Consider the following 56,923-nt stretch of genomic DNA (forward strand, 5'->3'; position numbering starts at 1 on the left):
GCCGGGCCCGCCGTACCTGGGCCGGCAGCCGGACCAGCGGGAGCGTGCGGTGTCTCGCCGTTTCGCGCCGGGGCGGCGTCGCCGGGGGTGGACAGCTCACCGCTGCTGCGCAGCCAGCCGCGCCGCAGCGCCCCGGCGAACTCGCCGGCGCTGGCGTGCCGCTCCGCCGGCGTCTTGGCCATCGCCCGCAGCAGCTCGGCGTACAGCCAGGGCGGTACGTCGGGGCGCGGCATCGGCGGCAGCGGGTCGCGGAGCGCCCGGTCCCGGTACTCGAACGGGTCGGGGGAGTTGTCGCCCGGGTCGGCGAACGGCGGGTACCCGGTGAGCAGGTTCCACATCGTCGACGCGAGGCTGTAGACGTCCGAGGCGGGTCCCTGCGGCTCGCGCCGCAGCGCCTCCGGCGAGGCGTGCTGCGGGGTCAGCTTGTGCAGCGTGATGGTGCCGGACAGGTCGTTCGCGGCGCGGGCGATGCCGAAGTCGGTCAGCGCCGGACCGTACTTGGAGCGCAGCACGTTGTGCGGCTTGACGTCGCGGTGGATGATGCCGACCTCGTGCGCGGCCTGCAGCGCCTCGCCGACCTTCACGCCGACGTCGACCACCTCGCTGACCGGCAGCGGGCCACCGCGGGCCAGGATGTGCCCGTACGAGCCGCCCTCGCAGTACTCCATCACGATGTACGGGCGGCCGATGCTGGTGCTGCCGGTGTCGATGATGCTGACGATGTGCGGCTGCGCGGACAGCGCGACGGTGGTGGCGAGCTCGGTCTCGACCTGCTCGGCGGTGGTCAGGCCGTCGTCGACGCGCAGCAGTTTGATCGCGACCGGCCGGTTGAGCCGGTCCTGGATCGCCCGGTAGACCTGCGCGGTGGAGCCGCGGCTGACCAGCTCCAGCCGCGAGTAGCCGGGGATGACCGGGATGTCGGATTGGCCCGGTGGCACGCGCTGGCCGGTCTGCTCGGTCACCCGGCCATTGTGCACTGCCCGCCGCCTGTGCCAGTACCCGCGCGAACCGGAACTGGCGCTGTCGGTGGCGGGGGGAACAATGGGCGGTGTGAGCCGGGCCTTTCCGAGGAAGTTGTACCGCGACGACGCGGTGGTGCTGCGCTGCCAGAAGCTCGGCGAGGCCGACCGGATCGTGACCCTGTTCACCCGCCGGCACGGCCGGGTGCGCGCGGTCGGCAAGGGGGTGCGGCGCACCACCAGCCGCTTCGGGGCCCGGCTGGAGCCGTTCGGGCACGTGGACGTGCAGCTGGCGGAGGGCAGGTCGCTGCACGTGGTCAGCCAGGTCGAGGGCATCTCGCTGTACGGCAAGCGGATCGGCGCGGACTACCCGCGCTACACCGCGGCGAGCGCGATCGCCGAGGCGGCCGAGCGGTTCACCCCGGAGGAGCAGGAGCCGTCGCTGCGGCTGTACCTGCTGACCCTCGGCGCGCTGCGCGCCCTGGGCGAGCCGGACGAGCGGCCGGCGCCGCTGATCCTCGACTCGTACCTGCTGCGGGCGATGACGTTGACCGGCTGGGCGCCGGCGCTGACCGAGTGCGCGGTGTGCGGCCGGCCGGCCGACTCGTTCGGTGACTCGCGGCCGGCGGTCAGCGTGCCGTCCGGCGGCCTGGTGTGCCCGACCTGCCGGCCGCCGGGTGCCGCGGCGCCGCGGTCGGAGACGCTCCGGTTGCTGGTGGCGCTGGCCGACGGCGACTGGCCGACCGCGATCGCCAGCGAGCCGGCCGCCCGCAGCCAGGGCAGCGGCCTGGTTGCCGCGCTGCTGCAGTGGCACCTGGAACGCGGCCTGCGCTCGCTGCCGCTGGTCGACCGCGGCTGACCGCCGCTGGTCGCCGTGCCGGCCGCCCGGCCGTCGAGGCGGTGCGGTCGACGGCGGGGAGGCTGGCTAGCCTCGGACACGCGCCGTGATCCCTGCGGCGGCGCGACAGGACCTCTCAGCAAGGAGCCACAGATGAGCCCTCGGTTGCGTCGGGACTACCGTCCGCCGACGCCGCATCCGTCCGGTGCCCGGCCGCCGCGGATCCCGGCGGACAAGGTGCCGCGGCACGTGGCGATCATCATGGACGGCAACGGCCGCTGGGCCAAGCAGCGCGGACTGCCCCGTACCAAGGGGCACGAGGCGGGCGAGGCGGCCCTGTTCGACGTGATCGAGGGCGCGCTGGAGCTCGGCGTGAAGTACCTGTCGGCCTACGCCTTCTCCACCGAGAACTGGCGCCGCTCGCCGGACGAGGTGCGCTGGCTGATGGGCTTCAACCGGGACGTGATCCACCGCCGCCGGGACGAGCTGAACGCGATGGGGGTACGCATCCGCTGGGCCGGCCGCCGCCCGAAGCTGTGGCGCAGCGTGATCACCGAGCTGGAGCAGGCCGAGCAGATGTCGCGCGACAACGACAAGCTGACGCTGCAGTTCTGCGTCAACTACGGCGGTCGGGCCGAGGTGGCGGACGCGACGGCGGCGATCGCGCGCGACGTGGCGGCCGGCCGGCTGCGCGCCGACCGGATCACCGAGAAGCTGCTGGCCCGCTACCTCTACCAGCCGGACATCCCGGACGTGGACCTGTTCGTCCGCTCGTCCGGGGAGCAGCGCACGTCGAACTTCCTGCTCTGGCAGTCGGCGTACGCGGAGATGGTGTTCCTGGAGACGCTGTGGCCCGACTTCGACCGGCGGCACCTGTGGCACGCCTGCGAGCAGTACGCCGATCGGGACCGGCGCTACGGCGGGGCGATCCCGAACCCGGAGCCGGCGCCGTACGTTGCCGAGACCTCGTGAAGATCGCACCTTTCGGTGTTTCTTGACAGGGTTGTTCTCGTGAGAGCACATTAGTTCCGTTCGCGTGCCCGTGTCGGCGTTGCGGCGTCGATGCGGGCCCGTGGTGCCCGGCGGCATCGGCCCCGGGCGTTCCGCGGTGTGCGCCGGCCCGCGCCGGCGCGGAACGGAGGCTGCATGCGCACTGTCCGGACCGCCACCATCCTCGCCGCCACCGGAACACTGGTCGCGGCCCTGCTGACCTGGGCCACGCCCGCCGCGGCGGCCTACTCCGACCCGCTGACCAGCACCACCAAGCAGAACCTGGTCTGGCACGCCACCCCGGCCGCGGCGCTGTCCGCGCTGGACGCGGCGCTGCCCAACGTGTCGGCCAACACCGTCGTGCACGACGCCAACCACGCCATGACCGGCTGTACCGCGGCGGAGCAGGCGGCGCTGCCGATCGCGCCGACCGCGACCACGAAGCTGTGCTGGGACGCCGACCGGGCCGGCAGCAGTGCCTGGACGCCGCAGTCGATCACCACCTCCGGTGACGCCGACGACGACGGCATGTGGGGTGCCGACAAGATCCTCATCTCCGGCTGGCACGGCGAGTCGAGCCTGGGCACCGGCTCGGACGGCAAGAGCCGCTACGACGACGCCCGGCTGATGTTCGTCAACGACGACACCCCGTCGGCCGCGGCGTTCCGGCAGGTGTACCTGGCGGTACCCAACAGCACCGGGTCGACGTTCTCCGCCGCGAAGGCGCACGTCGGCGGGATGGCCTGGTACGGCGACAAGATCTACGTCACCGCGGTCGGCAACACCTCCACCGCGATCCGGGTCTTCTCCACCACGCACATCCTGCAGCTGTCCAGCAGTGCCGCGGCGATCGGCAAGGTGTCCGACGGGTACGCCGCCTACGGGTACAAGTACGCGGCGATGCAGGTCGGCTACTACTCCTACGCCGGCGGCACCTGCGACATGGACTCCGACACCGGGGTGCCGTGCTTCTCCTCGATGTCGCTGGACCGCAGCACCTCGCCCGACTCGATCGTCACCACCGAGTACTTCAGCGACCAGACCAAGCACGGCCGGCTCTACCGGTACCCGATGGGCAGCGACTTCCTGCTCGCCGCCGGGTCGGGCGGCACGGTGGCCGCGAGCGAGGCGTACCGCAGCGGGGTCGGCAACATGCAGGGCGTGCTCGGCCACGACGGCCACTGGTACGTCGCGCACTCCTCGGCGGTGACCAACGGCCAGCTGTACGACCAGACCACCAGCGCCAGCGTTCCGTCGCACTGCGGTGACCCGAGTACCCCGGCGTGCTGGGGGATGCATCCGGAGGCGCTGACCTACGACTGGGCGACCGGGCTGGTGTGGTCGGTGACCGAGTGGTCGTCGGCGGTGTGCTCCGACCACGGCCAGGCCTGCGGGCGCACCCTCTTCGCCCTGCCGGTGTCCAGCCTGCCCTGACCGTGCGCCCGGCCCGGCCGTCGATGCGGCCGTCGGCGGTGGCCGGCGGCCGCGCGGCACCGTGTCGGGTTGCACACCGATGCCCGGCATCCGGATCTTGACACGGATTCCGATGCTTTGACAACGTTGTCGGACATCACCTGCGGATCCCGTCGACGAGGGGTTAGGTAGATGTTTGCGGATTCGGCACGTTCCCTTCCCACCCGCCGCCAGCTGCTGATCGGAGCCGGTGCCACCGCCGGTGCGGCGGCACTCGGCGCCAGCACCGGGTCGGGGCCCGCCGCGGCGGCACCCGGCCGTACCGGCATCGACTGGCCCCGCGGGCAGGTGCTGCCGCACTTCGCCGCGCCGGACGTACTGGACCTGATCGACCTCACCGACGCCAGCGACGCCGACCAGCTGCTCGTCGCGAGCCTGCAGGGGCTGGTCAACCGGGCCCGGCCGCGGATCGCCATCCTGCGCCCGGCCGACGAGGGCGGCGTGACCTGGCTGCACACCGCCGGGCTGCGCTACCGCACCGTCGCCTCGCCCGCCGAGCTGCTGCGCCGCCACCGATCGGTCGTGCGCGGCGTGGTGGTCACCGACCCCGACCTGCCGGCCACCCGCAACCTCGCCACCACGCTCGCCGGGTTGCACGACGCGATCATCGCCGCGCCCGACCAGCTGGCCGGCCTCGGCGACCTGCCGGTGGTGGCCGACCTGCGTGGTCGGTTCGCCGACGAGATCGCCGCCTACACCTGGGCGGTGGACACCCTGTGGCCGCACACCGAGCACCGGATCCTGGTCGGTCTCGACCCGGAGAACACCCTGTGCGACCTGCGCGACTACGCGGTCGCGACCCGGGCGCTGACGCTGTGGATCCACCCCGACGTACCGGAGTCGCGGGCGATCGGCGAGCGGGTGATGAGCGACATGGCGCCGGGTACGGCGTTTCTCGGCTGGTGGCCGGCCGGCGTCGGCGGGGAGAGCGACGGTACCGAGCTGACCTCCCGGCACGGCGTGATCGTGCTGGCCGCCGACCACTCGCAGAACCTCACCGTGTACGGCGGGGCGCCGGCGCCGGTCGCCGGCGGGCAGCGTTCGCTGCCGGCACCGCCGCTGGCCAACCGCGTGTACGTCACGTTCTCGATGACCGAGGGCGACAACCTGCAGTACAACCAGCACAAGATGCGGCAGCTGTGGGACGACCCGGGCCGTGGCGCGGTACCGCTGAACTGGTCGACGAACCCGCTGCTGATCGACGCCGCACCGGTGTTCCTGAGCTACTACCAGCGCACCGCGACCCGCAACGACTACCTGATGGCCGGGCCGTCCGGCGCCGGCTACGCGTACCCGTCGCCGTGGCCGGACGACACGCTCGGCGCGTTCACCGGCATGACCGCGCGGTACATGCGGCGCACCGGGATGGACGCGGCGGTGATCCTGAACCGCATCGACGGCGCGGACGTACCGCTGTCCGACGCGGAGGCCGCGCGCTACCTCCGTGACGTGCGACCACTCGGGCTGTTCAAGGACTGGACGGATCACACCGAACTGTCGGTGCTGCACCGCGACACGCCGCAGGCGGTGAGCTACCTGACCAGCAGCGTCGCCGAGGCGCAGGCGGCGATCGCGGCCTCGGCCGCCGGCTGGTCCGGCGATGCGCCGCTGTTCCTGTCGATCGGGATCCTGTCCTGGAACCTGAACCCCAGCGACGTCGCCACGATCGCCGCGTCGCTGTCCGACCCGTACACGGTGGTGCGCGGCGACCAGTTCTTCCACCTCGCCCGCCGCGCCCTGCACCTGCCCGGCCGCTGACTCCGCTCCGGCGCCGGTACCTCTGTCACCATGGCCAGGTGATCGTGGGAGACGAACCGGCGCTGGTACCAGAGTTGTCGGTCACCGACCTCGCCGCCAGCCTGCGGTTCTGGCGCGACCTGTGCGGCTTCACCGTCGAGTACGAGCGGCCGGAGGAGGGGTTCGCCTACCTGTCGCTCGCGACCGCGCACGTCATGCTCGACCAGATCGGTACCGGGCGCGACTGGATCACCGGTCCGCTCGTACCGCCACTCGGGCGCGGCATCAACCTGCAGCTCGCCGTCGCCGACCTGGCCCCGATCCTGGCCAGGCTCGCGGCGGCGGGCTATCCGCTGTTCCGGCCGCCGGAGACCCGCTGGTACCGGATCGGTGCGGAGGCGGCCGGGGTCGAACAGTTCCTGGTCACCGACCCGGACGGCTACCTGCTCCGCTTTCAGCGCCCGTCCGGGCGTCGGGCCGCCGGTCCGTCGGGCAGCGGGTGGCCACTTCCCGATCCGCCTCGACTTCCGTGATCAGGCGAGGAAGCCGGAGCGGCGCCAGAGGCCGCGGCCGGGGCGGCCGATCATGCCGACCTCGGTGAGGAAGTCGGTGACCGGCTTGCCCATCCAGAGCAACGTCTCCCGGTGGTACGGGTTCGCCCGGGCCACCGCGCGAGCCTGCCGCGGGTCGAGGCCGACCGCCGCGTACACGCCGGGATGGATCAGGTTCGCCGACACCACGTAGGCGGCCGCCGCGGTCAGCTGCCGGTGCCGCAACAGGGTCGGGCGCGAGGTGGTCGCGACCTGGCGGGCCAGCTCGGTACGGGCGAACTTGACGTGCCGCGCCTCCTCGACCACGTGGATGCGCGATGTCATGCGTACCAGGGGTTGCAGGGTCTCGTCGGCCATCAGCTCGCGCTGCAGCCGGTCGAGGGTCTCCTCGGTGAGCAGGGTGGCGGCGAACATCGCCGGCCCGCGCGGGGCGAGCGCGCCGAACAGCGCACCGAGCCGCAGCAGCCCGGTACCGGGGGCGTGTTCGCTCGCGCCGAGCCGCTCGACCTCGCGGGCGAACATGATGCTGTGCCGGGTCTCGTCGCCGATCTCGGTCAGCGCGTACTGCACGTAGTCGCTGCCGGGGTCGCGGCGGTAGATGTCGCGCAGCAGCATGCGCATCAGCAGCGTCTCGAACCAGATGCCGAACCGGGTGATCGAGCACCACTCGTGGGTGCCGAGCGCGATGCGCTGCTCGGGCGTGAGCCGTTGCCACAGCGGCGTTCCGTACAGCGAGACGCGGCGCTCGGGCAGGCTCGGCACGCCGTCGGGTACCGGTGCCGACCAGTCGATGTCGAGGTCGGGATCGTAGCTGTGCCGGGCCGATGCGGTGAGCAACCGGTCGCGGGTCCGGGTCTGATCGGTGCCCGTCACCATCCCGGGTCACCTCCTTCGCCACCGAGGTGTCTGTGACACGATGTCACGCACAACCACTATGCGACGCCGCGACCGCCACGTCAAGGATTGTGTGACAGTTCGTCACAGGTAAGCTGTCGGGGTGACTGGTAGCCAGCAGACCGACGGCCGCGCCCGGCGCTGGGCCGCGCACCGGCAGCAACGCCGCGCCGAGTTGATCGATGCGGCCGTCGCGGCCATCGAGGCGGCCGGCATCGACGTGGGGTTCGACGCGATCGCCGAGCAGGCCGGCGTCTCGCGCACCGTGCTCTACCGCTACTTCGACTCCCGCGACGAGCTGCAGGTGGCGGTCGCCCAGCGCGCGGTGGAGCTGTTGCTGGCCAAGCTGACCCGGCCACTGCACTCCGGCGCCGCGCCGCGGGCGCTGATCACCTCGCTGGTGCGCGCGCACGTGCGCTGGCTCGACGAGCACCCCGAGCTGTACCGGCTGATCGCCACCCGCTCCGCCGCGGTGCCGGCGGGCCGGGAGGCGTTCACCGCCGGCGAGAAGCTGTTCGCCGCGCAGCTCGCCGACCTGCTCGGGCACTACATGACGCTGCTCGGCGTCGACGACGACGCGGTGGAACCGATCGCGTACGGGCTGATCGGCATGGTCGAGGCGGCCGGTGACTGGTGGGTGCGCCGGCACGAGCTCGGCGACCGCGGACTGATCGGCCAGCGTCGGCTGGTCGAGTCGCTCGGCGACTCGATCTGGTACGTCATCGACGGCCACCTGCGCGCCCGCGGCGTCGAACTCGACCCCGAGCTGCCCCTGCTTTCCGGAGGCGAGGATGACTGACGAGACAAGGGCAGACGAGTTCGACGGCGACGGGTACCGGGGCGAGGTGGAGCTCGGCGACGGCGCGCGCAGCGTGCGGGTCGGCGCCCAGCTGCGCGGTGCGCTGGAGCCGATCAGCGGCGCCTACCGGTGGTACGGGCGGCTCGCCGCGGACGCGGCGGTCACCGAGCTGGCCGCCGCGCGGGCCCGCAACCTGACGCTGACCACGCCGTACGGCTCGGTCACCACCACGCTCACCGACGTCGACCCGTGGGGCCGGTACCGGGTGGGTGGTGCCGGAACGCCCCCGTTCCCGGCCTCGACCACGCCGTCCGCCTGACGTCGTCCGGCCGGCTCGGGCGGGCTTTCCGATCCGGTACGCGTGGTTCGTGCCGGTTGTGGTGGCACCCGGATCCGGGCGGTGGAAAACCCCGTCACCTGGGCATCTTGACAACGCTGTCATATTCCGATTGTGTGCTTACGGGTTGATGCCGGCCTGTCCTCGTGCGTCAACCGTTGGGGTGGCGAGGGCCGGTTCGTGCCGGTCCTCGAACCGTACGGGTCGATGGAGGCGCGGCGTGAAACGCAGAGCGTTGTTGGTGGGTAGCGGGGCATCCCTGGTGGCGTTGGCGGAAGGGGTGCCGTCGGTCGCGTCCGCGTCGCCGGTGTCCGACCGGTACGCGCCGGCCCGCGGGTTGGTCTTCGCCTCCTCGTTCGAGGCCGACGACCGGCCGCTGGACTGGACCAGCACGGTGGAGACCGACAGGCACGGCACCGCGCGGATGTCCGGGGTGACCGGTGCCGCCCCGACCGGCATTCCCGGCAGCATCGTCGACAAGATCACCAAGTGCGTGGCGAGCGGGGAGAACCCGCCCAACGAGATCGCCGCGAACCTGCTCGACGCCGACCCGAGTACCAAGTGGCTCGCGTTCACCGCGACCGCGTGGGCCGAGGTGCAGCTGTCCGAACCGATCGCGGTCGTTGCCTACGCGTTGACCTCGGCCAACGACCACGCCGAGCGCGACCCGAAGAACTGGACCCTGCAGGGCTCCACCGACGGTACCCAGTGGACGGACCTGGACACCCGCACCGGCGAGACCTTCGACCACCGCTACCAGCTGCGCCAGTTCAGCGTCGACAACACCACCAAGTACACCTACTACCGGCTGAACGTCACCGCCAACGGCAGCGGCGACATCGTGCAGCTGGCCGACCTGCAACTGTCCAATGGGGACGATGCGCCGCCACCGCAGAAGGACATGCTGACCGCGGTGGGCACGGGGCCGGCGAGCGGACCGAACATCCGGCCGAAGGTCGGCTTCACCGGCCTCGCCTCGCTGGAGTTCGCCGGCCAGCACACCGCCGAAGGCCACGCCTACGCCTACAACAAGATCTACGACGTGGAGCTGACCGTCGGCCGGCACACGCGGCTGGCGTACAAGGTGTTCCCGGTGATGGGCGTCGGTGACCTGTCCTACGCCAGTACCTACGTGGCGCTGGACCTGGCGTTCTCCGACGGCACCTACCTGTCCCAGCTGTCCGCGCTCGACCAGCACGGCATCGCCGCCTCGCCCAGCGGCCAGGGCGCCGGCAACATCCTGTACCCGAACCAGTGGAACTCGGTGGTGATCGACGTCGGCGCGGTCGCCGCCGGCAAGAAGGTCGAGCGGATCCTGTTCGGCTACGACAAGCCGGCCGGGCCGGCGCAGTTCCGCGGCTGGCTGGACGACGTCCGGCTCGGTGATCCCGTGTCGGACAACCGATCCCGGCCCACCGACTACGTGCTGACCACCCGCGGCACCAACGCCTCCGGCGACTTCTCCCGCGGCAACAACATCCCGGCCACCGCGGTACCCAACGGGTTCAACTTCTGGGTGCCCGTCACCGACGCCGGCTCGACCAGCTGGCTGTACGCGTACCAGAAGGCCAACAACGCGGCGAACCTGCCGGAACTGCAGGCCTTCTCGGTCAGCCACGAGCCGAGTCCCTGGATGGGGGACCGGCAGACCTTCCAGGTCATGCCGTCCGCGGCCAGCGGCACCCCGGACGCCGACCGCGACAAGCGGGCGCTGGCGTTCTCGCACGACGACGAAACCGCACAGGCGCACCGGTACGCGGTCACCTTCAGCAACGGCATCGCGGTGGAACTGGCCCCGACCGACCACGCGGCGATCTTCCGGTTCCGGTTCCCCGGCAGCGATGCCAGCCTGATCTTCGACAACGTCAACAACGACGGCGGTCTCACTCTCGACGCCGACGGCCGCAGCCTGCACGGCTACTCCGACGTACGGGTCGGCACCGACGGCGCCACCCGGCTGTTCGTCTACGCCGAGTTCGACCGCCCGGTCACCGACTCCGGCATGCTGCCCGGCGGGGGTGGCAAGGACGTCACCGGCTTCTTCCGGTTCGACGCCGGCGCGACGCATCGCGTCACCATGCGCATCGCCACCTCGCTGCTGAGCGTGGCGCAGGCCAAGCACAACCTGGCGCTGGAGATCTCCGCCCACGACAGCCTGGAATCGGTACGCGAACGGGCCCGGCAGGCCTGGGAGAAGCGGCTCGGCGTGATCGAGGTCGAGGGCGCCACGCCCGACCAGCTCACCACGCTCTACTCCAACCTGTACCGGCTCAACCTGTACCCGAACTCCGGGTTCGAGAACGTCGGCACCAACCGGCAGCCCACGTACCGCTACGCCAGCCCGGTGTCCAAGCCGGTCAAGGAGGCCACCGCCACCGAGACCGGCGCGAAGATCATCGACGGCACGATCTACGTCAACCACGGGTTCTGGGACGTCTACCGCACCGCGTGGCCCGCGTACGCGCTGCTCTACCCGAGCGTGGCGGGCGAACTGGTGCAGGGCTTCGTGCAGCAGTACCTCGACGGCGGCTGGATCTCCCGCTGGTCCTCGCCCGGCTACGCCGACCTGATGACCGGCACCAGCTCCGACGTCGCGTTCGCCGACGCGTTCCTCAAGGGCGTGCAGGGATTCGACCCCAAGGACGCGTACGACGCGGCCGTGCGCAACGCGTCGGTCGCGCCCACCAGCAGCGCCATCGGCCGCAAGGGCCTGGCCACGTCGATCTTCCTCGGCTACACCCCGGACAGCACCGGGGAGAGCGTGTCCTGGGCGCTGGAGGGCTTCCTCAACGACTTCGGCATCGGCAACATGGCCGCCGCGCTGGCCAAGCGCGCCAAGGCCGGCAGCGCCGAGGCCCGCCGCTACGCCGAGGAGGCCGACTACTACCTGCGCCGCTGCCGCAACTACGTCTACCTGTTCGACCCCGCGATCGGCTTCTTCCAGGGCTTCGACGCCAAGCATCAGCCGCGGCTGGAACCCAACGAGTACGACCCGCGGGTGTGGGGCAACGACTACACCGAGACCGACGGTTGGAACTTCGCCTTCCACGTCGCGCATGACGGCAACGGCCTGGCCAACCTGTACGGCGGGCGCGACAAGCTCGCCGCCAAGCTCGACGAGTTCTTCCGCACGCCGGAAACCGCGCAGTATCCCGGCTCGTACGGCGGGACCATCCACGAGATGCTGGAGGCCCGCGACGTCCGGATGGGCCAGTACGGCCACAGCAACCAGCCGTCGCACCACATCACCTACATGTACACCTACGCCGGGCAGCCGTGGAAGACCCAGCAGAAGGTGCGTGAGGTGCTGCAGCGGCTCTACATCGGCTCCGAGATCGGCCAGGGCTACTGCGGTGACGAGGACAACGGCGAGATGTCCGCCTGGTGGATCTTCTCCGCCCTCGGCATCTACCCGCTGCAGATGGGAAGCCCCCGCTACGCCATCGGCTCGCCGCTGTTCCGCAAGGTGACCGTGCACCTGGAGAGCGGGCACGACCTGGTCGTGAACGCTCCCGGCAACTCGGTGTCCACAGTGTACGTTCGCGGCCTTCGGGTCAACGGAAAGCGGTACGAGAAGTCCTTTGTGGACCATGCGACCCTCGCCCGGGGTGCCCGGCTGGACTTCACGATGTCCGCCACGCCGTCGCGGTGGGGCAGCGGCCCCGATGCCGCGCCGCCGTCCCTGACCACCGGCACCGAGATCGCCACCCCGCTCACCGACGTCACCGGCGACGCCGACGCCAGCGCCAGCGACGGCACCGACGTCGGCACGCTCGCCAACGACACCTCGGCCGACCAGGCCACGTTCGGCGGTGCCACCGTCAGGATCGACTACCGGCTCGACACGGCGGCGAAGGTCACCCACTACACGCTGACCTCCGGCACCGCCGAGCACGGCGACCCGGTCGCCTGGACGCTGTCCGGCTCGACCGACGGCAGCGACTGGACGGTCCTGGACACCCGCAGCGACGAGACGTTCACCTGGCGCCGACAGACCCGGCCGTTCACCGTCGCCAAGCCCGGCTCGTACCCCCGGTACCGGCTCGACGTGACCGCCACCACCGGCGGAGCGCCGCTGGTACTGGCGCAGGTTGAGTTGCTCGACACGCCGGCCGACCCGCCGGTCAAACCGGACAAGTCGAGCTGAACGCGGACCACCGATACCCGGGTCGGCCCGGACCCGGGTATCGGTTTCGTGCCGCCCGCCGGGGCATGCTAAGTTCTTACCCGTTGCGCCGTTAGCTCAATTGGCAGAGCAGCTGACTCTTAATCAGCGGGTTCGGGGTTCGAGTCCCTGACGGCGCACCACCAACCCAGGCCAGACGTACCGTTTGACCTGGGTTTTTGCTTACCCAGAGATCATCTTCGCACGCCCTGGATGTTCGAAGATCGTCGATGGAGCGCCCGAGGGGTGCCCGAGAGTCGGTGATGCCCCGCAACATCGCGCGGCGTCGCGCGGCATGCGACGACACGTCCCGCTGACTCCCTGATGGTCATCGACGGCGTCGACGATCGAGCGCATGGTTTGTATGCGGGTCGGCTGCGTGGCGGGTGCCCATGGAACTGGGGTTGGCGGTAGGGCGGCCGAGATCTCTGTGCGGTGAGCGGGTGTGGGGGTCGATGCTGTGGCCGGTGACCACATGCTTGGCTGATCGGCTCGGCCAGCCACTGCCAGTAGGGCGGCCCGGGAGAACTCGAGCACCCGACGCGTCGCCGCAGCCGGCACCCTTCAGGGCGGTGGATCCGGCCACCTCGCGGACGAGCGGGTCCTTCCTCGTCGCCGGCCCCGTACTACAACCTCACGAATCACAGCACCTGGCAGGCGTTGGCGGTCATAGAGAGAGTCCGATCTCAAGGCCGGGAGCCGCCACCCTCGCTGTCTCATGTTCACGCACACGTTCGACCTGCGGGTCCAGATGCCGAGCGGCGTGCAGCACCTTGACGTGTACCACGGTTCCGACGCGGGCTCCTGCGACCATCTCCAGTTCCGTACGCAGCGCAGGATCCAAGTTCGGTTCATGTGCGAGAAGCAGCTTGGCGGCGTTGATCTCAACAGCGGCGATCCTCAGCGTCCCTTCCCCATCGCCGCCTTTGACGGCACTGGTCAGAACGGAGATGAACGTCGGAATTGCTACCGCTGTCACGGCTTCACTGGTCGCCTTGACAAGGCGACGGCCGCGATAGTCCGAAACGGATGCTGGATCTGGCAAGGCATCATCGATGCCGATGGTTATGGACGAGTCACGATCCACGAACCGCGGACAAGCCAGCAAGCACACCGCTTCCACTGGGAACGTTGACGCGGTCCGATCCGCGAGGGACGCGAACTTGACCACCGATGTCGGGTGCGAAGTTGCATCAACCCTGCCCACCTTCGGCAGGTGACCCACGACCGAAACATGCAGTTGGCGCGGCCTTACCGAGTCCTACGCCCAACCTGTAAGCGTGGACATGCCATCGGTCCGCACAACACGTATCCCGGTGACCGCACCCGCCGGTCATGCATGACCTGCCATCGCGCGATGGTGGACGTTCGGAAGGCCAACGTGCCGCTGGGTGTGGCCCTACGCAAGTACGAAGCACAGTTCGGGACCACACCCGCGAGGAAGTGCACCGTCAAGGCCACCAGGACGGCTGTAGCGCGCCGAGAAGCATTGCGAGGCAGGAGAAGATACATCTCCACGCCGTAGCGGGCGGTACAAGTCGTTGTACACCACCAGGGATGACGGAGTGATGTTCGAAGGTGGCCCGTGTCGGCCGTACAAGTCGCTGTCCTGACAGTGGATGCCCAGACGTAGCAGGAACGCGGGACACTGACCCAACTGTCCGTTCGTAGGCCGGGGGTGTCGGTGTCCATCGCAAGTACCTTGATTCACAACACCTTGTTCACATCGCTACTCACTGGGGTCATCGGCTTTGGTGTGAAGGCGTGGTGGGATTCGCGGAGTAAGAAGAAGCAACGTGCACAGCAACTTCACGAGGAAGACCAACGTCACTTCAGAGACAAGAGACTTGACCTAGCGATGGACTTCATAGTCAAGGCTAGGCGTATCGGAGATCCGTTGGGCTATGAACACATCACTGATCTTCTCGACTACATGAAGGCGGCGCCAAAGCCCGATGAGGTACGACAGGCCAAGATTGAGCGTGCCAATGCTGCACTTGAATCGCTTACGGTACTAAAAATGCTGTGCCCATCGCTCGGCGACCCCGGCCACGAACTGGTGATGGCTTTCGTGAAAGATCAAAAAGACTCACACACCCATCTCGACATCTTCGCGGAGCATGTGCGAAAGGAACTGGGAGAAGAGTCACGTCGAACGGTCATGTCCTGATGTCGCATATCTGGAAGTTCCTTGGAAGCAACACATGGTTCACGTCGCTACTTGCCGCCGTGATTGGTTTTGCCGTGAAGGCAGCATGGGATTCGCGAAGCAAGAAGAAGCAACGTGCCGAACAACGTCGCGAAGAAGATGAGCGCCACTTCCGAGACAAGAGACTTGAGTACGCCGCTGAGTTCATGTCGGCAGTGGACCACATCGATGACCCAGTTGACTACAAGTACTCAACTTCCATCTCAATCTCTCAAATCGCCAACGACGCTGAACGGAAGAGAAATGAAGAACTAACTCAGTACTACCAAGCGCGCCTTGATCGGGTACGCAACGCGTTTCGCGCACTAGCCGTTCTTCGGATTGTCAGTCCATCCCTTGCAAAGCCTGGGCATGACTGGGCAATGGCCGTGTTTCGCGAGAACAGAAAAACCGGGGAGTTCGAAACAAGGTTTGTGCATGCTGTACAAGAAGAACTTGGCGATGCCGTGAGGTGGCCTGCGCCCGAAGAGATGGCTATCAACATCACCTGGGAAGAAGACGGCGACTCACAGAAGACAGCGGATGCGGAGTACTGATGTCCCACATCCTGAAGTTCTTCAGCCAGAACAGTTGGTTGCCTGCCCTGTTGGGTGCAGTGGTCGGCTACATCATCAAGGTAGTCGTCGACAACATCCAGCAACGGACCTCGCGTAGGCGAGAAGACCGCATGCACTTCCGCGACCGACGTATGGACTACGTACTTGACGTCACCGAGATTGCCTACCAACTGGAAGCAATGCGAAGCGAGTACATCACCGATTGGGAGGAACACTCAGGCATCCCTGAACAACAGATGATGTACGAGTTTCCGGGATACATCCAAGAGCTTCGCGCGAAAGCTGACCGCCCGCTGACCGCGCTACGGGTACTTAGCCCAGAGCTACATCGAGCAGCAAAGGCATGGTTGGATGTCGCTACCAGAGTCGAACCTGCTCCCAATCCGCGAGAGGATTACCCCGAACTACTAACGCTCGCAACCCGCACCGAGCTTGGCGATGCGGTGACACCAGCGGAGAAGATCAAGAGCCAGCGGCTTCGCACCACGATTTATGCAGTTCGGTATGTCAACTCCCTTCGGTACGCCAACACCTTCTTGAAGACCGCCGACGCGATAGCGAGTGACCGACCCGGAGATAAAGAAGATGCCAAGTCACAGGACAGCGGGTGACACAACCGCCAAGGGGTACGGGAGCACCCACCAGAAGCTTCGTCGTAAGTGGGTGCCCATCGTCGCAACGGGACAAGTGGACTGTGCGAAGTTCTGGCACACGATTTCGCGGGGTCCAAAGTGGGACCTAGGTCATGTACCCGGTAGCAACCGCACGCTGTATCGGCGACCTGAATACCGCACATGCAAATGGAGTACGACCAACACGGAACGCGGGGTCCGAGACCCAGACCCACGACCACGTACGAAGTGGTGACACATGAATCGGGGATGCTCGGCAACACCGTGCGGTATCGCGTGGGACGCGACGACACAGTCAGCTGACTCCCTGAAGCTCGACGATGTGGTGGCTGCGGTGTGGGTTGGGGCGCCGCGACCCGTAGTCGTGTGTGGCTGGTGCCGGCAGGTGATCCGTACCAGCTCGATGTACGCTGCCGCGCGTGTGAGATGGAGCAGGCGTGGTTGGCGTTCGGCGGGCCACCTGACTGGATCCGACGCGGCCAGTTCGCTGTCGCCGGCGATGGCACGGAGTCTGAGATGGCGCGGCTACGCGTCGGCCACCGGAGCGCACAGCCCCCTCCCGTCGGCACCTCTGACAAGCGTCAGGAACTCGTCGAAGCCGTCTATGACGATGTGGACAGTCCGGAGTAGCCCGCCTCGGCCTTGCATTGATGGGTCTCGCCATGTTCGGCATCTCCGGGCGTTCCGGTGTCGCGGAAAGCAAGTTGTCTGAAGGCGGGACTGGTCGTTGTTGGGGCTTCTCGGGCGAGCCGGTGGCGTAGCGACGCAGGTGTGGGCTGAGCTCGGGGTATCAAAGCCAAGGTCGGCTGCCGGACTTCGACGGTCGTGGACGCCAACACCCCGGCGACGGGATGTCACCGGGGTGTGAAGGCCGGTAGCGACCCGGTTTGCGGCGCGTGCCTCAAGCACCCGCGGTGCTGCGTTTAGCGGTTGCGGGGGATGGCGTGGGTGATGGTGTTGGCTGCGTGGCGTGCGGTCTGGGGTAGGACGCTGGTGTAGGTGTCGGAGGTGGTTTTCATGCTGGTGTGCCGCAGCATGGTTTGGACGGTTTTCATGTCGACGCCGGCGGCCAGCGCGAGGGTGGCGGCTCCGTGACGCAGGTCGTGGAGGCGGACGGGTGGCAGGTCTGCTTGGTGTTGTAGGTGCCGGAAGTGGGCGGTGACCCGTGCGGGGTGCAGCGCTTGGCCGTCGGGTTGGGTGAACACGAGTCCGGTGTCGTGCCAGGCGTCACCGGCGAGAGCGGTTTCTGCTTGTTGGAGCATCCGATGTGCGGTGAGGCTGGTGATGGCCTGGTCGGGGATGGCGATGGTGGCGGCGGATCCGTCGGTTTTGGGTGGGGCGAGTTGGGTGTGCCAGCCGAGTTGCAGGATTTGGTGCCGGACGGTGAGGGTGCCGGTGGTCAGGTTGAGGTCGTGCCAGTGCAGTCCGCAGGCTTCGCCGCGGCGTAGGCCGGTGACGGCGATCAGGTGGTAGAGGGCGTAGAGCCGGTCATGGGTGGCGTGGTCAAGGAACCGTCCGGTCTGTTGCGGGGTCCAGACCATGACCGGGGAGGGTGTTTTGCTGGTGCGGCGCCAGTAGTCGAGGTGTTCGTCGCTCCACACGACGGGTTTGGCGTTGTCGGGTGGGGGGAGTTTGAGCAGGGTGGCGGGGTTGAGGGGGATCAGTTGTTGGCGCATGGCGTCGTTGAGCGCGGCGCGCAGGGTGGCGCGGATGCGGTGCAGTGAGGTGGGTCCGACGGGTCGTCGGTAGCGGGCGAGGGCTTGCAGGGCGGGGTTGCTGCTGGCGCGGTATTCGGTGATGCGGTCGTTGAACTCGTCGATGGCTTCGATCATGTCGGCCAGATGGCTGACGCGCAGGCGGTCGATGCGGTGGTGGCCGATGGTGGGTGTCAGGTAGAGGCGGATGTGGGATTCGTAGCTGCGCAGGGTGTTGGCCGCCAAGTGGCGTTGGGTGGGCAGCCAGGTGTGCAGCCAGTCGGCGATGGTGGGCATGTCGGCGGCGCCGATACCGGAGTGGATCCGGCGGCGCACCTCTTCGAGGTTGGGAAGGGCGGTCTTGTCGGTGAGGGCTTTCTCGATCAGATCCGACACGATCGTTGCCGTGTGGGCGTCGCCGCGTTCGGGCAAGGCGAGCAGGGTCCGAACATGGTCGAGTTCGGTTTGGGCGGCGTCTCGGGTGGCGAAGCCGGATCGTCGCCGCGGGCGGCGTGCTCCGTTGGTGTCGGGGGCGAGTTCGATGCGGTAGCCCCAGACGCCGTGGTCGCGGCGTCGGCGTTGCGGGCAGGTCGAGCCGAGTTGACGTCCGGTGGTGTCGCGGCAGGAGCAGCGACGAGACAGTGATCCTTGCGCCATGAGCAGGTCCTTCCGGCCGAGAAAGTCAGCGGGTGGACGGCCATGCTCGCGCCGAGGCGACCACTCGGGCCAGTCTCGGGCCCGAGTCGTGAGACGCCCTCGCTGCTCATGTGCCTGCAGGGAGGTCACCGCGAACCGTCATCGATGCCTGACGCGCGGGCAATCTACGGTCACCAATGGTTGTGGTCGCTAGGAACGTGGACGGGTGTCGGGATGCTGAGCATCTCTACGGATCAGAAGGTTGGGGGTTCGAATCCCTCCGGGCGCACCCTGCTTTCCGTGCTCGTAAAGGCCCTGACCAGTGTCGATACTAGTTTGTGAGCAACCCTCATGTTCGATGATTATCGATACGGTGCCCGAGTCGTGCCCGAGGTAGGTCGAACCCAAGATCATATTCCGCGATGCGGATCACCCTCTGTAACTGTTGGTGGATTACCTTATGTAACTACTGGGATCGTGCCCCGGGTTGTGCGAGGTCGAGGTCGCAGTTCGGACAGTCCTGGCGGAGCCCGCTGTGCTGCACGGGGGCTGACGGAGAGCCCTCCCATGAGGTTCCTGGCTTGCCGCTGCTATACCCGTTGTCCGATGGCCTGCCGTGGCCCCGACATGATGGACACCGCTAAACCCCCCTCCTTTCGCAGAGGGTTACGTCGCCTGGGCCTGCGGCCGGTGCCCGGTACGTCGCGGCATGGCAGTCACACCGACCCTGACTCACTGACGAAGAGTCCGAACGACTGCGCGGCTAGCGGGACGCCTCCACCTATGCCGTCGAGGCGATCCGGGAGAAGCTCGCAAGGGTTGACCGCCGTGACGGGCACACCGACACCTGGCGGCCGTGTCCTCATCAGGGTCGGACCGGGTCGAAAACTAGGCTGGGAGCATGGTGGAGAAGGCGACGTCGAGCTATCACCACGGGGATCTGCCCGCGACGCTGGTGCGTTCCGCGATGGAGATGCTCGACGAGGACGGTGATGTCGAGCTGTCCTTGCGTGCGGTGGCGCGTCGTGCGGGCGTCTCGTCGGGTGCACCGTATCGGCACTTCCCGGATCGCATTTCGTTGTTGTCGGCGATCGCGGCGGTCGGTTACCGGGAGCTGATGGCTGAGTTGGTGGCTCGGCATCCGGAGCCGAAGACCGCGGCCGATTTGGGCGATCTGGCGGTCGGGTATGTGGAGTTTGCGCTGGCGCGGGGCGGCTTGTTTCGGGTGATGTTCGCCGAAGGCTGCGACCGGACCAGCCCGGACCGGGTGGCTGCGGTGGAGGCTGTGCACGCCTATCTGGGGGCGGCGGTCGGGCGGATCTTCGAAACCGACAACCCGTCGGCGCTGGCGACCGGCCTGTGGTCGGTTGTCCACGGCTTGGCCTTTCTGCACCTGGACGGCAAGCTTGACACCTCCTCGCAGCAGGGGATCAGGGACCGGGTACGGCAGGCCGTCATGGCCCTGGTGTCGGCGAAGCTCGCCTGATCTGTGGCGATGTCGCGGCGGTATCGTCGTTCACTTCACGCCGGGCAGTCGTTTGGGCAGGCGTATCCCCGCGGTGGCGAGGCGGGCGTAGCGGGCGGAGTCCCGGCCGTCCGGTGCTCGTACGGGTAAGACCCGCTCGACCGCGATCTGCGGCTCGGTGTATTTGAGGATCCCGTGCTCGCCGTGCCCGTGTCCCATGCCGAAGGCCTTCATGCCTCCCATGGGGGCATCGATCGATCCCCATGCTGGGGCGTAGGCGTCGTTGACTTGGCTGTGCCGGCCTGGAGCTGGGTGGCGACCTGTCGACCGTGGCGGGGATGGGAACTCCAGACACTGAAGTTCGGGCCGTATTCGCTGTCGTTGGCCTTGCGGATCGCCTCCGCCTCGTCGACCACCCGGTACACCGACACCACCGGCCCGAACGTTTCGTAGGCGAAGACCTCCATGTTGTCGTCCACATCGGTCAGGATCGTCGGCTCGTAGAAGTGCGGGCCGAGGTCGGGGCGGGCACGTCCACCGGCGAGAACGGTCGCCCCCTTGTTCACGGCACCCGCCCGGGCGGCGGTCAGCCGGTGAACGGTGCGCCGTCGCCGTGGAGTGCGTGGTGGAGGAATTCGATGGCTAGCGTGCGGGCGACGTTGGCGGCTTTGGTCTCGCGCAGGCTGTCCAGTAGCAGGAAGTCGTGGACCATGCCCGCGACCCGGACCGAGGTGACGTCCACGCCGGCCTCGCGTAGCTTGTTGGCGTACTGTTCGCCCTCGTCGCGCAGCACGTCGGCCTCGTCGGTGATCACCAGGGCCGGCGGCAGCCCTGTGAGGTCGTCGAGGTTCGCCTGCAGCGGTGAGGCGTACTTCTCCGTCCGCTGGGTCGGCTCGGGGGTGTAGGCGTCCCAGAACCACTTCATCCCGTCGCGGGTCAGGTAGTAGCCCTCGGCGAACTGGATGTATGACGGGGTGTCGAAGTCGGCGTTCGTGACCGGGTAGAGCAGCGCCTGCGCGGTCAGGTTCAGACCATCGCGGTCCTTGTTCATCAGTGCGAACACCGCCGACATGCACCCGCCCACCGACTCGCCAGTGACCGCCAGCCGGGAGGTGTCGATGCCGTGCTCGGCACCGTGTTGCGCCACCCATTGGCCGACCGCGTAGTTCTGCTCGATCTGGGTCGGGTAGCGCTTCTCCGGCGCCCGGTCGTACACCGGGAAGATGCCGGCTGCTTCTGCCCCGACGGTCAGCTCGCGGAACAGGCGGTCGTGGGTCTTGTCGTCGCCGAACACCCAGCCGGCGCCGTGGATGTAGAACAGCCCCGGCAGCGGCCCGGTCGAACCCTGGGGTCGGATGATGCGGGTGCGCACCGTGCCCCACTTGCTGGCATCGACATCAACCCAATCCTCGTCGACTGCGGGGCGGGGAACCGACTGGTCGCCTTGCAGGTCGGAAAGGATCTTGCGCCCCTGTTCGGGCGGGACCTCGTAGATGCGCGGGTGCGGATCGGTCGCGTCGGCCAACGCCTTCGCAGCTGGCTCCAGGTAGGGCGTGATCGGGGCGGGAATCTCGGCCATGGTTGCGCTCCTCTGGTTGTGGCGGTTGACGGTCAGTGGGCTGCCGAGTGGCTCTGCAGGTCGGCGATGACCTGGCGGGCGAGCTTCTCGGAGGACTGCGGATTCTCGCCGGTGTAGAGGTTGCGGTCGTGCACGATGTACGGGCGCAGCGGAAGTCCCTTGGAATAGTCGGCGCCGACCTGCTTCAGCCGGTCCTCCAGCAGCCACGGCGCCTTCCACGCGAACTTGTTGAGGCGCTCTTCCCGGTTGGACAGTCCGGTCATTCGGTAGCCGCGGAACGGCCAGCTGCCATCGGGGTTCTCGGCCGCCAACGACGCGGCCGGTGCATGGCACAGCAGCGCGAGCGGCCGCCCGGAGGCCAGCCGCTTGGTGAGCAACGCTCCCGAGACCGGGTCGACCGCCAGATCTTCCATCGGTCCGTGCCCGCCGGAGTAGAAGACCAGGTCGAAGTCGTCGGGATCCATGTCGGCGAGATCGGCCGGACGGTCCAGGACCGGCTGCAGGCGCTGGATGTCGGCGGCGATCTTGCGGGTCTTGCCCGGCAGCCCACCGGAGATGCCGAGACTGAGCTGGTCGATGACCGGCTTGTTGCCGCCGGGTGTGGCCACCGTGACCTCGAACCCCGCGTCAACGAACAGCTGGTAGGGAACCGCGAACTCTTCGGCCCACACCCCGGTCGGGTGCAGGGTGCCGTCGCGCAAGGTCCAGTGGCGTGCCGCCGAGAGCACCATCAACACAGACGTCATGTCGCCTTCTCGTTTCGTCGCAAGGCCGATCATCGGGACGGGAAGGAAACCGGTACGGGGATGTGCAGGGCGTTCTGACACCGCGTGAACACGTCCAACCGCAGCGGACGCTTCGGCTTCAACGACCGGATGTCATCGCTCAAGCGCCCCGACCCGAGCTCGAGCCCCACGTTGTTGGGCAGCAAGGCACTGCCGAACACAAGGTTGTTGGTCTGGCTGAGCGTCTGGTGCCAGCCGCCGTTCAGTTCGGTATAGGAGGTCAGCGTCGATACGCTCGTCCCGGTCGGGACGCGCTTCTGCTTCGGGGTCGCCACGTACAGGTCGATGTCGGTGCCGCCGTCGTCGTTGGCCACCCGCGCCCTGACGTACCGGTCGTCGATGTCGACGTCGATGTCGGTCACCCACTTCGGGAACCCGTAACCATCGTGACCGCGCACCTGCGCGATCTCGGTGTTGACCGGCAAGGAGAGCACGTAGCTGTACAGGTGGTCGTTGCCCAGCGCGGACAGCAGATCCACCGGCGCAAGGTTGCCGTGCCGTACTTCCTTGACCGCGATCCCGACCGTTGCCTCGGTGTAGAAGTCGATGTCGCACACGTCGTAGCGGAAGAAGACCACCGAGAACAACCCGATCCCCGGCGCGACCGTCAACGGATCCAAGCCCTCCGGGAGTCGGCTACGCAGCGCTCGGACCGGCGCAAGGTAGGTGATCTGCGCCTTCGACATGGCGTAGTAGAAGTTCGGCGTCAGGGTATTGCCGATCGCCGACTCGACGGTCGTCTTGGGCAGTGTGCGGAAGAAGTCGACGCTTCTGACTCGCGGATCGGCCTCGACCACGTCGAGGTCGGTGTTCATCCGGTACCGGGCGAACAACCCGTCCGCCGGCACTCGCACCGTCCGGCTGCCGAGCTCGACCTCGACGGTCTCGGCGTCCGTCATCATGTTTGCCCTCTCCCGAACTTGGTCAGTCACCAGACGACTCCGCGAAGGAATGTAAGCAACGATCACTTTAACGCCGGGAGAGCCAAGGCGCTGAACGGTCAGCGAAGGTGGGTCCACACGAGTGACACTCGGCGCCGCCTGTAGGCGGGGATCGCTCGATGGTGTCGGCCCGCCATCTCGACGTAAGCAGTGTTAACATTGCCGTGAGGTCACCATGCACTCCGAGGGACGGTGCCGGACGCGCGGGGAGGACGGATCGGGATGCAGACGATCCTGGGGGCCAACGGCCAGATCGCGGTCGAGCTGGCACGCGAGCTGCGCCACGCCCACACCGACCGGCTGAGGCTTGTCAGCCGCAGTCCACGCAAGGTCAACGATGCCGACCAGCTGATGCGCGCCGACCTGCTCGACGCCGAGCAGACCGCGAAGGCGGTCGCCGGCAGCGAGATCGTCTACTTCACCGCAGGGTTGCCCGCGAACACGCGCCTGTGGGAGGCGCAGTTCCCGACCATGCTGGGCAACGCGCTGGACGCCGCCAGGGCCGCCGGGGCAAGGTTCGCCTACTTCGACAACACCTACATGTACCCGCAAGACGACCGCATGCAGACCGAGGACACCCCGTTCGAACCGGCCGGACCCAAGGCCCGGGCCCGCGCCCGCATGGCCACGACGGCCCTGGCCGAGATGACGCGCGGGGACATCCCCGTGCTCATCGCCCGAGCCCCAGAGTTCTACGGACCCGGCCGCACGCAGGGCTTCACCAACTCACTGATCATCGACCGGCTCAAGGCCGGCAAGCAGCCCCTCGTGCCGGTGCGCGACGACCGCCTCCGCACCCTGATCTGGACGCCGGACGCCAGCCGCGCTCTGGCTGTGCTCGGCAATACTCCCGACGCGTACGGGCAGACCTGGCACCTGCCCGTCGACAACGCTCGGCTCACCTTCCGGGAGTTCGTCGCGCTGGCGGCCGATGCGTTCGGTACGGACCCGAGGTACACCCTGGTCCCGAAGCGGGTGCTCACCGTGGCTGGCATCGTCTCACCGCGGGCGCGAGAGATCCGGGAACTGCTGCCCCGCTACGCGCATGACAACGTCTTCGACGCCTCGAAATTCACCCAGCGGTTCCCCGACTTTGCCGTCACCACCTACCGGCAGGGACTCGACGCCATCCGGGCGGAGACCGGCGCGTTCGCCGTCAACTCCTGACCATCATGCGGCGGGTGTCGCCGCGTGCAGCCGGGCCCGGGGCGTCGTAGCTGGGCTGCGGGACGCGGACGGCCGGGCGGGTGATCCCCAAACGGGAGTGCTGATAGTGGAGTACGTACTTCCCGGCCGCGCCGTCGTGCTGCTGTCGCACACCGCCGCGGCGAGGGTGTACCGGTAGCGACCGCCGCGGCAGCCCGGGGTCTGAACACGTCGCTCTTCAACGGTGAGCCTGGCGAATGGTGAGGGTGGGCGCTTGGGCCCGCCCAGCGACTCATTCGTGCGAGGGCGGCCAGACTGCCGGGATCGCTGTAGTACCAACCCTGGTGGTGGGGCCCATCTGATCGGCGCCGACTTCGACGACGATCAAGCGCCAGGTGAGCAGCTGCCGAACGGCAAGGCGCCGGAAGCCTGCCCTGACTGCGTACGGCAAACCGCTCAACCGCGCCGGAACGAGCCGATAGCTTCCGGCGTAGGCACGGATGGGTTTGGCGGTGGGCTTGTTCGCCGGATGTGGACGCGGGTTGAGATTGTCGCTCGGGCGGGTGCGCAGGTGGGTTCTTGGCCTGTGGCTGCGGTGGCCGGGCCGATGATCACGATGTGCCGTGGGGTCACCCGCCGATCGAACTGATGCTCGCCGCGCCGGTCGCCGAGCTACCGATGTCGAGCCCGGCCGGCGGCAATCGGTTTGAACCGAAGATGGACGGCTGGCGCGCGGCCGTGGTTTGCACCGAGGAGCGGCGGCCACAATTGAGATCTCGCAACGGTAAACGCCTCGACGCCTACCTGCCGGACCTGCGTCGGGCGATCGCACAGCTTCCCGCATGCACTGTTTTGGATGCCGAGGCGGTGGCCTGGAATCCGCGCGGCCACATGGACTTCGCTGCGTTGCAACGGCGGCTGGTTGCAGGCCGTGGCCTACAGCTTCACGCGGCCCGGTTCCCGGCCTACCTCATTGTGTTCGACGCCCTGATCATCGCTGCCCGCGACTGGCGTGACCGGCCGCTGGTCGAGCGTAGGGAAGCGCTGGAGCAGTTGCTGGCCACATCGCCGGATAGGTTGCTGCTGTGCCCGCAGACCGACGATCTCGCCGAAGCACAGGCCATGGCGGCCGAGATGCAACCGTTGGGGGCAGAAGGACTCGTCATCAAACCCGCCGCTAGCCGCTATCGGGGCGGGCGGGCTCGTGCCCGTAGCGTGGATCGGTGGACCAAGTGGAGGTTACGACACTCCGCCGAGGCCGTGGTCGGCGGGATCACCGGTAGCCGTGCCCGGCCGGAAGCCTTGCTGCTGGGCCGTTTCGACGCCGAGAATCGACTGCGTGTGGTCGGCCAAACGACCCGCCTGTCCGACGGGCAAGCCGCCGAGATCGCGCCACTGCTTCAACCTCCCGGCATCGGCCGCCAACGCCCTACCTATCCGTGGCCGCAGCCACTTCCAGCCGGGCGCCTGACACGCTTCGGACAGCGGGATGCGTTGCCTTACAAGCAAGTCGAACCAGACCTCGTGGTGGAGGTGTCGGCTGACACGGCATTCGAACTGGGGCGCTGGCGACATCCGCCGCGGTACCAACGAGTTCGAGCAGACCTGTCGCCGCGGTCGACTCCGCCCCACCGCTGGGATATCGCAGACTGATCGCATGCCGAGAACGAACTCCGGCCCGTAGGTTCTGCGGTGCTCGTGGCCGGCTGTGGGAGGTTGAGTTTAGCTACGTCGCGTCATGACGCGCCTCGACGAGCTGACCTGCCCCACGGCCTGAGCGCGCGAGCCCCGAATACCGCGGTCCGTCGATAGCTCGGCTGGGCCTGTCGGCCTGGTATTCGCTGCAGCACCGTTGGGACACAACCGAATGAGCCGCCGAAGCCGGTATGTCGGCGCGCCACGAGGCCGGCTCATATATGACAAACCGGCACGGGGTTCCTGTCCGCTATGGCCGAGCCCGCGCGGTAGCAGCGGCGGAGGGTGCTCGATGTGCTGGTCGTTGACTCATGCTGGTGCTGTCGCGCCAAGGGAGGTAGTCGAATTCGTCGATGACCTCCTGCACCTGCCTGAGCGCCTGGGTGTCATGCCGGTGGTAGGTCCGGCGGTCGATGCCGTCGGGTCCTTGCTGGTCGGTTACCCAGCCGTCGGGTCCGGCGTCTTCGATTTTGAGGCGGATCTGGTTCCAGCGTCCCCAGGTACCCGACCACCAAGACTGGACCAGCTGGGTGGGTGCGATCTCGGCGATCTGGCCGCGCCCGTTGGGTAGCCACACGGTCTTGATCGCCGGCCGGCCCGAGCGGGGTGCGGCGTGGATGGTCAGTGCCCGGCGTGTCAGCCGGCCGCGGCCGTTCGGATAGATGCCGTGCCAGCGGGGCCTGGTGGTCGACAACCGCACTGCCGCGTCGGACCATTGATCGTCCAGGACCAGCAGCACGCAGTTGGCCTGCCTCACGCGGGTCTGCAGCCGCATGCGCATCCGCTGCGTCAGCGGCGCGGTTGGCCGGGTCACCACCATGCGCATCCCGTCGGCCAGGGCAGACACGACCGCCGCCCACCGAGGGCCGGGCTCGGGTACCAGCACGGTGCGCTCGGCCGCCACTCCCAACTCCTGCGCGGCCACCACACCCCAGTGCGGGATCCCGACTACGGCGACCCACCCGCCGTGGTCGGTACCGGCCGCCGCGAGGCTCATCGCCAACGACAGTGACCCGATGCCGCCGGTGATTGCTGTCGCCCGCTGCCGTGACAGCCCGCCGGGAAGCAGTGGCCGCAGTGGCTCCGGCACCGGCAGTCCGCCGATGATCCCGCGCTCGATCTGCCGGTCGTCGATGAGTTTGCGCAGCTCAGCGACGCCAGCCATGAGTCAGATCATCGAACGTACGTTCGATTTCGTCAACCTGACCCGCCCGGACGAGTCGATCACATGGACGAGCTGTTGTCGGTGCTGTCCCGGTGCTCCGGGCCCGGGCATCGCACCTGCGGGAAAGCCGGGAGTCTTCGGCGGCTTCGTTCGGGTCGTGGGCGTGCTGTAGCGCTCGCGGGTGACGCGCTGGACATGGCCTTCGAACATGTGTTCGTATTGGTCAGTGGTGGGGACGTTGTGGCCGGACGGGGTGCCCTGGGATCGCGTGGTAGCACCACGGCGGCGGTGGATGCGGCGCGGGAGGCCATGGGAGGCCGAGTTCATCAACCTCGACGAGCTGTCCGGCGAGGGTGGGCGTTGGCGGGTGAACTGGACCGGTCGCACTGCCCGTCGTGGTGATCTGGTGTACGAGGCGCTCGACGAGGCGTTGGGCACCGTCCAGTGGGTCATCGAGCAGGGTGGCGACTGGGTCGAGGTGGACCCGAGCGATGCGCGTCGGGTGATCGATGACTGCGAGTTGGGCACCGACGTGCGTGGGGAAGTGGCCCCGCTGCCACGATCGGGGCCGTGATCGGCGGATGCGTGGCCAGATCGCCGGCCGGGCGGGCACCGGTCGACGGCCTTCCCAGCGCCGGCTCACCGACCGGCTGCAGTCCGGTCCAGGTTGCTGCGCATCCAAACCGTGAATCTCTCGTCGGTCGACTCGACGGGCATCACCGAGCGGGTCACGACGATGCTGGCTCATCGGTCAGTTGCCGCAGAGATGCCTGGCTGCCGAGCGTGGCGAGGGCGGTCTCCAGAAAGCGGCGTGGTGTGGCTATCTGATCGGCAGGCTGTGGGTCATGGCTTGGTTGACGGGCCAGCCGGGTTGTGGTTGGACGAGGCCGGCGGGTTGCCAGCCCCAGTGCTGGTAGATGGTGTGTGCGGTGGTGTCGGGGTTGACCAGTAGTACGGCCCAGGCCTCGGGGCGGTGCGCCAGCGCGGTGTGGACGAGTTGGCGTGCGAGCCCTCGGCCGCGGTGAGGGCGGCGGATGGCGAGTTCGTAGAGGCCGGCTTTGTCGGCTGCGTGGATGTCCGGGGGTGGGGTGTCGAGTGCTCCGCGCCACCAGCGGCCAGCTTCGAGGGTGGCGACGTAGGCCATGCCGACGAGGCGGTGGCCGTCGTAGGCAGCGGCGAGTGCGAATCCAGGTTGCTGGGTCTGTTGCCGGTAGCGGTCGGTGAAGGCGGCGACGTCGTCGGGCCCTTCGTTGTAGGGGGGTTCGGCGTACACCTCCGCATACAGCTCGGCCACCTGTTCGGCGATGCCGCGGGCCTGGGGTGGTTGGAGAAGCGTGATGCTGGGGCCGGTCATGGCCTTATCGTCGGTCATGCGATCAGTCCTGCGGTGCGGGCACGTTCGACCAGGTCGGCCGAGGACGTGATCTCCACGGACAGCCTGCGGTCATTGAGTGCTGTCCGGGGCTGCCGCGGCACTGGCGGCGCCGAGGTTGGCTGCTGAGCGTTGCGGCGTATCGGGAGTGCCTTCGGCGGACGGACCGCGATGGCGCGGGTCCATGCCGATGAACGCCAGAACGGTGGACGCCTGGCCGGGTCTGAGGCCGCGAACGCGGTCACCGAGATCACGGTCTGACCCATTTGCTCAATGTATTCAGGTGAGCTGTTTCGGTACAGTGGAGGACAAATTGATGCTCGCGAATGTCTCGACGCGGGGTGGTGGCGGTGGACGAGCTGGCATTGGCGGTGGCTACCACGGTGGCAACAAAGGGCGCTGAGGCGTTGGTGTCCGGCGCTCGGAGCGCGGTGGCGGCGCTGGTCCGGTGTGTTCGCGATCGTGTTGCAGGCCCAGGTGATCGTGGTGGGTTGCTGGGGCCGGGGGAGTCGATCGAGGCTTTTGCGGCGGGCATCGCGCGGGCGATGGATGGTGATCCGGCGTTTGCCGCGATGCTGCGGCGGCTGTGGGCTGACGCGTCGGTGGAGTTGTCTGCTGTCGAGGGCGGGGTGGTGAACGTGTTCACCGGCTCTGGCCGGAACGTGGTGCAGGCTCGCGATATTCAGGGTGGGGTGTCGTTCTGAGCGCCGACGCGCAGAGCCGGCGGCCGAGCGTTCCGGGGGTCGAGAATCTCCCGGCGTCGGCTTGTCCTGGTGCGCGCAACGAGGTTTCCGGGGTTGTGCTGGGGCCGAGTGTTCAGGCGGGTGTGATCCACGGCGGCGTCCACCTTCATGAGTCTGGTGGCAGGGAGCGGATCCCGCACCAGTTGGCGGCGTCACCGGCGTTGTTCATCAATCGGGACGCCGAGATTGCGGCATTGTTGGATGCGGTCGATCAGCAGTCGCGGATGTTGGCGGTGGTGAGTGGGCCGGGTGGTGTGGGCAAGACGGCGCTGGTTTTGCGGTTCGCGCATCTGGTCAAGGACCGGTTCGCCGATGGACAGCTGTACTGCGACTTGGGTGGGTGGGGCGGTGAGCCGGTCGATCCGGCCGAGGCGCTTGGGGCGTTCCTGCGGGCATTGGGAGTGGCCAGCGAGCGGATCCCGGTCGGGTTGGGAGAGCTTACGGCGCTGTATCGGTCGGTGACTGCGACCAAATCGTTGTTGGTGGTTTTGGACAATGCGCTGTCGACGGCGCAGGTACGTGTGTTGGTCCCGGCGTCGGTGTCGGGCGTTGTGCTGGTCACCAGCCGCAAGCGGTTGGGTGGGCTCGTGCCTGACGGAGCCCGGCTGCTCGAGGTCGGCCCGTTGAGCGTGACCGACGGGGTGCGGTTGTTGTCGCGGGCGGTCGGTGCGGCCCGGGTGCAGGCGGAGGCGGACAGCGCGCGAGAGATGGCCGCCTTGTGTGGCGGGCTACCTGTTGCTCTGTGTGTGGCCGCGGCGCGGTTGGTGGCGCGACCGCGGTTGCCGGTGGGTGCGATGGCCGGCGAGTTGGGAGACGAGCGGCGACGGTTGGAAGTGTTGAGCCTGGGTGATGGCGACGTGTCGGTGGAGGCGTCGCTGGATCTGTCCTACCGGTCGCTGCCGGCTGCGGGCGCCGCACTGTATCGCCGGTTGGCGCTGCATCCTGGGCGGGAGTTCTGCGCAGGGGTGGCCGAGAGTGTCAGCGGCACGCGGGCGGGCCGGACGCTGGATCTGCTGGTCGGGGCGAGCCTGCTGGAGGAGATCGACGCTGACCGGTTCCGGTTTCATGACCTGCTCCGGCTGCATGCGCGCCGGCGGGCTGAGGCCGACGACCCGCCGCAGCTACGGTCCAGTGTTTTGAGGGCGTTGGTGGAGTGGTATGTGGCCGCGGCGATGCGCGCCGACCGGGTGGTCACGCCGTATCGACGGCGCCTGCCGTACCGGTTCGTCTCCGCGGTGTCGGGGCTGCCGGAGCTGTCGGACCGGGCGGGCGCCCTGGCGTGGCTGGAGACCGAACGGTTGAATCTGATCGAGTCGGGCCGTGTTGCGATGCGGGAAGGCTGGTACGAGCTGGCATGGCAGCTGGCGGATGTGATGTGGCCGCTGCTGCTGTATCGCAAGCACCGCCGGGACCGGCTGGAGATCGATAAGCGTGGTATGGCGGCGGCTCAGGCGTGGGGTAACCGGCTTGCCGAGGCGCACATGTGCAAGCGGCTGGCCCGGATCTGTGTGACCACCGGCGACCCTGTCGCGGCCGAACATCATCTTCACCAAGCGATCGGCCTGTACGAGCAGGTGGGTGACGAGCGGGATCGTGTCGACGCGAGGGCAGCGCTGGTCTCGCTGTATCGGGCAACCGGCCGGCTGGGAGAGGCGACAGCAACCGCCAGGGCAGTGCTGGAGGCCAATCGTCGACTGGATGATCCTCGCAGTACCGGGTTGGCGTTGCTGATGCTCGCCGAGCTTCTCACCCACGGCGATCAGCCGGACGAGGCGCTTGGTCTGCTCACGCAGGCCGAGCGGCTGTTTACCCAGTTGGATGAGGTCGACCCCTACAACGGGGTGCGGGTACAGACCGCTCTGGCGGCTACGTTGCTTCGCCAGGGCGACCCGGGCCGGGCCGGTCGCGCCGCCACCCGCGCGGCCGACGGGATGGCCTGGCTCGGCTCGGATTTTGAACAGGCGCAGGCCCTGAACCTGCTCGGACAGGCCGCCGCAGCCCAGGACGACGCCCGGGCCGCGGCAGCAGCCTGGATCGAGGCGCGCCGGTTGTTCGACGCGGCAGGCGCACCGTCACGCGCTGCGGAGCTTAGCCGCCGTCTGGCTGGCCTGCCGCACCAGCCAGGCACCCAGGTCCCACCAATCGACCGTGACCAGGCCGCCAGCCCCGAGCAGCCGGGGCACGGCGGCCGCCGGTGAGCAGCAGTTGGCCTGCGCCCACCACCAATACACGCCGCGAACATCGGCCAGCACGACAGCCGGCGTCGCCTGCGTGGGCGGCAGAGTGATCAGCAGCCCGTCCCGGGTGGCGATCAGCACCCGCCCATCGCGCAGGGCGACAGCGGCCAGACTCAGCCCCGGCCATCGCCGGAACAGCCCCGCGAAGCGCGGGCAAGCCCCGTCGCCTGCAGGCAGCAACAGAATGTCGGCGAGCGCCACCTGTGACGGGCAACTGCCTGCGGTGGCGGTCACGGGTTCCGCGGTGTCCATCAGGCCGCCCTCTCGCCGGAGAAGCTCGGCGTCGGGACCGGGCGCGGCCGGCGGTGCTGCCCCAGGGCGGGCAAGGAGAGCAGGCGGTAGATCTCGCGGTCGATCAGCACACCGGCCTGCCCCGGACGAGAGGTCAGCGCGGCGGCAAGCGTGTCGGCGTCCACCGGCCGCGCGGCCAAGATCTGCCCCAGCAGCGGCCGGTCATCGCGTAATGTGTCGGCCCGCTCGGCCAGCAGCGCCTGCGCTGACCCTGCGGCCGTGGCGCCGGCGGTGGCCGGGGCCAGGTGCAGCACGGGCCGGCCGATGGCTGCGGCATAGACCGGGACCGATCCGTGGTCCCCGATGACCACATCAGCCGCCACGATCAGCCCGCGCCAGTCTTCGGCCGGATCAAGCACCATCAGGCCGGCCTCGCGGCAGTCGCGCAACCACGCCAGGACCTGCCGGTGGCCGTGCGCGGTCCACACCGCTGGATGCAGCAGGGCCACGACTTGAAACCGGCTGGCGGCAAGCGCCGTCATCAGCTGCGGCAACAGGTTCGGATGGTGCCCGAACACCCCGTCACAGCCCCAGGTGGAGCTGACGACCACCAACCGCTGGCGCGGCGCCACGCCACACATCTGACGGTAGTGGCTGCGGTGCGGCAGGCTCGCGACGAGCCGATCGAAACAGGGGTCGCCGACCACCCTGGCTACCGGTACCGCCGGCGGGCACTGGTGTTCCAACAGCTCCAGCTGCCGCTGATGCGGCAACGCCAGCACCGCGGGAATCACCCGGCCGTTGTGCAGCAGCCGCTGGGCATCCAGCCCATACACCTGCAGGCTCTGCGATGTGGGATCGGCGCCGGGCCCAGGCCGTACGGTCTTGCCGAAGCCAGCTCCGTGCGGGAGCAGCAGCACCGGCGCGTGCAACTCGTGCAACGCGCCGCGCGATGCGGCGATCGCGAGATCGAACCGTTCTCGCACGGCCTGATGCCACGGCAACACCAGCGCACCAAGCTCCCGCAGCATCGACGCCACCCCGTGCGCGAAGGCGTCCGGCGCCACCGTAAACACCACCTGGATCCGCGGATCGGACTCGATGTCGTCCACGACATCCAGTAGCCGGAACCCGCTGACCAGCGTGTGCACCACCACCAACACCGTCCGGCATCCACGCCGCGTGACCCACCGGTCGGCGTCCAACCCGACCGGCATCGGCAACCACTCGGATGTGCACATGGCGGCCTCCCCGTTTCGTCGAAGGAAACTGCTGACCCTTCGAAGGCTGGAAGGCCTACTTGCCGCCCACGTTGCCAAGACGTTGTCAAACCCCTCATCACGGTCTGTCAGATCTTGGGCATTTCATGTACAGGACATATCATCTGACGCATTTTGGGGAGCAGACTGCAGGTGGGAGTCGGACCGGTGAAGGGACGACACCATGCTGCTACGGATCCTGGGACCCACCGAGCTACTCGTCGACGGGCAGCCCGTCGACCTCGTGCGGCTCAAACAGCGTCAGCTGCTGGCATGGCTCGGCTTACACCTCAACCAGCCTGTTGCCGCGGAATCCCTTGCCGAGCAGCTGTGGCCTGACCGGGACTGGAGCCAGGTCCGCAGCGCCCTCCATCAGACCGTCAGCCGCACCCGGGCAGTCCTGCACCGCCTCGACCGGCCGGACGCGCTGATCACCTCAGCCCGCACCCACACCTACCGGCTCAACCTCGAGGCCGACACCGTCGACCTGCACCAGGTCGAGGCCCTGACCCGCCGCGCGCAACAGGCCACCAGCCGCGGCGAGCTCGACGACGCGGTCGACGCCGACCGCCGAGCACTCCAACTGTGGCGCGGTGAACCCCTCGCCGATCTCGCGTCGAGCGCCGCAGAACAAGCCCGCCTGCACTTCACCGAGACCGTGTTGCTGCCCTGCTGCCGACGCCTGATCGCCAACTACCTCGCCCTCGGCGACCACGACGCTGCCCTCGTCCGCCTCGAACCGCTGCTGGCCCGCCACCCGCTCGACCAAGGATTCGCCGCGCAGAGGATCACCGCGCTGATGCACACCAGCCGTCACGGTGACGCCTGCGCCTACTACACCAGCTTCAACACCAGGCTCCGCGCCGAAGGCGAAGAGCCCACACCCGAACTCGTCAAGCTCTACCGCACCGCCCGCGACCACCGCAGCCTGCACGTCACACCCGCGCCCACACAGGCCCCCGGCGCCCCACAACCTGCCGTACCGCGGCAACTGCCACGCGATCTGCACGACTTCACCGGACGCCATGACCTGCTCGACACGTTGGATGACCTGGTCGGGCACACACACCTGGTCGTAGTCACCGGCATGCCGGGCGTCGGGAAGACAACACTGGCCACGCACTGGGCACACCGCAACCGGCACCTGTTCACCGACGGGCAGCTCTACCTCGATGCCCGCGGCTACGGGCCCTCCGCACCGCTGGACCCGCACGACGGACTCGGTCGACTGCTCCACGCCCTCGGGACTCCGGCAGACCAGCTACCCACCGACACCGAAGGGCGGCGTGACCTGCTCAACCAGACACTCGCCGATCGCACCATGCTGATCCTGATCGACAATGTCCGCGATGCGGACCAGCTACGCCCCCTGGTCCCCACCGCCGAGCGCTGCCTCACCCTGGCCACCAGCCGCACACAGCTACCCTCACTGGCGATCTTCGACGCCGCGCATACTCTGACCACTCCGCCGCTACCCCACGCCGACCGTGTCGAGCTGTTCGACCACATCCTCGGCCACGACCACGGCGACCAGCAGCACGCCCAGGTCACCGACCGCCTCGCCGAGTTGTCCGGCGGACTGCCCCTCGCCGTCCGCGTCATCGCCGAACGCGTCCGCAGCCAACCCCGCGACGACTTGGCTGGTCTCGCCGACGACCTCGGCGAGCACCTCACCGACGCCGACGACACCCACGCCGCGATCATCCACACCGTCTTCTCCTGGTCCTATACCGCCCTGCCCGCCGACCTCGCACGCCTGTTCCGGCTCCTGGCCCTGTTTCCCGGCAGCACCATCGGACCAGACACCGCCGCAGCGATCACCCACACCACACCGCGCCTGGCGCACCGACAGCTCACCGCCCTCGCCGCGACCCACCTGATCAGCCACGCCGACACCAGCCGGTACTTCCGGGTCCACAACCTTCTCGGCCAGTTCGCTGCGAACCGGCTCCGCGATGAACAACCCGAACACGACCTCCACCAGGCACGCCAGCGCCTCTATCGCTGGTACCTACACACCACCGCCAACGCCGCCCACACCCTGGCCCCCGCGCGCCCGCCCGTGCCCGGCCTGCCGCCGGTCACCGACACCGACGCCCCACCCCGCAGCTTCACCGACGACACCGACGCACTCACCTGGTGCCGCGCCGAACGCGACAACATCACCGCCCTGGTCCGGGACGCGGCCCGCCACGAGGACCTCAACACCGCATGGCGACTACCCGCCAACGTCCACGAAATCTTCGAGCGGTTCGGTTCACAAGACGACGTCCTGGAAACCCACGAGATCGCCCTGGACTGCGCACGCCACACCGGTGACGAAATCGCCGTCATCGGCACCTTGAACAACCTCGGCACCACCTGCTTCGCCGTCCACGACTACGCCCGCGGCGCCGCCCACTTCGAGGAAGGGCTCCGCCTCGCCCGCACCAACGGCAGCCTGATGGGCCAAGCCGTCTGCACCCACAACCTGGCCCGTTTCCGCCTGGAACTAGGCGACACCGACCACGCCATCGAGCTCTACACCACAGCACTGCGCCTTCACGAACAACTCGACAACCCCGCCGGCCAAGCGTTCTCCGCCCACCGACTCGGCGACGCCCACCGCCGAAACGGCACCCTCAGCCAAGCCCTCGGCTGGTACCACCGAGCACTGTCCCTCCGCGAACAAGTCGGGTCCCTACGCGGACAAGGCGCTACCCACACCGAGCTGGCCCGACTGCGCCTTGAGCTCGGACAACTCGACCTTGCCCTCGCCCACGCACAACGCGCCCTGGAACTACACACCCGAAGCCTCGACCAGGCAGCCGCCTGCCACACCTGGACCACACTCGCCGCCATCCACAGCAGACTCGGAGACACCTCAGCCGCGATCAACGCCGCTCGCCATGCCATCGACCTTGCCGACCAACTCCACGACCTCGAAGCCGCAGCCGACGCACGGCAGATCCTCACGACACTCCACGCCACTGCGTTCACCACGTCGCCCCTCGCCGCGACACACTTGGGCCAGAACACCGAGCGGCGAGGATAGGGGCATCAAGCAAACCAACACAAATCGATGTCCCAGAGTCGCTCTAAACGCAGGTGGCCCGCCGTGACCCAACCCAACAGCAAATCATAAGGCGCCGGTCAATCGCTACCCCCTAGGCCGATGAAACCGCGATAAGGCACATAGGGCAATATGTGACGTCATGATCCACAGCTTAATCTCGTTCGCCGAGACAATTTCGGCGACGATTCACCCTCTTGTGACCACAACCCCTGACGTCATCACGCTAAGCATCAGAGAATGGATGGATATGATGGACATCCATCTCTGTGAATATGTTGACCACGCTTCCGGCCTACTATCGCACGCCTTGACGCTGATTCGCAGCGCCTGCTTCTAGCTCGATCCGCCGACGGACGGCGCGGACCGGGTCAGGGCAAGTTCCATTTCGGCAGTAACGTCAAGGCGACCACACGACGATAAGCGCCAACTTCCATGACCACCCCTGCGGGCCGCCGCGAGGAACGCTCCGCTGCGGCCCGCAGACCCACGAAACTGAACATCATGACCGCACCTCGTGTCCCAATATTTGGGCTAATGCTCAGTTGAGCGAGCCCGGAGCTACGACGCGAAACAAGGACTATAAATTGACTCCCGCCGATCTCTATGTGGCCTTGAACTGGCAGATCGGTAGAGCCAGTAAAGCTTGCGATCGGCACCGACAGACAACTCGATGAGATACAGGTGGTTGCTGTGGGTGCCCCCGACTCGGTCGTCTATGCGGCGGAACAGGTTGCCCCGTGCCGCCGGAGACCAGCTGGGTGGGGGCGATCTCGGCGGTCTTGCCGTGCCCGTTGGGCAGCCACACGGTCTTGATCGCTGGCCGGGCGGAGCGGGGTGCGGCGTGGATGTCAGTTCCCGGCGGGCACGTCGGCTACGGCCGTTGGGGTAAATGCCATTCCAGCGGCGTTCGGTGGTCGACAACGCACTGCGGTCTCGCGCTACTGATCACTCAGGATCTGCAGCAAGCAGTTGGCCTGCCGGACGCGGGCCTGTAACCGCATGCGCATCCGCTGCACCAATGGCATGGTTGGCCGTCACTACCTCCGCATCTCGCGGGCCGGAGCCGACACGACCGCCGCCCAGTGTCAACCGGGCTCGGGTACCGGCACGGTGCGCTCGGCCGCCACCCCCAACTCCTGCGGGGCGACCACCCCAGTACGGGATCCCGACGACGGCCTGCATCCGCCGTGATCGGTTCCGGCCGCGGCCAGCATCATCGCCAACGACAGTGTCCCGATCCCTCCGGTGATCGCGGTCGCCCGCTGCCGAGACAGCCCGCCGGAAAGCGGCGACCGTAGCGGTCCCGGCGCAGACCGGCCGCCGAGGATCCGCGCTCGATCTGCCGATCGTCGATGAGTTTGCGCAGCTCGGCGACGTCAGCCATACCTAGGTATTCGAACGTATGTTCGGTTTCGTAAGCGGAGTCCACCCGCACGAGTCGATCACGGCGGCGTGATGCTGTCGGCCATGTTGCGACTCCGGGCCGCGATTAACCGGGCGCGCCTGAGGCGGCCTCGAAAGCTCCGCATCGGAGAGCGGTGTGCTGTAGTGCTCGCAGGGGACGTGCCCTGCTGGACGCGGCGTTCGAACGACGCGAGCGAAGTTGGCCCCGATTCAGGCCGCGGATCCGTTCCAACGTAGCGGTCGGGGGCGTTGCGTACTGGCGTAGCCCTCAGCACGTTTGCTAATGCTGCCGGGTGCTGGGCTTGCTGAGCAGGTAGAGCAGGGCGGCGAGGGTCGTGCCGGCGACGATGTGGCGTTTGTCGATGAGGGATCGGATGTCGGCGAGGGGGATCCAGGCGATGCGGTCGGATTCGAAGGCGTCTTCGGGTGGGTCGATGTGGTCGGCGCCGTCGGCGCGGTAGATGTGGTGTTGGGAGGTCATCAGCCCCGGCGAGGGCTGCGCGTAGATGAGGGGTGTGAGGGGGCGGTGGGGTCGCCAGCCGGTTTCTTCTTCGGTCTCGCGGGCGGCGGCGTCAGCGGGGTCTTCGCCGGGGCTGATGCTGCCTTGGGGGATTTCCCAGGCGGTGGTGTCGGTGATGAATCGGTGTCGCCACAGCATGAGTACGGCGTTGTCCTGGATGACGACGCAGCCGGCGCCGGGTGCGGCGGTGTGGATGAGTCGGTGGTCGAGGTGGCGTCCGTCGGGGAGTTCGACGTCGGCGGAGGCGACGTGGACCCACCGGTCCTTGTACAGGTCACGTTCGCTGTGCACGATCCAGTTCATCGGTCCCCCCTCGACATCCCGTGATCGGCGGCCTGGCTGAGTAGGTCGTCGACCACGGTGGTGTTGCGGTGTGCTGTCAGTGTGCCCAGCACGGTGTCGATCCGGTTGGCCAGCCGCCGTGATTCCATGCCGTCTGCTACTCGCAGCATCGTGCTGGCAGAGTCGACGGGCCTGTTCCAGATCGCGGAGGCTGGCGTCGATCAGTGCGAGCCGTGCGTCCATACTTTCCGACGGCAAGCTGCACGTCCCTTCGGTCAGCAAGCCTTTTGAGCGACGAGTCGTGAGCTCGGCGTCGCAGGAGCGCCCGGGTCACCGAGCTGACCGCGGTCGCTGGGTCATGCCCAGGCCTGCCGCGACACCGCAGGCGCCGAGGTCGGCGAGGTGATGGATGCTGCTGAGCATTGCGGCGTGTCGGCAGTGCGTTCCGGCGGGGGGCTGTGTGAACTGGACCGATATGTTGGCGTCGTGGAAGGCGAGTGGGTCGAGGTAGCGGGCGCCGCCCGTGCCGCACAGGTAGGTGCCGGCTCCGACGGCGGCTGAGAGGTCGACCAGCCTTTGGTTGCGTTGTCTGCTGGCGGGAATGGTGGAGCTGTGGCGGATCGTGCCGGTCCAGCCGACGGCGGTTAACAGGGCCAGGGAAGAGGCTTCGGCGACCGGTGCGATCCACTTGCTGATGTTGAGTTCGGCGAGGGTGGCGGCGATGATGGCGCGAACGTCGGGCCAGCCTGGGCTACGTCCGTAGTGCTGTGCGCTGAGCAGTGTCAGTCGTCGTTCGGCGATCGTGTGGTCGGCGATGCGGACCTCCGTGATGCGGGTGGCACGGCCGTATGGCCGGTGGACGGGGATGGTCAGCCATTGCGGCTTGTCGGGTGTGTGCGGGGGAGCGAGGCGGGCTCGGTGTTGGTAGTCGCGGGCAGTGAACTGGACGTCGTCGAGCACGATCCAGATATCGGCGGCGGCCAACTTGGCCAGGGTCGACAGCCGGGGAAGCAGGTTGGGCTGGTGGATGGCCACGACCGGCCGCCGCACGGTTCAGGCGCCTAGCATGCGACGGGTGTAACCGGCCGCGATCAGCCGCCGATAGGCGTCAGTGACCGGCTGCGGGATGTCTTGGGCGATGGCGAAGCCGCGGGCGGGGTATTCGATGATGCGTTGCAGATCGCCGACGAGATGGTCGAGGACCAAGTGGTCGTCGCCGATGGTCTTGACGTAGTCGTCCAGGCTGGTTTGGTTGGCCGCGCACACGACATCGACTTCGGGCCACACGGCGCGGCAGGTAGTAAAGGCGCGGCGTTGCATGTAGGGCATCGACACGATCATCAGCGAAGCGGCGTGCACGCCCACGGCGGCAAGCACGTTGCGGGACAGGCGGATGTTCGCGCCGGTGTTGGTCGCGTGCGGCTCCAGTAGCACCGCTGCTTGGTCTACGTCGAGCTCGATGAGCCGCGCGGCGAATGCGGCGGCCTCCCCGTCGGGGAAGAGGTCGGCCCTGGTGGGATTGTCGGCGCCGGAGCACACCAGCACCGGCGCCAGCCCGGCATGCCACAGCGTGGCGGCGGTGTCGGCGACGCCGAGGTCGTGGCATCCCAACACGATCCCGGCATCGACCGGTCGCGGGGTGTGGCCCATTTGGTGGTAGTTCCACAGGATGCGGGCATCGGCCCAGTCGGCGTCGGTGACCTCGGGGCTCATGCGGTACGGCTCTCCTTGGAACGGGAACAGATGCTGCGGATGGCGTTGGCTTGATGGGCAAGCCCGTGCTGCGTGGCGGTGTGTTCGGCCGCGGCCAGTAGGCGCCGGCCCTCGTTCCGAGTGCCGGCGTCTGTCAGCAGGATATGGCCCCGCGCGGTATGGAGGCGAACCTGCTGGAGCGGGGTCTCGTCGACCCCGTACTCGACGGCCTGACCGATGTGTCGCAGAGCCGCATCCAGGCGACCGGCGTTGCGGGCGGCAAGTGCGAGTTTCTGCCGGCCGACGCACCAATCGCCGGTCTCCTCCAGCGCTTCGAACTCCGCAGTCGCAGTGGTTATCGCCCGCGCGGCGAGGTCGTGTTCGCCGTGCTTGTCGATGGCGGTGCCAACCCACAACAGCGCCCGGGCGCGGTCGCGGCGGGTAAGCCGGTCGTCGTCGGCCAGCCTCCGGTAGGCGCGCGCCGCGTCGAGCAGGCTCCCGCGCATCTCGGTGATCACGGCCAGCGCGAGTTCAGCCTGCGCGACTCGCCGCCCTGCCCCTAGAGCGACCGCGATCTCGCGTGCCTGCCGGTAAGCGACGGTCGCCGAGGCGGGCCCGACCAGCTGCCCGCGGTCGCGGCGCAGGTCCCCGAGCAGGCTCAGGCCCCGTCCACACAGATACAGGGTGGTTGGATCCGCGCCAGCGGGAAGGCGACAGGTTGGCCACCGGCCCAACAACGCTGCCGCCGCCTGGAACTCCTGTCGCGCCAGAGCGGCCAATGCCCGGTCGAGATCGTCGACCCATGCCTCGGTGTCCCAGGCGCCAGGCACCAGCCCGGTGCCGGCCACAGTGCTTGCTGGCGCCGTCAGCTCCCGGTAGCGCTGCCGCACCGTCTCCTGAGCGCGGGCAAGGAACGTGTCCAGGATCTGCTGGCTGAGCGGGAGAAGGCGAATCTCGGCGCCGGCGGCCTCCCACTTCGACACGGTCCTTGCCGAGACCCCCAATGTTTCGGCGAACCCCCGGACGCTGAGCCGTGCCGCTGTCCGCAGCGCCGCTGCCTCCCGTCCTGTCCATGGCCCCGCCGTCACCCCACCATGCAACCACGAGGAAACGCCTCAGGGCAGCACGAGTTCCACACCGGTTCCACATCAGGACATTCCTGACTCGGCAACGGTACGGGCAGGCTCAGGCCAGACCACCCGCTGAGGGGAGATACCGATGAGTGCACCCGCCGTCACCACCCCACACGCCGATCCGGGCGCTGCCCGCGAGCTGATCTCGCCGGCTCTGTTCGGTCAGCTCGCCCGCCGTATCGTCACCGAACATGGCGTAGACAGCCGGCTGGCCGAGAGGATCATGACCGAGGCGCTGGCCTTCCTGTACGCCTGCGCCCACAGCGACCGCCCGCTCGCGCCGTCGCTGATGGTCGACATCGGCTGGCACACCTTCATCCTCTACACCCGCGACTACGCCCGGTTCTGCCGAAAGATCGCGGGACGGTTCCTGCACCACGTCCCCGACGACGAACCTCCCGTCACACCCGTCGACGATGAGGTGGGCCATCGGGCGCTGCGGGACACGATCGTCGCCCTGACCGCCACGGGGCACCACGTCGACATCGAACTGTGGACGCCTACCACCCCGGTCGCCACCCGATGCAACGGTGGCGGCGGCTCCGGCACAGGCAAGTGCTCCCAGTGCCACGCCGGATGCGTGAACAGCCCGTGATCAGCACACCGGTGCCGTAACCTGCCGACACCCGGACCACGCCCCGGCCCACGCCTGCAGTGCAGTCGGGGCACCGTCCGCACACTGCGAGGAGGCACATCAGGTGGGGACCGTGATCTGGGAACAGCTGCCCGCGCCAGTTCGAGCCGCCGTCGAGGAACACACCGGACGGGTCGTGAAGGCCGAGTCCGCTGCCGCCGGTGCCACCTCGGCCATGACGGCCACTCTGCACACCAGCACAGGTGAACTCGTCTTCTGCAAAGCGATCCATGGCGATCATCCACGAGCGTGGTTGCACCGCACCGAGGCGCGGGCAGCTGCCGCCGGCGTCGGACCTCGCCTGCGTTGGACGGTCGAGAACACCGGCTGGCTCGTCCTAGGCCTAGAACACTTTGACGGCCGCCATGCCGACCTGAATTTCGGCTCGGGCGACCTAGCGGTCTTGGCGGCGGCCCTGACCGAGAACGCGGCGCGTCTGACGCCCAGCCCCCTGGAGCCGGTACAGCCTCTGGCGGTCCGTTGGGCCTACCCACTCGGATGGGGCAAGCTCCTCGATCACCCGCCGACCTGGCTGAACGGCTGGACCCGCAGCCACCTCGCCCTGCTGGCACAGCAAGAACAGCGTGCTCCCGCCCTGATCGACGGCCACACCCTCATCCACACCGACCCAGTACCGCAGAACTGGCTCATCAAGGACGGCAACGCCCACTTGGTCGACTGGGCATGGCCCGCCCGCGCCGCCGCGTGGGTCGACACCGCCCTCTGCCTCATCCGTCTCATCGACGCCGGCCACACGCCTGAACAGGCCGAACAGTGGGCACACACTGTTCCTGTCTACGCGGCGGCACCACCGGATGCCATCACCGCCATGGCAGCCGCTACTGCCGGCCTGTGGACGCGACACGCGGCCACCAGCGCACATGTCCGACAACACGAACTGGCCCGCGTCGCGCAACGCTGGGCCCAAGTTCGCCTCGAACAACAGCAGAATGCCGATACACCGGGTACGTCACGGTCGAGCTAGCTCATTTGGGCGCGACTACCCACAGCCAGCGGAGCCTCGCAACGCTGGAAGGCGTACCGCTCAGGACGGCTGGTCCATGGCCACGTTGCTTGACAGTTGAACAACGGACGAGAACCAGAACGCCCGCAGGCTAGGGTTGCTGTGGTGATTCCGCCGGCACCACCACAGCAACCGCCGCCGGCGCACCTACGACGCCTTGGTCGGCCGGTCAGCGGAGCGACGAAGGCTAGCCGTTGCGGCGGAACTCCCCCTTCTCGGCTCCGTCGAGGAAGCAGTCCCACTCGTGCGGGGTAAAGACCAACACGCCGCCATCCGGATTCTTTGAGTCACGTACAGCGATGGCCTGGCCGAGGTCGGCTACTTCCACGCAGCCTCCGTTGTTCGCGGACTTGTTGCTCTTGCGCCACACGGCGCCGGTGAGGTCGATGTTCACGATCCCGGCTCCAACTTGATCAAGGGGTCCCTCGCCGCGATGTCCGCGATCAGGTCCGCCGAGTCGGCCGGGCTGAGCGCTGCCGCGGTGAGGCGGTTGAATGTCAGGGTAGCCCGCGACAGGTCTGGAGACTTTTCCAGATAGAGATTGCCTGCCTGGCCCTCGACATATGGGACGGGCGAGTGCAGCCGCTCCGGGAACTCGAAGATCGTCAGCGCCCCGAGCAGGCCGTGGTGCGCGCCGCCTCGGAGAGGGATGACTAGGAGCTGGCAGCGGTCCTTCATCTCCAAGAGGTGCAGGAGCTGTGCGTGCATGACGTCACGGCCACCTATCGGCCGTCGGAGCGCCGCCTCGTCCAGGATGAACTCCATGACCGGGGGTTCGTCGCTGTCCCACAGATTCTTCTGCCGGCCCATCCGGATCTGCACCTGTCGCTCGACGTCTTCGGGCGTGATGTTCAGGCCCAGCCGAGCGATCGAACGTGCGTAGTCCTCGGTCTGTAGCAGGCCGTGGATCATCAGTGGTTCGAACACGCACATCCGGGTCGCTGCGCTCTCCAGCCCAAGGAACGTGGAGTACGAGCTGGTGACGGTCCCCATACCGGCCCACCAGCCGCGCTGATTGCCCAGCCGCTGAAGGTTCAGGAGATCGGCGCGGACGTCAGCATCGGCGACCTCGTAGAAGTCCAACAGGACGCGCAGATCTGACAGCTTCATGGGGACGTCGCCGGCCTCGATCTTGCGGATCTTCGACTCCGACGAGCCGATCTCCTTCGCCGCGTCGGTCGGCTCCTTCCCCGCGCGCTTCCGGAGCTCTGAGAGCTGTTCGCCCAGACGCCACCGCGGGATGGTTGGCCCGGTCACCGCCGGCATCGGCACCTCCTGAGTCGTCGTCACGGGCCGGTCTCCCCTCCGATTGGAGCTGGACAGGGGCACCGCGAAGTCTCGCGCTGCAATCCTACGCAATCCCCTGCTCTGTGACTAGCTCTCGTTACAGTGTAACGGCTCGCGGTCGGGGTTGACAGATCGTCAGGACGCTGCCACTGTGATGTACAACCAAGACGGGTTCTTCGGACACGTCTGGCGTGATGCTACCTACGACTTAACAAGGGCGACTCTGCCCTTCTTCCGCGCCATGGCTCCGTTGAAACGGAGCAGAAGGCCCCCGGGAGGCGGTGGTGCACAAGGGGTCGCTGCCGCCTCCCGGGCTCCAAACCAGGGGCGGCGGAGTCACGAGCCAGTCCACTGCGACAGCACCGCCAGTTTCGGGAGGCGACGGGGTCATGAGCGTTGCGTTCGGTGACCACATCAACGACGAGGACGTCACGAACGCCGCGGGCATCCTCAGCACCCACCGCCGACGCGTCTATCCGGACAGCCGGCCCGGTGGCCTTTCTCGGTGCCAATGCTGCGGTCAGGCGTGGCCCTGTTTCCCGACCCGACTCGCGATGCAGGTACGAGGCGTCGCGCCGTCCGCGGCTGGAACAACGGTCGGAGGCAGGCCATGAGCGCCGCGCTGGATTACCTTCCACCGACCGGCCCGGCAGCGACCGCCAAGTTCCCTTCGTGCCGACACTGCTTCCGCCCGATCCAGCTCGCACTGCTGAACGGCACGTGGAGCTGGACGCACTTGACACCCGCTCGGTGCCGATACTGCTCCGAGTCGATCCGTCCGGTCGGGGAGAGCTGGGTCCATGTGCCTCGGCCGACCTACGCGTGCCCGGAGAGACTGCGTACCGACGGCGAGATCACCTTCGCAGCACCAGCAGAGCCATGCGAGGTGACGCTGTGGCGGCAGTAGGAAGCGCCGGCCTTCCGCCCTCGCGCGGCAGGCACCTGACGCCGAACGACCTTGCTCCCGCCCCCTCTCCGGTACCGGCCGGCCCCGTCCGGCCGCGTCTCCCCCATGCCGCCGCCGCGGTGTCGGCCGGTACCGGAGCCCTCGACCGGGCGGCGGGCGGTGCGCAGCGGTGACCGACTACCAGCACCAGCCGCATCAACAGACCTCGCGGGAAGCGATGGCCGCCGAGCGGCGCGAACTGGACCGCCTGGCGGTGGTGTTCGAGTCGCTGCGGCGCGAGCAGCGCCGCGATCTGGGCCGGTGGGGTGTGGCCGGCGAGTTGCTGCGCATCCTGACCGACCCGTTCACCGGTCGGCACCAGGCGCGGTCGGAGACGCTGCGCATGGTGCTGGTGGCCGCGGTGCTCGCCGAACTGATGATCGAGGGCTGGGCGACCTGCCAGGACGACACGGTGTCGACGCCGGTCCCGGCCGGCAGCCGGCGCGACCGGACGGTACCGGGCGCGATCCTCATCGATCGGCGCACTGATCTCGACGGCGGGCTGTCGGTGCTGCGCCTGCCCGACCAGGCGCACGTGTGGGTCGCGCAGCGTGTCCTGGCGTTCCGGCAGCCGCGCAGCGCCCGTGACTGGATCATCCAGCTGTCCGGTGAGCAGACCGAGGCGCACCATCAGACCACCGGGCTGTGGTTGGACCACCAGGTCGAGGAGCTGCTGACCCGCCGGCTCATCGACGCCGGAGTCGCCCGCCGCGAGGTCTACCGGCCGCTGCTGGGCGCCGAGCGGGTCCGGATGGTCGCGGTCGACGGGTACGCCGGCGCCGCGCTCAACGCCGAGGTCCGCATTCCGCGGCTGCTGTCGCAGCACAAGCCGCTAGACGGCCCGGACGTGGTGATCGCCGGACTGATGCAGCGCGTCGGGCTGTCGGGCCGGCTGCGCCGCTCGACCACCTACCGGCACGACCTCGGCCGGTACCTGCCGCAGTTGCCCGCCCCGCTGCAACAGCTGATTGACCACGCGCACGCCGCGTTTGCCTACGGCGCTGCAACACCCCTTTGACCTCCTGCCCTCCGGGCAGGTGACCCTTCACCCCTGAAGGAGACGCAGTGGCTCTCACCGCTCTCAGACCCGATCAGCTCCGCACGGTGCATCCCACCGTGTTCATCATGTCCAGCCAGGCACCGTGGACGGTGCTGGTCGGCGTGGTCACCACGATGTGGGCGGTCACCCACATCACCGCCGTGCCCTGGGCGTTCCTGGTCGTGGCCGGCGTGATCGGCATGTACCTGCCCGGCTACCTCGCGATGAGCAAACGCGTGGTCAACCCGGGTGCGGCTTACGGGATGATCGCTCACCTGTCGCGGTCGATCGCGCTGGCGGCCGGCCCGATCTGCTACCTGGCCTACATGGCGCTGCAAGTCGGCCTGTACGGGATGATCGGCCCGTTCGTCTCCGGGCGGGTGACCGACTGGACCGGGCTGCACGTCACCACGTTGCAGGTGCAGCTCATCGCCTGGTTGATCGTGCTGATCTCCGGGTTGACCCGTATCAAGGTCACCGGCTGGTTCGTCGCGTTGCTGATGCTGGCCGAGGTCGCGCTCGTCGTCGTGTTCGACGCCTTCTTGATCCCGCACCCGTATCAGGGACATCCGCAGTTCGGCACGCTCGACCCGACACATCTGCTCGGCGGCACCGGAGGCGGCGCGGCCACCACCATGTGCATCGCGTTCCTCGCCTACGTCGGCATCGAGTCCGGGGTCGTGATGGCCTCCGAGACCCGCAACCGGGCGCGCGCGACCGTCCGCGCCACCACCACTGCGATGATCATCATCACCGGCTTGTATTCGGTCACCACGTGGGCGATCAGCCAGGCGGCCGGCGACGACAACGTCGTACATCGCGCGCAGACCGAGACGCAGCAATTCCTGTTTAACTTGGCCCGCCCCTACGTGGGGCCGGTCGTGATCGACGTTGCCAACGCCCTGTTCGGCACCAGCGTGCTGATCGCGCTCATCACCTTCGCGCTGATCAGCAACCGATACCTGTTCGCCGGTGGCCGCGAACGCGTCTGGGTACCGCGCCGCATCGGGCAGCCCTCGGTCCGCAACGGAGTCCCCGCCGCCGCCGCACTCGTCCAGGCCGTGATCGCGCTCGTGGTCATCCTGATCTGGTACCTCGCTGGCTGGGACCCGGTGGTCACGCTCTTCTACTACTTCGGCACCGGCGGCGGCTTCACCGTCATGCTGCTGTTCGCGCTCACCAGCCTGTCGGTGTTCGTGTTCTTCCGCCGTCGACGTCGAGCCGGCGAACACGACACCGAATCGGTCGCCGTCCGAGCGGTGCTGCCCCTGGTCGCGTTCGTACTGCTCAGCGCCATGGTCGTCCTGTCGGTGATCAACTACGACATGATGCTCGGCGTCCCGGCCGACGACCCGCTGCGCTGGATCATCCCAGGCATCCCGTTCACCCTGCTGGTCGTGCTATCGGTGGCCGGCATCGTCCTGCGCCGCGTACGGCCGGGCACCTGGATGCGCATCGGCCTCGGCGAGCACGCCGACCTCGCAGCAGCCCCGACGGAAGGGGCGCTCGCATGACCGCCGTACGCAACGCCACCACCGCCGACCGCGACACGATCACCCACCTGATCGACCGCGCGTTCTTCCATCTGGACGCGAACACGTGGCTGGTACCCGAGACCCCGCAACGCTCCGACGTGATGCGGCGCTACCTCGGCCTCCACGTCGAGCACGCCGTCGAGCACGGCACGGCCGTGCAGGTCGCCCTCGATGATCAGGACCAGGCGATCGTGGGCGCCGCGCTGTGGTACCCCGCCGGCGACCCTGGCCCGGCCGACTACGACACCCGGCTCGCCGGTGCGGTGGGTCCGGAGCGGCTGCACCGGTTCCAGCGGTTCGAGCACCTGCTGCACGAGCACACCCCGGACACCAGGCACGACTACCTCGGGTTCCTCGCGGTCGACCCCGACCACCAGGGCGCCGGGGTCGGCGGCCGGCTGCTGCGCGAGTGGCACTGGCACCTCGATGCCGCCGGCCGCCCGGCCTACCTGGTCGCCTCGAACAAAAGGTCCGCCCGTCTGTACTGGACGCACGGGTACCGGCCGCTGGACGGAGGGCGCGACGAGCTGCTGCTGCCCGGCGGCGGGTCGATGTACCGGATGTGGCGTGTCCCGGGCGCTGGCGATTCCTCGATCACCGATCTGGCCGGCGCCGCCGGCGACCCGGCCTGACCAACCTCGTACCGAAAGGCGAACCATGCACTCCATGCTCGCTGGCCGGGCCGCCACCCAGGGCGGCCCGGCCACCGAGCCGGCCTCAACGCCGGCCCACCACACCACCACGTCGAACGGTGTGCACCGGCTGGCGGTTGACCTGTTCAACTACGAGGCCGGCGGGTTGTCCTCGGACGGGCGGTACGACTTCGACCGCCTGGTCGAGGCGTTCCACCCCGGCCGCGTCCCGCATGTGATCCTCCTGAACGAGGCGAAGTACTGGCACCGGCGCGGCTGCACGCCGCTGTACCAGGCGACCAACGCGCTGTCCGCCGCGCTCGGCCGGCCGTACGCGGCGCTGCTGGGAACCAGCGCGATGGCCTCCGCGATCCTCTACGACCCGACCGTTCTGACCCCCGAATCCTGGAACGAGATCGAGTTCGCCGACAAGCGGCAGCTCGGCCGGTTCGTGATGCGCGGCAGCGGTACCCGGTTCGCGATCATCGTTGACCAATGGTCGCCCGTCGACGGCGACGCCCGCCTCGCCCGCGCCCGCCAGCTCGCCCCGTACGGCGACAGCCAACTGCCGGTCCTGCTCGCCGGCGACCTCAACTGCACGGCCGACGGGCAGCTGCTGCCGCAGCGGGACTGGACCGCGGTCCCCGAGCACCGGCGTGCGTACAAGGGCCGGCAGGACGTCGACGGTACGTGGGGACCCGACACCCGGGCGCTGGGCCTGCTGATCGGCGGCTGGGACGAGCGCACCGACCGGCGGGAGACCGGCCGCGTCTGGCACGCCCTGCCCGACCTCGCCTACGCCGGCGGCGCGCCGGCCGAGCTGGCGTACCGGGCGACCACCAACGAACAGATCAACACCGGCGGGGAGCTGGTCAACGACTGGATGTTGATCAACGACGTCTGGCTGCGCGCCGGTGGGCTGGCCGGCGGCTCCTACCAGGTGCACATCCCGCCCGGCCGCACCCCGGCCGAGTGCCCATCCGACCACCGCCGCATCAGCGCGGACTTGCTGCTCTGACCGGAGAGGAGAGCCGATGGTTCAGGCCGCCCCTGCCCCGACCGATCCGGAGGACACCGTGGAGACCCCGTCCGCCGATGCTGCGGCGGAACCCTCCGAGCAGCCAGCGCCAGTGATGCCGACGGCATCACTGAGTGGTGATGCCGACGGCATCACCCTCGGCCACGAAGAGCGAGCCGCGGATGTGCTGAGTGTGGCGGAACTGCGGGCGTCGTTGAGTGGTCTGGTAGCCGGTTGGCGTGAGGATCCGGTGTCGGTGCCGGTCTATGCCGGAATGCGCGGCGTGCCGGAGGCGGTGCTGGCTCCGATCACGGTGTGGCGCCGGCTGATGGCGCATGCCGCGTCAGGTTGGGACTGCCGTACCGCGTCGTACCGCGCCGCCCGGCTGGGCAACCCGGCCCGCACCCTGCGCCGCACACTTCGCGCAGTGTCGGGATGGCTAGATCTGCCCGACTGTCCCCTACCGTTGCGGCCGAAGCGCGGGCTCCCGAGCGGGTCGGCCGACCTGCTGGTGTGGCCCGGTGCTGTCGACGACCTCCGCAGCCTCTCCATCACCCCGTCCGCAGTGCGCGTCGAGCTGGTACGGCTGCTGGCCGGCGCGCTGCGCGGTACAGCACCACCGACACCATCAGCCGGCGGCCGCGGTCTCGACTACGTCCTGGCCGACCTCGGTCAAGTCAACGCCCTCCCGCTGACCATCCGCCGACACGACCTGCAACCCCGCGCCCGTCGCGGCGACCGCGGCGTGGTCGAGCCTCGTCGCCGCCGACCTACTCACCTGGTAATCCCACCAGCTCACGGGCAACCAGCAACACCAACCCACACGTACTCCGCGGCGCCGCCGTGGACCTCATCGGAGGACATCGTGACAACAATCCCTCTCGCCGCGCAGCAACCAAGGGTGCTGAAGAGCATCGACCTGCCTGCTGCTGAATTGGCCGCCGAGGATTTCCTCGCCGCGCTCGGGGTCCCGGCCGACACGGAGTCGACACGGCGTAGCGCCCAGCGCATGGCTGCGGCGTACGCCGAGCTGCTGTCGCCGGCCGAGTTCGAGTGGACGACGTTCCCGACCACGGAGGACCAGGGGCTGGTGATAGCGCGAGAGATCCCGTTCGCTTCAATCTGCGCGCATCACCTGCTGCCGTTCGTCGGCGTCGCGCACGTCGGATACCTGCCGGGCGACCGCATCGTGGGGCTGTCGAAGCTGGCCCGGCTCGTCCAGCACTTCGCGCGGCGCCCGCAGGTGCAAGAAGACCTGACGCACCAGATCGCCGACTGTCTCGACGCCACCCTGGCGCCTCGCGGCGTTGGTGTCGTGGTCGTCGCAGAGCACCTGTGCATGACGCTGCGGGGTATCGAGGCGCGCGGCGCGCAGACCGTCACCACGACGTGGCGGGGCCTTCTGCGCACCGACCACCAGGCACGGGCGGAATACCTCGCCCTCGCGCCGGTACCCACAATGCGCTCGGGAGGGCTCACGCGATGACCGCCACCGCCACCACCCCCGCCGCGAAGCCTCAGCCGCTGGCACGCTTGCCGCGGCACGCGGTCGTGATCGCCTCCGGCGGGCTGGACAGCACCGTCCTGGCCTACTGGTTGAAGTCGCTGGGCGCACAGCTGACCCTGCTGTCGGCCGATTACGGCCAGAGGCACCGCATCGAGCTGCACTACGCCGCCCTGGTTGGCGCCGCGCTCGGCGCCCAGCACCAGACCGTGGACCTGACCAGCGTGGGCAAGTTGCTGTCTGGATCTGCGCTCACCGATCCCGACGTCGAAGTGCCCGCCGGCCACTACACCGACACATCGATGCGCACGACGGTGGTCCCGCACCGCAGCGCTCTGCTGCTGGACGTCGCTATCGGTCTGGCCGTCGCCACCGGCGCCGATCTGGTCGCGTTCGGCGCCCACGCCGGCGACCATCCCATCTACCCCGACTGCCGACCGGAGTTTGTGGACGCGATCCGCAGGGCGGTGCTGGTCGCCAACGACGGGTTCCTCACCGACGGGTTCGCAGTGGCGGCGCCGTTCATCGCGATGACCAAGGCCGACATCGTCCGGCTCGGCGCCGAGCTGTCCGTCCCCTTCGCCGCGACCTGGTCGTGCTACCGCGGGCATCAGCAGCACTGCGGCACCTGCGGCACCTGCGTCGAGCGCGCCGAGGCGTTCCAGGTGGCCGGCGTCGAGGACCCGACCGGCTACGCCGAGGCGCCGGGAAGGGGGCTGGCATGAGCTACCGGATCGGGAAGACCCTCAGTTTCGAGGCCGCCCACCACCTCCCGGGTCTGCCCGAGGGCCACAAGTGCGGCCGATCGCACGGCCACTCTTACCAGGTCACCGTTGTCCTGGCGGCCGACGACCTCGTGCCGCCGGGTTTCGTGGTCGACTTCGGCGACCTGTCACCGTTGCGGTCCTACATCGACGACCAGCTCGACCACCGCAACCTCAACGACGTCCTTGACATCCCGCCGACCAGCGAACGGTTGGCCCGGCATTTCTACGACTGGTGCGTCGAGCATCTGCCGCTCCACGACGGCGTAACGATCGGGTCGGTACGAGTGTCGGAGACAGCAGCAACCTTCGCCGAATACACACCGCCTGTGGGCGGTGGTGACCGGTGACCGCGGCGACGGTACAGCCGTTGCTGGTCGCCGAGACGTTCGGGCCGACCGTGCAGGGCGAGGGTCCCAGCTGCGGGCAGCAGGCGCTGTTCGTGCGGCTGTCTCGCTGCAATCTGTCGTGCCCGGCCTGCGACACCCCTTACACCTGGGACACGACCCGTTTCGATCTGCGTGCCGAGTCGACCCGCCGGCGCGCCGACGACGTCGCCTCCTGGGTGCTTAGCAACTCTGCGCGGCTGGTGGTCGTCACCGGCGGGGAGCCGTTGCTTCAGCAGGAACAGCTACTGCCGATGGTGACGCGGCTGGCCGAGCACGGCCGGAAGGTTGAGGTGGAGACCAACGGCACGATCGCACCATCACCTGCCCTGGCGGAGGCGGTGTCGGCGTTCAACGTCTCGGTCAAGCTGGCGGGTTTCGCCGCGGACCGCGACCGCAACCGCCGCATCAACCCCAGCGCGATCAACGCCCTTGCGGCGAGCGGCAAAGCGGTGTGGAAATTCGTAGTGTCCACTGTGGATGATCTTGGCGAAATCGCTGAGCTACAACACATCTACGGGCTCGACCCGATCTGGGTGATGCCCGAAGGCACCACCTCGCGGGTGGTCATCGACCGCGCTCGTCGCATCGCCGACGAGGTGATCACGCTGGGCTGGAACCTCACGCCGCGGCTGCACGTACTGCTGTGGGGAGACCAACGTGGCCGATGAAACGCTACCGAGGCCTGGACGGGGCCGTCGTTCCGATCGAAGCGAGCCGCGCGTGTTGGGAAGCGGCCCTATGATCCACAGGCTTGATGGGATCGTTCCTGCCGTCCAGGCAGGCGCCAGCGTACCGCATACTCGGCGCGCTGCGCACTCCCTGATGCCTTACCTGCTGGACGTGTCGCACCTGATGCGCGCGGCGCGGCGATGCATGCGGCGCGCCGGCGCGCCCGGCAGCGACGGCGTCTCGTGGGCGACCTACCGCAACGGGTTACGGGGGCGGCTGGCGGAGCTCTCGGAACGGATCCGTTGCGGTGACTGGCATCCCGCGCCCATCCGGCCTGTCGAGATCGTGTCCTACACCGGCAAGGTGTTCACGGCGGCGATCCCGACCGTGGAAGACCGGATCGTGCATCGGGCGATGAGTACCGCGCTCGACCCGATCCTCGACCAGGTACTCGCCGACTGGGTGTCGGCGTACCGGCCGGGCCGCAACCGCATCACGGCCCAGCGGCACGCCGATGCTCACCGCCGGGCCGGGAATCGGTGGGCCGCTGACGTGGATGTGGCCGGCGCGTCGACCGGCGGGCGCGTGGACCAGCTCGTGGACTGGCTCGCCGAGCACGTCACCGACGGGTCCTTCCTGAGCCTGTTCGGCCGGGCATTGTCTGGACTGCCCAGTCCGCTCGTACCTGGAACGGGACTCTGGCCGGCTGTGTTTCACCTTCGGCTTGCCCAGGTCGATCGGCAGCTCGACGAGCTGCGGATCGTGCGGTTCGCCGACAACTACCTTGCCCTCGCCCCGGACGCCGACGCCGCGGAGTCCGCCTACGACCGCATCGCCGTGGCGCTGCGCTCGATCGATCTCTCCCCGCACCCTCGCAAGTCGGCGATTCGGCCGCCGCAGCTGACCAACCCCGAGGACCTGTTCCTCATCGACGGATGAACGGAGGCACCGTGGTCAACCCGACGGGCGAACCGCTGCGGTGGATCCCCGTGGCAGGTGGCACCTGCCTGTACGGCGACGCGCAGCGCACGCGCCCGATCCGGGATCTGCTGGTCAGCGCCACCGTGCTGACCTACGGCCAGCTCGGCTGGTCCAGCAGCGACCCGGATCTGCCCATCACCGGCGCCGACCACGCCGAGGCAGACCGGCTCGCTGTCGCGCTCGGCGGACGGCTGCCGACCTCCGCGGAGTGGGAGTGGATCGCCTCCGGCCCTGCCCGGCGCCTCTACCCGTGGGGCAATCAACCGTGGGCGCCGCCTCTGGCCCAGCTGTCCGGCGCCGGATGCGCGCCCGACCGGCCAGGCCGGGTTGGCGCGCATCCCGCCGGAGCGACCCCTGAGGGCGTGCACGACCTGGCCGGTCTGGTCTGGGAGTGGACCTCCAGCACCATGCTCGGTGGCGGCCGGATGCTGCGCGGCGGGTCGTACGCCTCGAAGCCGCTCTACGCCCAGTGCACGTTCCTCAACGGCGCGCCGGCCGAACTGTCCTCGCCTGGCATCGGCATCCGGGTGGTGAAGACCGCATGACCACGGCACCCACCTCCGCCGCTCCTGATGCCGCCGGCATCGCCAGCGCACGGCCGCCGCATGTTGCCGGCGGCATCACCCCGACCAAAAGACTGATCATCGCCGGCTGCACCAACCGCAAGAGCGTCCAACGGGGACCGCTGCCCGCTCTCGATCGATACCAGGGCGGCTGTGTGCCCGAACTGCGCAACCGGCTCGGCTACCGGCCCCAGCGGAGAGCCCGGATCCGGTTTCTGTCCGCCGAACACGGCCTGATCGCCGCGGACACCCCGCTGGTCTGGTACGACCGGCGCCTCGACCCGGCCCGCGCCGCGTTCCTGCGGCCCGCTGTCACCCGGGCTCTGGCGGCCGAGTTCGCCGCCGGCGTGCCCGACGAGGTGCTGGTGATCGCCGAACCTGTCTACCTCGTGCTGTTGGCCGACCTGCTCGCCCACCCGGGCCGGCCTCGCATCCGCTGGATACCCGACCCGCACGGCTGGCCGCAGGCCGCCGCCGTACTCACCGACTGGGGATGGTGACCATGACCCGATCACTGCGCGACGCGATCGCACAGCACGACAACGACTACCGGCCACACGTCGAACGGTTCGAGTGCCGCACCGGGCTCTGCTGGCACGACCCGACACCGCCGACCCTCGGCCGCGGGTCCCGCCTTTCGATCGTGATCCCCGTCCGGGACAACGCCTACTGCCTGCCGACCGTGCTCGACGCGCTCAACGCCGCCCGCGACTACACCCCAGCCAGCACCCAGCTGATCGTGGTCGACGACGCCTCCACCGACCAGACGACCGCGATCATCCGCGACCACCCCGCCGTCGATATCGGCATCCGGCTGCCCCGCCCGGTGGGCGGCGCTGCCGCCCGTAACGCCGGCCTGCTGCTGGCCGAGGCGCCCACCGTGCTGCACATGGACGGCGACATGGTGCTGCCCGCCCACGCGCTGGCCGACGTCGCCATCCGCGGCGCCGACGACCTGGTCCTCGTCGGTTTCCGCCACAACGTGCCCTACACCCCGGGACCCGACGGCCGGCCGATCCTGCCCGCTGGTGAGCCAGACCTGCACGCCGACTACCGGGCCCACTGGACCCCGCCGGCCGGAAAACCGATGTTCTACAGCGGGCAGGTCTACGACCAGGCGTTCGTGGCAAACCCGCTGGCCGACACCGACGACTTCGTCAAACTCGGCCACGGCCGCGCCTACTACGACTGGGATCTGCCACGGATGGCCGTCACCGCGCTAGTCGCCACCCCGCGCGACGCCCTGATCGACGTCGGCGGTTTCGACCCCGGATTCACCGAGATCGGCTGGGGCGCCGAGGACACCCACATGGGCGCGATGCTCATCGCGGCAGGCTGCAAACTCGCACCCCTGCGCCAGCTCCGCGGCCACCACATCGACCCTCCCGACGCCGACGAACAGTGGCAGCACAAGCTGGCCAGCGCACCACCCCGCCTGGCCCACTACCGGCAGCTGCTCACCCAGCCCGCGCCCACCGGCCGCCGCGGCGAGTTCACCACCCGCACCCGCAGGCTGCTCGCCGAGGGCGAGGCCCTGCGATGACCCGCGTGTTCGGCGCCGACGGCCGGCTCCTCCACGACCCGGTCACCGGTCTCACCCACCTCGCCCCGGCCCCGTACACGCGGGGAAGGCATCACCTCGATGCGGCCGCCGTGACCGCGCTGCCTCCCGCCGTCCCGGCTCATCTGGACCGCGACATGCCGGTCAGCATCTGCTGGTCGCCGATCGTGCGCTGCAACCTCGCCTGCCCTCAGTGCCTGGACGACGCCAGCGTCCGCGAAGCCGGGCCCGCCCAGCGCGCTCGCACGGCCAGCATCCTCGCCGATGCAGACATCCTCGGTGTCGACATCTCCGGGGGAGAACCGCTGCTGCTGCGCGACCTGCCCGATCTCGCCCACACCATCGCCGGCGGCCGGCGCGCCGCGGTGTCGGTCACCACCAACGGCTGGCACCTCGCCCGCCGCGCCGCCGAGCTCGCCCCCGCCGTCGACGGCATCCGAGTCAGCCTCGACGGCCCCGACACCCGCACCCACGACCGGATCCGCGGCGACGGTAGCTTCCGCCGTGCCGTCGACGGCATCACCGCGGCCACCGAGGCCGGCCTGACCGTCCAGATCCAGACCGTGCTCATGGCCTCCACCGCCCACCGGGCGCAAGAGATCGTTGATCTGGCCGCCCAGGTCGGAGCCGCCAGCGTCACCTTCCTCCAGATGCTGCCCATCGGCTCCGGCGCCGCCCTGACTGGCCAGATGCTCACCGACGAGCGGGCCACCCGTGTCCTCGACGGCCTCACCGTTCCGGCCAGTCTGCGGGTACGGCTGCGCGCCCGCAACGCCGCCGCCGGGTTCACCGTCGTGCGCGCCGACAGCCACGTCTGGCGCAACGACCCCACCGCCCACCACATCACCGGACTGCGCCCCCTGACCGGCGTCGCCGACCTTGCCCTGACCGGACGGGACGGATCCGCATGACCAACACCAGCAGCGCTACGACCAGCCCCGTGGACCAGCCTGCCCGGGTGTTCGAGCACCGCCGGGTCCTCACCCTGTCCCGCGAGACGTTCTTCGCCGCCGCCCGCTTGGTCGCCGCCGCCGTCATCGACCGGGACGGGCCGCCCACTGCGGTGATCGGCATCGCCCACGGCGGGCTACCCCTCGCCGAGGTCATCGCCGCCACGCTCAGCATCCCGCTTGGGCACGTCGAGGCCCGCCACAACGCCACCGATGACCTGTACGAGCAGGCCACCGGGACCGTCGACCACA

56 protein-coding genes and 1 tRNA gene (1 of these 57 cut by a window edge) are annotated in these 56,923 nt (G+C 68.6%); 37 read left to right on the forward strand and 20 right to left on the reverse strand.

Annotated elements, in window-relative coordinates:
• Positions 1–962 (reverse strand): serine/threonine-protein kinase (locus tag NUM_RS21500; RefSeq protein ID WP_207126717.1); only part of this gene is annotated, 962 nt, incomplete at its 3' end.
• An 88-nt stretch (positions 963–1,050) separates the two neighbouring features.
• On the opposite strand from NUM_RS21500, the gene recO reads away from it, so the two are divergent.
• The 5 genes from recO (at position 1,051) to NUM_RS21525 (ending at position 6,530) form a co-directional block, all read left to right on the forward strand.
• Positions 1,051–1,818 carry a DNA repair protein RecO gene (gene recO, locus NUM_RS21505; RefSeq protein WP_225918707.1) on the forward strand — a complete coding sequence of 256 codons (768 nt, stop codon included), beginning with the start codon at positions 1,051–1,053 and terminating at the stop codon, positions 1,816–1,818.
• Between the two features lie 132 nt (positions 1,819–1,950).
• Positions 1,951–2,769 carry an isoprenyl transferase gene (locus NUM_RS21510; protein ID WP_207126332.1) on the forward strand — a complete coding sequence of 273 codons (819 nt, stop codon included), beginning with the start codon at positions 1,951–1,953 and terminating at the stop codon, positions 2,767–2,769.
• Positions 2,770–2,943: 174 nt separating this feature from the next.
• On the forward strand, positions 2,944–4,221 hold the full coding sequence (locus NUM_RS21515) for a hypothetical protein (protein WP_207126333.1): 1,278 nt from the start codon (positions 2,944–2,946) through the stop codon (positions 4,219–4,221).
• 171 nt (positions 4,222–4,392) lie between these two features.
• The gene (locus tag NUM_RS21520) at positions 4,393–6,018 is read left to right on the forward strand and encodes a GxGYxYP domain-containing protein (RefSeq protein WP_207126334.1); all 1,626 of its coding nucleotides are present in this window, start codon (positions 4,393–4,395) and stop codon (positions 6,016–6,018) included.
• Positions 6,019–6,056: 38 nt separating this feature from the next.
• Positions 6,057–6,530, forward strand: a complete 474-nt coding sequence (locus tag NUM_RS21525; protein ID WP_207126335.1) for a bleomycin resistance protein — start codon at positions 6,057–6,059, stop codon at positions 6,528–6,530.
• Here the strand turns inward: NUM_RS21525 and NUM_RS21530 are convergent, their stop codons facing one another.
• Positions 6,531–7,424, reverse strand: a complete 894-nt coding sequence (locus NUM_RS21530) for an AurF N-oxygenase family protein (protein ID WP_207126336.1) — start codon at positions 7,422–7,424, stop codon at positions 6,531–6,533.
• Positions 7,425–7,545: 121 nt separating this feature from the next.
• On the opposite strand from NUM_RS21530, the gene NUM_RS21535 reads away from it, so the two are divergent.
• From NUM_RS21535 to NUM_RS21550, 4 genes are all read left to right on the forward strand, one after another.
• Entirely contained in the window at positions 7,546–8,241 is a 696-nt protein-coding gene (locus NUM_RS21535; RefSeq protein WP_207126337.1) for a TetR/AcrR family transcriptional regulator, read from the forward strand.
• Positions 8,234–8,560 carry a DUF4873 domain-containing protein gene (locus NUM_RS21540; RefSeq protein WP_207126338.1) on the forward strand — a complete coding sequence of 109 codons (327 nt, stop codon included), beginning with the start codon at positions 8,234–8,236 and terminating at the stop codon, positions 8,558–8,560. Before NUM_RS21535 ends, NUM_RS21540 begins: the two co-directional genes overlap by 8 nt.
• A 238-nt stretch (positions 8,561–8,798) precedes the next feature.
• Entirely contained in the window at positions 8,799–12,725 is a 3,927-nt protein-coding gene (locus NUM_RS21545; protein WP_207126718.1) for a GH92 family glycosyl hydrolase, read from the forward strand.
• A gap of 85 nt (positions 12,726–12,810) precedes the next feature.
• Positions 12,811–12,886: transfer RNA gene (locus NUM_RS21550), tRNA-Lys, on the forward strand.
• Positions 12,887–13,410: 524 nt separating this feature from the next.
• On the opposite strand, the gene NUM_RS21555 is transcribed toward NUM_RS21550, so the two are convergent.
• Entirely contained in the window at positions 13,411–13,968 is a 558-nt protein-coding gene (locus tag NUM_RS21555) for a hypothetical protein (protein ID WP_207126719.1), read from the reverse strand.
• Here NUM_RS21555 and NUM_RS37955 point away from each other — a divergent pair.
• The 4 genes from NUM_RS37955 to NUM_RS21575 all read left to right on the forward strand — a co-directional run bounded on the left by NUM_RS37955 (position 13,924) and on the right by NUM_RS21575 (position 16,120).
• Positions 13,924–14,268 (forward strand): hypothetical protein, encoded by a 345-nt coding sequence (locus NUM_RS37955; RefSeq protein WP_370467029.1) that lies wholly within the window; start codon positions 13,924–13,926, stop codon positions 14,266–14,268. The genes NUM_RS21555 and NUM_RS37955 overlap by 45 nt on opposite strands.
• 159 nt (positions 14,269–14,427) lie before the next feature.
• A complete protein-coding gene (locus tag NUM_RS21565) occupies positions 14,428–14,913 on the forward strand; it encodes a hypothetical protein (protein ID WP_207126720.1) in 486 nt (161 codons plus the stop codon).
• A complete protein-coding gene (locus tag NUM_RS21570; RefSeq protein ID WP_207126721.1) occupies positions 14,913–15,488 on the forward strand; it encodes a hypothetical protein in 576 nt (191 codons plus the stop codon). The genes NUM_RS21565 and NUM_RS21570 overlap by 1 nt, the downstream gene beginning before the upstream one ends.
• A complete protein-coding gene (locus tag NUM_RS21575; protein WP_207126722.1) occupies positions 15,488–16,120 on the forward strand; it encodes a hypothetical protein in 633 nt (210 codons plus the stop codon). The genes NUM_RS21570 and NUM_RS21575 overlap by 1 nt, the downstream gene beginning before the upstream one ends.
• 944 nt (positions 16,121–17,064) lie before the next feature.
• On the opposite strand, the gene NUM_RS21580 is transcribed toward NUM_RS21575, so the two are convergent.
• A complete protein-coding gene (locus NUM_RS21580; protein ID WP_207126723.1) occupies positions 17,065–18,492 on the reverse strand; it encodes a tyrosine-type recombinase/integrase in 1,428 nt (475 codons plus the stop codon).
• An 880-nt stretch (positions 18,493–19,372) separates the two neighbouring features.
• Here NUM_RS21580 and NUM_RS21585 point away from each other — a divergent pair.
• A complete protein-coding gene (locus NUM_RS21585) occupies positions 19,373–19,957 on the forward strand; it encodes a TetR/AcrR family transcriptional regulator (RefSeq protein ID WP_207126724.1) in 585 nt (194 codons plus the stop codon).
• Between the two features lie 30 nt (positions 19,958–19,987).
• Here the strand turns inward: NUM_RS21585 and NUM_RS21590 are convergent, their stop codons facing one another.
• The 5 genes from NUM_RS21590 to NUM_RS21610 are packed head-to-tail and all read right to left on the reverse strand — an operon-like array spanning position 19,988 to position 23,319.
• The gene (locus NUM_RS21590) at positions 19,988–20,170 is read right to left on the reverse strand and encodes a hypothetical protein (RefSeq protein ID WP_207126725.1); all 183 of its coding nucleotides are present in this window, start codon (positions 20,168–20,170) and stop codon (positions 19,988–19,990) included.
• Positions 20,167–20,502, reverse strand: a complete 336-nt coding sequence (locus NUM_RS21595) for an aldehyde dehydrogenase family protein (protein WP_207126726.1) — start codon at positions 20,500–20,502, stop codon at positions 20,167–20,169. The genes NUM_RS21590 and NUM_RS21595 overlap by 4 nt, the downstream gene beginning before the upstream one ends.
• Positions 20,503–20,522: 20 nt before the next feature.
• Entirely contained in the window at positions 20,523–21,515 is a 993-nt protein-coding gene (locus NUM_RS21600) for an alpha/beta hydrolase (protein ID WP_207126727.1), read from the reverse strand.
• Between the two features lie 32 nt (positions 21,516–21,547).
• Positions 21,548–22,294 carry a type 1 glutamine amidotransferase domain-containing protein gene (locus NUM_RS21605; protein WP_225918751.1) on the reverse strand — a complete coding sequence of 249 codons (747 nt, stop codon included), beginning with the start codon at positions 22,292–22,294 and terminating at the stop codon, positions 21,548–21,550.
• The gene (locus NUM_RS21610) at positions 22,291–23,319 is read right to left on the reverse strand and encodes an acetoacetate decarboxylase family protein (RefSeq protein ID WP_225918752.1); all 1,029 of its coding nucleotides are present in this window, start codon (positions 23,317–23,319) and stop codon (positions 22,291–22,293) included. Before NUM_RS21610 ends, NUM_RS21605 begins: the two co-directional genes overlap by 4 nt.
• A 144-nt stretch (positions 23,320–23,463) precedes the next feature.
• Here NUM_RS21610 and NUM_RS21615 point away from each other — a divergent pair, with 144 nt between their 5' ends.
• Both NUM_RS21615 and NUM_RS21620 read left to right on the forward strand, forming a co-directional pair.
• Positions 23,464–24,408: an NAD-dependent epimerase/dehydratase family protein gene (locus NUM_RS21615; protein WP_207126728.1), complete on the forward strand. Its 945-nt coding sequence runs from the start codon at positions 23,464–23,466 to the stop codon at positions 24,406–24,408.
• Positions 24,409–25,005: 597 nt separating this feature from the next.
• Positions 25,006–26,040 (forward strand): ATP-dependent DNA ligase, encoded by a 1,035-nt coding sequence (locus NUM_RS21620; protein ID WP_207126729.1) that lies wholly within the window; start codon positions 25,006–25,008, stop codon positions 26,038–26,040.
• Positions 26,041–26,332: 292 nt separating this feature from the next.
• Here NUM_RS21620 and NUM_RS21625 read toward each other — a convergent pair whose 3' ends face one another.
• The gene (locus NUM_RS21625) at positions 26,333–27,079 is read right to left on the reverse strand and encodes a hypothetical protein (protein WP_207126730.1); all 747 of its coding nucleotides are present in this window, start codon (positions 27,077–27,079) and stop codon (positions 26,333–26,335) included.
• Positions 27,080–27,098: 19 nt separating this feature from the next.
• Here NUM_RS21625 and NUM_RS21630 point away from each other — a divergent pair, with 19 nt between their 5' ends.
• On the forward strand, positions 27,099–27,419 hold the full coding sequence (locus tag NUM_RS21630; RefSeq protein WP_207126731.1) for a hypothetical protein: 321 nt from the start codon (positions 27,099–27,101) through the stop codon (positions 27,417–27,419).
• A 234-nt stretch (positions 27,420–27,653) separates the two neighbouring features.
• Positions 27,654–27,821 (forward strand): hypothetical protein, encoded by a 168-nt coding sequence (locus NUM_RS21635; RefSeq protein WP_207126732.1) that lies wholly within the window; start codon positions 27,654–27,656, stop codon positions 27,819–27,821.
• A 246-nt stretch (positions 27,822–28,067) separates the two neighbouring features.
• On the opposite strand, the gene NUM_RS21640 is transcribed toward NUM_RS21635, so the two are convergent.
• Together NUM_RS21640 and NUM_RS21645 are read right to left on the reverse strand one after the other, a co-directional pair.
• Positions 28,068–28,619 carry a GNAT family N-acetyltransferase gene (locus tag NUM_RS21640; RefSeq protein WP_225918753.1) on the reverse strand — a complete coding sequence of 184 codons (552 nt, stop codon included), beginning with the start codon at positions 28,617–28,619 and terminating at the stop codon, positions 28,068–28,070.
• Positions 28,616–28,885, reverse strand: coding sequence for a hypothetical protein (locus tag NUM_RS21645; protein WP_207126733.1), 270 nt, complete (start codon positions 28,883–28,885; stop codon positions 28,616–28,618). Before NUM_RS21645 ends, NUM_RS21640 begins: the two co-directional genes overlap by 4 nt.
• Before the next feature lie 84 nt (positions 28,886–28,969).
• On the opposite strand from NUM_RS21645, the gene NUM_RS21650 reads away from it, so the two are divergent.
• Positions 28,970–29,323, forward strand: a complete 354-nt coding sequence (locus tag NUM_RS21650) for a hypothetical protein (RefSeq protein ID WP_207126734.1) — start codon at positions 28,970–28,972, stop codon at positions 29,321–29,323.
• A 95-nt stretch (positions 29,324–29,418) separates the two neighbouring features.
• Positions 29,419–31,560 carry a hypothetical protein gene (locus NUM_RS21655; RefSeq protein ID WP_207126735.1) on the forward strand — a complete coding sequence of 714 codons (2,142 nt, stop codon included), beginning with the start codon at positions 29,419–29,421 and terminating at the stop codon, positions 31,558–31,560.
• A gap of 290 nt (positions 31,561–31,850) precedes the next feature.
• On the opposite strand, the gene NUM_RS21660 is transcribed toward NUM_RS21655, so the two are convergent.
• The gene (locus NUM_RS21660; RefSeq protein ID WP_207126736.1) at positions 31,851–33,071 is read right to left on the reverse strand and encodes a hypothetical protein; all 1,221 of its coding nucleotides are present in this window, start codon (positions 33,069–33,071) and stop codon (positions 31,851–31,853) included.
• Positions 33,072–33,273: 202 nt separating this feature from the next.
• On the opposite strand from NUM_RS21660, the gene NUM_RS21665 reads away from it, so the two are divergent.
• Positions 33,274–36,123: an AfsR/SARP family transcriptional regulator gene (locus NUM_RS21665; protein WP_207126737.1), complete on the forward strand. Its 2,850-nt coding sequence runs from the start codon at positions 33,274–33,276 to the stop codon at positions 36,121–36,123.
• A 1,705-nt stretch (positions 36,124–37,828) separates the two neighbouring features.
• On the opposite strand, the gene NUM_RS21670 is transcribed toward NUM_RS21665, so the two are convergent.
• The 5 genes from NUM_RS21670 to NUM_RS21685 all read right to left on the reverse strand — a co-directional run bounded on the left by NUM_RS21670 (position 37,829) and on the right by NUM_RS21685 (position 41,025).
• On the reverse strand, positions 37,829–38,371 hold the full coding sequence (locus tag NUM_RS21670) for an NUDIX hydrolase (protein ID WP_207126738.1): 543 nt from the start codon (positions 38,369–38,371) through the stop codon (positions 37,829–37,831).
• Positions 38,368–38,499, reverse strand: coding sequence for a hypothetical protein (locus NUM_RS37700; protein WP_263975134.1), 132 nt, complete (start codon positions 38,497–38,499; stop codon positions 38,368–38,370). The genes NUM_RS21670 and NUM_RS37700 overlap by 4 nt, the downstream gene beginning before the upstream one ends.
• 181 nt (positions 38,500–38,680) lie before the next feature.
• The gene (locus NUM_RS21675; RefSeq protein WP_207126739.1) at positions 38,681–39,385 is read right to left on the reverse strand and encodes a WbqC family protein; all 705 of its coding nucleotides are present in this window, start codon (positions 39,383–39,385) and stop codon (positions 38,681–38,683) included.
• An 18-nt stretch (positions 39,386–39,403) separates the two neighbouring features.
• Positions 39,404–40,063, reverse strand: a complete 660-nt coding sequence (locus tag NUM_RS21680) for a YdcF family protein (RefSeq protein WP_207126740.1) — start codon at positions 40,061–40,063, stop codon at positions 39,404–39,406.
• Complete coding sequence (locus NUM_RS21685) at positions 40,060–41,025, reverse strand: hypothetical protein (protein WP_207126741.1); 966 nt, start codon at positions 41,023–41,025, stop codon at positions 40,060–40,062. The genes NUM_RS21680 and NUM_RS21685 overlap by 4 nt, the downstream gene beginning before the upstream one ends.
• A 235-nt stretch (positions 41,026–41,260) precedes the next feature.
• Between NUM_RS21685 and NUM_RS21690 the strand changes: the two genes are divergently transcribed.
• Entirely contained in the window at positions 41,261–41,770 is a 510-nt protein-coding gene (locus NUM_RS21690; protein ID WP_207126742.1) for a glycine-rich domain-containing protein, read from the forward strand.
• 112 nt (positions 41,771–41,882) lie between these two features.
• Complete coding sequence (locus NUM_RS21695) at positions 41,883–42,794, forward strand: hypothetical protein (protein WP_207126743.1); 912 nt, start codon at positions 41,883–41,885, stop codon at positions 42,792–42,794.
• A 226-nt stretch (positions 42,795–43,020) separates the two neighbouring features.
• On the opposite strand, the gene NUM_RS21700 is transcribed toward NUM_RS21695, so the two are convergent.
• Both NUM_RS21700 and NUM_RS21705 read right to left on the reverse strand, forming a co-directional pair.
• Positions 43,021–43,230, reverse strand: a complete 210-nt coding sequence (locus tag NUM_RS21700; protein ID WP_207126881.1) for a DUF397 domain-containing protein — start codon at positions 43,228–43,230, stop codon at positions 43,021–43,023.
• Complete coding sequence (locus NUM_RS21705) at positions 43,224–44,123, reverse strand: helix-turn-helix domain-containing protein (protein ID WP_225918754.1); 900 nt, start codon at positions 44,121–44,123, stop codon at positions 43,224–43,226. Before NUM_RS21705 ends, NUM_RS21700 begins: the two co-directional genes overlap by 7 nt.
• Positions 44,124–45,196: 1,073 nt before the next feature.
• On the opposite strand from NUM_RS21705, the gene NUM_RS21710 reads away from it, so the two are divergent.
• From NUM_RS21710 to NUM_RS21775, 14 genes are all read left to right on the forward strand, one after another.
• Positions 45,197–46,084: a GPP34 family phosphoprotein gene (locus NUM_RS21710; protein ID WP_207126744.1), complete on the forward strand. Its 888-nt coding sequence runs from the start codon at positions 45,197–45,199 to the stop codon at positions 46,082–46,084.
• Between the two features lie 155 nt (positions 46,085–46,239).
• Positions 46,240–47,619 (forward strand): APC family permease, encoded by a 1,380-nt coding sequence (locus NUM_RS21715; protein WP_263975136.1) that lies wholly within the window; start codon positions 46,240–46,242, stop codon positions 47,617–47,619.
• Positions 47,616–48,272 carry a GNAT family N-acetyltransferase gene (locus tag NUM_RS21720; RefSeq protein WP_207126746.1) on the forward strand — a complete coding sequence of 219 codons (657 nt, stop codon included), beginning with the start codon at positions 47,616–47,618 and terminating at the stop codon, positions 48,270–48,272. Before NUM_RS21715 ends, NUM_RS21720 begins: the two co-directional genes overlap by 4 nt.
• A 34-nt stretch (positions 48,273–48,306) precedes the next feature.
• On the forward strand, positions 48,307–49,290 hold the full coding sequence (locus tag NUM_RS21725) for an endonuclease/exonuclease/phosphatase family protein (RefSeq protein ID WP_207126747.1): 984 nt from the start codon (positions 48,307–48,309) through the stop codon (positions 49,288–49,290).
• A gap of 16 nt (positions 49,291–49,306) precedes the next feature.
• Positions 49,307–50,776 (forward strand): GTP cyclohydrolase I, encoded by a 1,470-nt coding sequence (gene folE, locus NUM_RS37835; protein ID WP_308440584.1) that lies wholly within the window; start codon positions 49,307–49,309, stop codon positions 50,774–50,776.
• A complete protein-coding gene (gene queC, locus NUM_RS21735; protein ID WP_207126748.1) occupies positions 50,773–51,519 on the forward strand; it encodes a 7-cyano-7-deazaguanine synthase QueC in 747 nt (248 codons plus the stop codon). Before folE ends, queC begins: the two co-directional genes overlap by 4 nt.
• Entirely contained in the window at positions 51,516–51,908 is a 393-nt protein-coding gene (locus NUM_RS21740) for a 6-pyruvoyl trahydropterin synthase family protein (protein ID WP_207126749.1), read from the forward strand. The genes queC and NUM_RS21740 overlap by 4 nt, the downstream gene beginning before the upstream one ends.
• The gene (locus NUM_RS21745; RefSeq protein ID WP_207126750.1) at positions 51,905–52,615 is read left to right on the forward strand and encodes a 7-carboxy-7-deazaguanine synthase QueE; all 711 of its coding nucleotides are present in this window, start codon (positions 51,905–51,907) and stop codon (positions 52,613–52,615) included. The genes NUM_RS21740 and NUM_RS21745 overlap by 4 nt, the downstream gene beginning before the upstream one ends.
• Before the next feature lie 52 nt (positions 52,616–52,667).
• Positions 52,668–53,555 (forward strand): reverse transcriptase domain-containing protein, encoded by an 888-nt coding sequence (locus NUM_RS21750; protein ID WP_225918755.1) that lies wholly within the window; start codon positions 52,668–52,670, stop codon positions 53,553–53,555.
• Positions 53,552–54,142, forward strand: coding sequence for a formylglycine-generating enzyme family protein (locus tag NUM_RS21755; RefSeq protein ID WP_207126751.1), 591 nt, complete (start codon positions 53,552–53,554; stop codon positions 54,140–54,142). Before NUM_RS21750 ends, NUM_RS21755 begins: the two co-directional genes overlap by 4 nt.
• Positions 54,139–54,660 (forward strand): hypothetical protein, encoded by a 522-nt coding sequence (locus NUM_RS21760; RefSeq protein WP_225918756.1) that lies wholly within the window; start codon positions 54,139–54,141, stop codon positions 54,658–54,660. Before NUM_RS21755 ends, NUM_RS21760 begins: the two co-directional genes overlap by 4 nt.
• Positions 54,661–54,662: 2 nt before the next feature.
• Positions 54,663–55,703: a glycosyltransferase family 2 protein gene (locus NUM_RS21765; protein WP_225918757.1), complete on the forward strand. Its 1,041-nt coding sequence runs from the start codon at positions 54,663–54,665 to the stop codon at positions 55,701–55,703.
• Positions 55,700–56,632, forward strand: coding sequence for a radical SAM protein (locus NUM_RS21770; protein WP_207126752.1), 933 nt, complete (start codon positions 55,700–55,702; stop codon positions 56,630–56,632). Before NUM_RS21765 ends, NUM_RS21770 begins: the two co-directional genes overlap by 4 nt.
• Positions 56,629–56,923, forward strand: partial view of a phosphoribosyltransferase gene (locus tag NUM_RS21775; RefSeq protein WP_207126753.1) — the 5' end (the start) only. Its footprint extends 299 nt past the window's final position; only the first 295 of its 594 coding nucleotides appear in the window; it begins with the start codon at positions 56,629–56,631; its stop codon lies off the right edge, out of view. Before NUM_RS21770 ends, NUM_RS21775 begins: the two co-directional genes overlap by 4 nt.

Origin of the sequence: Actinocatenispora comari, from assembly GCF_017312725.1 — a bacterium.
Taxonomy (GTDB): domain Bacteria; phylum Actinomycetota; class Actinomycetes; order Mycobacteriales; family Micromonosporaceae; genus Actinocatenispora; species Actinocatenispora comari.

What these genes read in the sequence shown, in the direction of transcription:
- NUM_RS21510 (WP_207126332.1), top strand. Translation starts at nt 1,951, where the DNA reads ATGAGCCCTCGGTTGCGTCGGGACTACCGTCCGCCGACGCCGCATCCG.
- NUM_RS21515 (WP_207126333.1), top strand. Translation starts at nt 2,944, where the DNA reads ATGCGCACTGTCCGGACCGCCACCATCCTCGCCGCCACCGGAACACTG.
- NUM_RS21520 (WP_207126334.1), top strand. Translation starts at nt 4,393, where the DNA reads ATGTTTGCGGATTCGGCACGTTCCCTTCCCACCCGCCGCCAGCTGCTG.
- NUM_RS21530 (WP_207126336.1), bottom strand. Translation starts at nt 7,424, where the DNA reads ATGGTGACGGGCACCGATCAGACCCGGACCCGCGACCGGTTGCTCACC.
- NUM_RS21540 (WP_207126338.1), top strand. Translation starts at nt 8,234, where the DNA reads ATGACTGACGAGACAAGGGCAGACGAGTTCGACGGCGACGGGTACCGG.
- NUM_RS21570 (WP_207126721.1), top strand. Translation starts at nt 14,913, where the DNA reads ATGTCGCATATCTGGAAGTTCCTTGGAAGCAACACATGGTTCACGTCG.
- NUM_RS21575 (WP_207126722.1), top strand. Translation starts at nt 15,488, where the DNA reads ATGTCCCACATCCTGAAGTTCTTCAGCCAGAACAGTTGGTTGCCTGCC.
- NUM_RS21580 (WP_207126723.1), bottom strand. Translation starts at nt 18,492, where the DNA reads ATGGCGCAAGGATCACTGTCTCGTCGCTGCTCCTGCCGCGACACCACC.
- NUM_RS21585 (WP_207126724.1), top strand. Translation starts at nt 19,373, where the DNA reads ATGGTGGAGAAGGCGACGTCGAGCTATCACCACGGGGATCTGCCCGCG.
- NUM_RS21590 (WP_207126725.1), bottom strand. Translation starts at nt 20,170, where the DNA reads ATGAAGGCCTTCGGCATGGGACACGGGCACGGCGAGCACGGGATCCTC.
- NUM_RS21600 (WP_207126727.1), bottom strand. Translation starts at nt 21,515, where the DNA reads ATGGCCGAGATTCCCGCCCCGATCACGCCCTACCTGGAGCCAGCTGCG.
- NUM_RS21605 (WP_225918751.1), bottom strand. Translation starts at nt 22,294, where the DNA reads ATGATCGGCCTTGCGACGAAACGAGAAGGCGACATGACGTCTGTGTTG.
- NUM_RS21615 (WP_207126728.1), top strand. Translation starts at nt 23,464, where the DNA reads ATGCAGACGATCCTGGGGGCCAACGGCCAGATCGCGGTCGAGCTGGCA.
- NUM_RS21625 (WP_207126730.1), bottom strand. Translation starts at nt 27,079, where the DNA reads ATGAGCCTCGCGGCGGCCGGTACCGACCACGGCGGGTGGGTCGCCGTA.
- NUM_RS21630 (WP_207126731.1), top strand. Translation starts at nt 27,099, where the DNA reads ATGCCGCCGGTGATTGCTGTCGCCCGCTGCCGTGACAGCCCGCCGGGA.
- NUM_RS21640 (WP_225918753.1), bottom strand. Translation starts at nt 28,619, where the DNA reads ATGACCGACGATAAGGCCATGACCGGCCCCAGCATCACGCTTCTCCAA.
- NUM_RS21645 (WP_207126733.1), bottom strand. Translation starts at nt 28,885, where the DNA reads ATGGGTCAGACCGTGATCTCGGTGACCGCGTTCGCGGCCTCAGACCCG.
- NUM_RS21660 (WP_207126736.1), bottom strand. Translation starts at nt 33,071, where the DNA reads ATGTGCACATCCGAGTGGTTGCCGATGCCGGTCGGGTTGGACGCCGAC.
- NUM_RS21665 (WP_207126737.1), top strand. Translation starts at nt 33,274, where the DNA reads ATGCTGCTACGGATCCTGGGACCCACCGAGCTACTCGTCGACGGGCAG.
- NUM_RS21670 (WP_207126738.1), bottom strand. Translation starts at nt 38,371, where the DNA reads ATGAACTGGATCGTGCACAGCGAACGTGACCTGTACAAGGACCGGTGG.
- NUM_RS37700 (WP_263975134.1), bottom strand. Translation starts at nt 38,499, where the DNA reads ATGGAATCACGGCGGCTGGCCAACCGGATCGACACCGTGCTGGGCACA.
- NUM_RS21680 (WP_207126740.1), bottom strand. Translation starts at nt 40,063, where the DNA reads ATGAGCCCCGAGGTCACCGACGCCGACTGGGCCGATGCCCGCATCCTG.
- NUM_RS21690 (WP_207126742.1), top strand. Translation starts at nt 41,261, where the DNA reads ATGAGTGCACCCGCCGTCACCACCCCACACGCCGATCCGGGCGCTGCC.
- NUM_RS21715 (WP_263975136.1), top strand. Translation starts at nt 46,240, where the DNA reads ATGTGGGCGGTCACCCACATCACCGCCGTGCCCTGGGCGTTCCTGGTC.
- NUM_RS21720 (WP_207126746.1), top strand. Translation starts at nt 47,616, where the DNA reads ATGACCGCCGTACGCAACGCCACCACCGCCGACCGCGACACGATCACC.
- NUM_RS21725 (WP_207126747.1), top strand. Translation starts at nt 48,307, where the DNA reads ATGCTCGCTGGCCGGGCCGCCACCCAGGGCGGCCCGGCCACCGAGCCG.
- folE (WP_308440584.1), top strand. Translation starts at nt 49,307, where the DNA reads ATGGTTCAGGCCGCCCCTGCCCCGACCGATCCGGAGGACACCGTGGAG.
- queC (WP_207126748.1), top strand. Translation starts at nt 50,773, where the DNA reads ATGACCGCCACCGCCACCACCCCCGCCGCGAAGCCTCAGCCGCTGGCA.
- NUM_RS21740 (WP_207126749.1), top strand. Translation starts at nt 51,516, where the DNA reads ATGAGCTACCGGATCGGGAAGACCCTCAGTTTCGAGGCCGCCCACCAC.
- NUM_RS21755 (WP_207126751.1), top strand. Translation starts at nt 53,552, where the DNA reads ATGAACGGAGGCACCGTGGTCAACCCGACGGGCGAACCGCTGCGGTGG.
- NUM_RS21760 (WP_225918756.1), top strand. Translation starts at nt 54,139, where the DNA reads ATGACCACGGCACCCACCTCCGCCGCTCCTGATGCCGCCGGCATCGCC.
- NUM_RS21765 (WP_225918757.1), top strand. Translation starts at nt 54,663, where the DNA reads ATGACCCGATCACTGCGCGACGCGATCGCACAGCACGACAACGACTAC.
- NUM_RS21770 (WP_207126752.1), top strand. Translation starts at nt 55,700, where the DNA reads ATGACCCGCGTGTTCGGCGCCGACGGCCGGCTCCTCCACGACCCGGTC.